The sequence below is a fragment of the Luxibacter massiliensis genome (genome assembly GCF_900604355.1).
Lineage (GTDB): Bacteria > Bacillota > Clostridia > Lachnospirales > Lachnospiraceae > Luxibacter > Luxibacter massiliensis.
This window is the reverse complement of sequence record NZ_UWOE01000001.1, coordinates 3,629,357-3,686,080: the sequence shown is the minus strand read 5'-3', so window position 1 is coordinate 3,686,080 and position 56,724 is coordinate 3,629,357. Positions and strand designations below refer to the sequence as shown.

Below are 56,724 nucleotides of genomic sequence, written 5' to 3'. Positions count from 1 at the left end.
CTGCGTACACTTCCTCGTAGTCGGTACTGACGATTGGATCTGTCAGACCGTCCGTATATCCGTGTAAAACATAAATCTTTATCGGTGTATTTCCTTGTGTATTCTTGCAGACATTTGTCATCAGGCGGCCTCCTTTTCACGTCCGGGCCAGGTAATATGGCACTCACATTCGGTCAGCTCAGGATCGTGCTCTAAAGCTCCATAAACTGCCTCCCGCTCTTCGCCGGAATCATATTCCTTGTCCAGTTTAATGACTTCTGCCTGAATAAAGGGAGCGTTTGTATACGAGGCGGTAACAATGCCGTCCTCCATGATCAGCACCACACGGGGCGCCGGTTCTGGATGCGGGCGCAGTTCGCCGTTTAAAATCTGTTTCTCGATTGCATCGATCACGTTCTCCATCGTAACATGATAGGAAACATTGCTGTCCTCCAGTTTCTCATACAGTTCATAGGCTGTACACAGGATATCTGTCTCATGTTCCAGTGTCTGATAGGGAAGGTTACAAAGTCCGATCCTGTCTTGTCGCCGGTCTTCGCATTGCCCGATAAAATCCTGGAAAAAGCAATGCTTTTTGTAGATTTCATGCGCTTCCCGTATTTGCGGAAAAGTTAGTGCAAAAGCGAGTTCTTCAGGTGTTTCATTTCTTTCTAATATCATAACTATTGTTCTCCTTTCTGAAGGAGGGCTGCGCCTGGCAGCACAGCATCCTCCTGTTTCCTGTAAATCAGTAATGTCCCCCGCAGATCCAGCGGCTGGTCTATCCATCCCCCGTCCTGGTAGATCTGTCTGGTCAGGGTATTATAGATGACCGGCGTTTTTTCGATATCCGCAAGGTCAGCCACCAGACAGGTTTCCCGGTCAATATAGGGCCAGAGTGCCGCTTCGATCTCTTCCCGCAGCTTCAGTGCCATCCGGTGGATCTTCGACACGTCATAGTCTCTGGTCAGGCTTTTTCCAATCTCCTTTGGAATCCGGGAGCGGTCAATGGCAGCCTGTACCACAGCTGTCTGTTCATCCAGAGAAAAATTCGGATTGATCAGAAGGTGGTGGCAGGCGACCAGAAGGACAAATTCCTGGACGATTTCCCGGATCTGCGCCTTCAGCTCCTCATAAGGAATACGGTATACGCTCTTTAAAGTTTCCAGAGGAACCCGTTCCCGGTTGAGCTTCAGGGTGGAGAGCAGCTTTTGCAGGCTGCTCCCCCGTTCATAAATATCAGTCAAGCGCACATCACCTCAATCTCTGCCGGACGGCGTGCATAGGTCAAATGGTAAATGGTGTTTTCGGTTTCAAATACGACGCCGTCCTGCGATACCTCCAGGATCTGCTGGACCAGGGAGGTAGACAGGGACCGGGAGCCTGTTAGGATCCATGCCCGCTCATGCAGACGCAGGGTCAGACTGGGGGTGGCGGTCAGATGGATCTGTTTCTTTTTTACTGGCATAGCCGTGATTTTTTCATTCGTCATAAAAGAGTCACACCTCCATTCCATCCAGACTCCGTACTTTTCTGCGGAGGCGGTAGAACCGGCTGTGTACCCCGTGGGATGTAATATTACAGATCTCGGCAATTTCGTGGTAGGTGTAGCCGTCCGCCTGCAGATGGACCACCTGGCGCTCCTTCGGCGTCAGATAAGCCAGAAGCGCCAGCAGGCGGTTCCGGTCATCCATTGCCTCTGCCAGACGTTCCTGCCGGACAGGAAGGAAAACGTCCAGTTCAACGGTATCTTCCTGATACTCCTCCAGATAAGCCCGGCTCATGGGCCGGTTCTGTTTTTTCCATTCCGTTGCCAGTGCATCCCGCATGGCGATGCGGGCGATGGTGGAGAAGCGGTACTGCTGAAGTTCCGGTTTCTCCAGATAATCCTGTACGGCTTTCAGATAGCCAAAGACAGCGGTATCGTAGTAATCCTCGATATTCAGGTGGCGTCCGTTCAGATACTGATAGATAAAATCATGGTGCTTCTCTGCGAAAATTCTCTGTTCTTCTGTTAATGGGTGCAATGCTTTCATAATCATTCGTCCTTTCTATTCATTCGGTTTGCATTTACGGGTAATCATGTTTGCTATCAGGCGTGTGCAGTTACACTCGGCGCCCGATAAGCACCGTCCTGGCTCCGGGATCAGCAATAGCGCTGCTTTTTTAGAAGCCAGAGCTAAAGTGACCGGAAACAGTGCGGCAACCTTCCGGGAGCAGTCGGGAACTGGCGGGCAGAGGCCTGATTGAGAAAACATTTCTCTGCCCTCCTGGATAAGAGAACGCAGTTCCTCTGTGATCTGTGCACCTTCTGGCAGATAGCAGCCTTTGGATGCCAGGATGCAGTCAGTGCTGCTGATGGCAAGCCCGCAGCGGATGTTCTTATAGAGAGGCTCCAGGAAATCCCGGAGTTCTTTGGAACCGGTATTCCGGGGCGTACACTTCCGGATGCGGATGGTTGTCCCATCCGTGGCAATCTCCAGGGTGCTGCCGCTGCGGATGCCTGTTTCTTTGCGGATATCCGCAGGGATGATGATGCGCCCCTGGGTATCCATGTTTCGTATCACGGCAATACTCATAAAAATCGTCCTTTCTCTTTTTGCCTGAACAGAAAAAGAAGCGGGGTTTCCGCTTCCTTTCCTGCATGGCTGTATCGTGTTTTCTATGCTGCGTATGGGTAAGGCTGCCGCTGCATCTGCTGGCGTTGGGCCTGCTGATTTGCGAGCATCTCTTTCCCGTTTGAGATCAGCGGCGGGGCAATGCAGCGCTCCCACTCGGTCACATACGCATCCACCCTTTTTAAGAGCTGGTAGAGGTCCATGTCCGTGAGCAGGATAAAGGCCGATTTTTCCATCTGGAAGCTGCCGGACTGCATATAGGAGCCGCCGTTTCGATTCTGTACTTTGATCCCCCTTCCGTTTATGATCTGGATCCGCCACGGGTTCTTCATTTCCCTGCCGTCGGATGCCCGAGCGTGCCTGGAAATGGAAAACTGCTGTGCGGTGGAGTACCCATACTGATCGGGTTCCCCAAAGATCTTGCTGATACTCCATTCAAATTCCTGAAAGCCTGCGGTAAGGCGGGTGAGGAAAAACTGCACCTGCTCCGGGCTTAAATGGAACCGGGTGATGATATTGCGTTCCCCGGTGCCGTTGGAATAATCCTGGATAGACACGCCGATGAGCGAGTGAACCTTATGGTTGTTCTCTGAAAACTCTCCCTTGGCGTGTATCTGTGCATAGCTGCCAGGCAAAGCGGCCCGCAGCCGGTCATGAAAAGAAATCAGTTTCTTGTCATTCTGGACCTTACAGATCTGGTCCGATGCCAGATTCTGATAAGACTGGCTCATAAGTTATCCCTTCTTTCTATGATTTATTTGAGGTACTGTTTAACGAGGAGCGTCAGGTTTTTCGGCAGGTCATCCAGACGGGTAATGTCCAGAAACCCTTCCTGATAGATGCGCTGGATGGCATCCTTGTCCTCTCCAATGGCTGCCGCAAACAGAACAATATTCTGTCTGGCGTATTCCTTCTTGATCCCCCGCAGGTCCGCCTCTGCCTCCGTGCCGCGATAGCCGGTATCGGCTGGCTGACCGTCGGAGATCAGGATCAGAAGTTTCCGGTTCTCCGGTCTTTTCGCCAGATGCTCTGCAACAAAGCGGAGCGCTGCGCCGTCCCGGTTGCCGCTGCGGTCTATCATATCCATCAGCCGGTAGCGGTCATTCTCGTCCACAGAGTCAAACTCCGCATAGGAATAGAGGGCTACGCCCCGGTAATCCGTGGAATGGCCATAGATGGTCACCGGGATCCCCAGGCTGACACAGAAGTCATAAAGGACAATGGCTGTCTTTCTGGCGTGAGTGATACGGTCACCCCAGCCCATAGATCCGCTTTCGTCAATCAGGAGCCCTACTGCCAGCCGCTGTTCATCGGCTGGGAGCCTGGTTCGGATGAAGAAAGAACCGTCCTGGTGATGGAAGGAGCGCATATCCAGCCGCCGTCCATACAGAAGGTTCTTCTGCTTTCCGCCTTCCGCCTCCTCTTTTAAGAGGGGCAGTAGGGAACTCTGCAGGCGCTTGGAAGCCCTGAGAAGAGGAGGTGCAACTTCCTCATACTGCCGGATCAGCCGGTCTGGGATGTCCTGTACCCGATGAATGGTCACATGGATACCGGCATGGGCATTTCCGTAATGGATATCATTTGCTGCTTTCTGTAATTCTTCTGTCAGCTGCTGTTCATAGGCTGCCTGCGCCTTTTCTGTTGCGGCTTCATTTAAGACACGGGCAATATCTGATGCCGCATCCTCATAGCCGGTGCCGGCATACTGGGATGCGTAGGTTACGCCCGGATCATTGCCGTCTAAAATAGCGCTGGTCTTGGCAAGGGCAATCCGCCCGCCTTCCTCCTCCATCACTTTTTCCGCTTCCTTCAGGCTTTCCTGACGGCCCTTGGAAGAAAAGAAATCTGCGTCTTGCGGATTGGTGCCTGCGCCTCCTTTGGCGGAAGGGATATTTTTTACCTCCCCACCACCTTTTCCCAGAGGAATGGGCGTGCTGCCCGCAATCTGCTGATCCAGAAGATCCTGAAGCTCCTCTGTTGCTTCTGTTTCATTCTTTTGTTCCAGCTTTTCCCGCATTTCTTCTACCAGCGGTTTGATAAAGTCCCAGAACAGGACAAGCAGACAGTTTGTCGCAGTCAGCCGTTCCTTAATTGATGGTGCTTCCAGTGCTGTGTCGATATACTCCATGCCATCGGTCAGCACATCCAGATATTCGCTGTCGCTGTGGAAGCGGTTGCTGATGGTGCCGGACCGGCAATAAGCCAGAAGCAGGTTGGTTGCAATCGTAAACGGCTGGTAATCCCGGCTGAGCTGTTCGTGAAGATCCGGGATCTGCTCCAGCATCCGCAGGTTATTGAGCTGGATGCCCTTTCGGAAGCTGCCGGGAAAGGCAGCACACATCCTCGCTTCAATATAGATGTCTTCCAGGATGTTCTGAAGAGAAGCCGCACAGGTCTGCAAGGTCAGAGATACGGCCTTGTCCTTTTCCTGCAGGGCGTCCAGGATCTCCGTCTGGTTTTTCTGATAAACCGGCAGCTCCACGGAAGGATCTTCCGGGTAAAAAGAGCCGTTCCCCAGGTTTGTCAAGTAGAGGTTCCGGGTGGTGAAATCCGTAAACAAAAGATGAGCCGTCTCATGTCCGGTCATCCCTACCAGGCTCAGCGCCCGCAGGAAGCGGGACGGAAAGCTCTGGGTAACACGGTTTGCTGCGTTCAGGTAGATCTTATAAGAGTCTGTGTAAGCCAGTGCCGCACCATCGGATTCGTCCCAGGAAATCAGTGCCTGCAGGCCGTAGCAGTAACGCCCGGTAGCAGCACGTGCCTGGGAGGTCAGATACTGATGGAAGGCAGAGGACGTAAAAAATTCCTGATCGGTAATGAAAGATTCCTCTTCCCGAATCATCTGCTTTAATTTTTTCTGGTTGCTGTTCAAAATTCTATTTCCTTTCTGTGAGATTTTTTGTCAGCAGGTCTTCCACGGAGCAGCCGTAATAATCTGCCAGTTTCAGGACAGCATAGGCAAGCGGAGTGGCCCTGCAGTTTTCGTAATTCATAATGGTTTTTGGCGGCAGGTGTAAGATCCGTGCCACCGTTTTTTGGGAAAGCCCGCCCTGAGATTTGCGTAAGTAGGACAGGTTTTTTGCAAGAAGTGCATACATTTCTGGTTCTGTAAGAGGCGTTTTACCCACTGGCTTGCCTCCTCTCTTTTCAGGACGGCAGGACAGTATCCAGACAGCTTTCCTCAACCTCCGCACGGCTGATCGCATCTGCCGTAGCAGAAGGCAGGATGGTGTAATGGGCCGCCTCCCGGATATCGCCGCAGACCATATAGGACTGCACCCAGGAAATCAGTTCCCGGACACCGCAGCATCCATCTGTGATCAGGTTTTCCCGACAATATTCCGAGATGGAGTGGACGATCCGTGCCATTGTCTGAACGGTCTTTTTCTCTTTGCAGCCGGTAACGCCAACCACCCGTTCCACCAGTGTCTCCTCATCCGGCTCCATCAGGTCGATGAGCACACTCATACGGGAGATTACGGACTGGTTTAAGGGCTTGCAGCCTGCATAGTCATTGTTGGTTGTCACGACGATCACCATATCCGGATGCCGCTGTACCGTTTCACCGTTGGGGAGAAACACACTGTTGCATCGGTCCATCAGGGAGTTTAATCCCACTAGCACACCGGGATTTGCAATGACCGTCGGCTCCTGTATCTCAATCAGGTATCCGTTCCGTATTGCTTCCACCAGCGGCGTATCCACGTAGCGGAAATGCTGCTGGCTGGTTTTGGAGGCATAGTATTCGTGCATTTCATCAAAAATAGTATCAATGAGCTGCTTGTAGACCTGATCTTCTGTAACATTTTCATCGTAGGTTCCGGTCAGTTTTTCATAGGCGCTTGCCGGGTCCAGCATGATATCCTGGAAAGACGGATACTGCCGCTCCAGGGCAGTGCGTTTCCCGTCCACATCCGGCAGGATCTGCCCGAGCAGATCGAATACCTCTGTATTTGCGGAACAGGTCAGGCACCGGTAAGGAAGATGAAGCCCGGAAGCAACTGCTTTGGCTCCTTCCGTTTTTCCCGTACCGGCAGGGCCACGAAGGAGAAAGTTCCGCATGGGCTGTACCGTGTCCGTAGTGATTTTTGCGTGTTCACAGATCCGTTTGACTTCCTTCGGGATGATATACCAGTCCGGCAGTACCGGGACGGTCAGTTCCTCCTCCGGAGTCAGTACACGGGCAGGTGACAGGATATACTGTCCCACAAAATCCGCTTTCGCTATGACTTCCGCTTTTTTCTTAAAGGTGTTGCCGGGTTTCAGTACCTGGAAAGTCCCGTGGATGATTTCCGTAGGCGCATAGGTTCCCGTTTGAAGAGCCAGCGGCTTCAGCAGCGGGATGACACCATTGGCAGCAATATCCGTGCGGATCCCTCCCGTTGCGAGCGTATCACTGTATCGGATCCGGCGGTAAGCGTTGTCACAAAGGACAGCCGCCGTTTCTGCCGCCTCATCCATGTCCGGATAACCGGCTGCACGGTATTCCTTTAACTGCTGGTATTTCTCATTGAACTCCTCATCGGAAAGAAACGTAGGCATCAGAGCGAATAACAAAGCAGTTCCTGTATTCTCGGAATCTTTGAATACATATTTCTCCGGTGTATTTTCCGTATCCGGCGGCACCGTGTACTTCCCGGCAATAAATTTCCCGTTTGCAGGGTTATAGACCACCACATGAAGTTCTCCGGTACGGCTGGGATATTCTGCCACCGTATAGGTATTGGTCTGGCTCCCGATTGCCCCCAGTTCCTCTGCCGACTTCCCACCTGCGGGCTCCTCCAGTTCCATATAGGTCAGGACGGCCTGCAGGGTAGCCGCATGGAGCGTGCTTCTCTTTTGCGGCTGGGTACAGTATTTGGATGCGATATTCTTAAACACGGCGTCATCCGTATAGTCCTTAAAAGGTTCTGGGAGCGTGCGCTGGAAGGTCCAGCTCTCCACTAATTTTCCACTTGCCATCGTTACTTTTCCTCCTTATGCCCAGGTGATCTCTACTGCGTTTTCCGTCTCTGCCGCTTCCAGTTCATCATCAGCAAACACCTGCAGGAGTGCAGGCCAGTAGGCTTTCGGCGGGAAATGCTCCAGCTTGCCTTTTACTTCCGGCTCCTTCCCATTGAGGATATAAACGTCCCCCTGTTCTCCGATGAACAGCTTCTGGTGTCCTTTTGCCTGTAAATTCCCGATCATTTCCACAAGGAATGGTTTCCCAATCAGGGAGTACCAGGACGCAGGATCAACCTTTGGCGTATCCGGGGATGCGGATTTGTCGCCTTTCCGTTTCAACGCAGAGACAGTCAGCATCTGAAGATGCAGGTTTCCGTACTCATCCATAGACACTTCCGCAAAGTTATGATTACCGGTGTTCCTGGTAGATAAGCGGATCGCATCGCCATCCAGCAGGTGGGAAAGACGCAGGGGTTCTGCAAACTCCCAGGTAGCTTCCGGAAAAGCAGACTGAAGTGTGTCTGTGATCTGGTAGCTGATCTGCCGGATCAGGATGGTTTCCAGATCCGAGTTCCCGTTTCCTGTATCCATTGCCCTCCCAGCCGGAATCCGCAATTTCCGGAGTCCGGAAGCAAGCGGAGGGATGATAAGGATTGCCAGGGAAACAAGGACTCCTGCAGCAGCGATGCCAGTCATCAGATAGGACTGGCTTCCCTTTGGGAGCAGAAATGCCGCCGCAAACAGGCACAATACGGTGATCTGTAACGTCTTTTTGATCGTTCTGGCTTTCTTTGCTTTCATGTAAATTCTTCCTTTCTTCTTAAAACTGCTGTGCCGCACCCAGGAGAGCCGATGATCGGCGCTCTCCTGGATCCTGTGCGGACACAAAAAAAAGAACTGCCTGTACGGAGTAGTCTCCGGGTGCAATTCTCTACATGGATCGTTCCTTATGAAATTTTTTGTGCGTCAGCATCAAGCGACAAAGGGAAGTGTCTCTGCCTGCTGTTCTGTAACCTGGGTAAATCCATCTCCCGGATAGCCGCCCTGTGTTCCCGGAGCTGCCCCGTTTCCAGGAGCATAGCCGCCGGAAGGCTGCTGGTTCGGATTGCCCTGTGCGTAATTCGGTGCGCTTCCAGGATTCGGAGCATAGCCGTTCTGGGGCTGTCTGTAACCGTTCTGCGGTACGTTCCCCTGTGGAGCATTTGTTCTTCCCTGTCCTCCCCGTGCATAGCCATTCTGGTTCTGTGGTGCGGCGCCTGTAGGTGCATAATTGCCGGCAGGAGCATCGGATGCCTGTGGATAGCCTCCCTGTGCGGGTGTCGGGTATCCGCCCTGCTGATTGGGAACAGGAGCTCCTCCGGGCTGTCCGTAGCCGTTCTGAGGAACGCCTCCGGGTACACCGGGATTAGCCCCATTTACATCGTCATAAGTCAAGGGCGCAAACTGCCAGTCTTTGACAACCACGCTGGGGCCGGAGTTCGGTTTTCCCTGGTTTTTCCCCTTCTGATGAACGAAGGGATGCAGCTCCAGATCTCCAATGATAATCAGTCCGGTGCCTTTTTTAACACCTGCTTTCATCAGGCGGTCTGCCAGAAATGAATTGAAATAGCAGGAATAGAATACAGTCTCTTTGTTTCCGTCTGCTCCCCTCTGGGGGCAGGAGATGTCCAGAGTCGTGTAGGTTGTGTTGCTGTTCTTTGCCTGCATGATCTGAGGATCCGTTGTTGGCCTCCCTGGTAAAAAGATGATTGCTGACATAGAAATTCTCCTTTCTGCCACTTTGGGCGTTAAAATAAATAATAGTGAAAATAAAAAAAGTGCCATTACAGTGCCGTAAAAAACGACATTATAATGACACGATTTTCCAACTTAAACAGCATGTGTCCTGGGTGAATGGCCCAGACTCCCATTTCGGGATGACACAAAAACTCAAATACAAGATTATAGTAGCACAAGATATAGTGGGTGTCAAATGCAATCAAACAATATATGCAATCAAACATCAAACAATATATGCACTCAAACAATATATTGCTGAATTGAAACGGATAGTATTTTTGCAGAAAATATCGGGAAGGGCTAAAGAAGTGATTGCTGGGACCTTGAAAAAAATAGTCAACGTATTAGAATGGAATTGACTGAAATAGTCAAAGGAGGTCTGAAAATTGTCTGCGGAGAAGTTTGAGGAATTACCGTCCGAAAAGAAAATGCGGATTATAAACGCAGGACTGGAATGTTTCGGGCAATACGGATATAAAAAGGCAAACACTGATTTGATTGTTGAAAAAGCAGGAATATCTAAAGGACTGTTATTTTACTACTTCAAAAATAAAGAAACGTTTTATCTTTACCTGTGCGATTTTTGCAGCAAAGTTTCTTTGGAAGCAGTAGATGTAGCGGAAATGAGTGCCATAACTGATTTTTTCGATATGTTGGACTTCGGGATAAGAACCAAATTGAAAATATGGTCTGACTATCCTTATATGTATGATTTTTCGCTGCGGATGGTTCTTTTTCAAGACGAAAAAGTTTCGGCTTCGGTTAATGATTATCTCGCTGAAAATTTTGATACCACATTCGATGAATACTTCAAGAACATTGACTTTTCGCGATTCAAAGAGGACATTGATCCGAAGTACATTTACAAAATGTTTTTGTGGTTATCCGAGGGGTATCTGTCCGAAAAGCATCGAACTAATCAACCGATTGTGTTTGAGGAAGCTATTGCGGAATTTGAAAAATGGAAAGCAATGATTAAACAGATTAGTTATAAAGAGGAATACTTATGAAGATGATTGAAGTACACAATTTGACAAAAGACTATGGAAACTATAGAGGAATTTTTGATTTAAGTTTTACTGTTGACCAAGGAGAGGTTGTTGGATTTCTGGGATCAAACGGTGCGGGCAAAACAACGACCATAAGACATTTGATGGGATTTATCCATCCCCAGCAGGGTATATCTAAAATTTTTGATATGGATACGTTCTCTGCGGCAAAGCAAATACAATCAAAAGTTGGTTATTTACCGGGAGAAATATCATTCTTGAATGACCGAATGACTGGCAATGAGTTCATCCGATTTATGATGGAAACAAAAGAGAATGTTTCCACAGAACAGGTTCGTCACCTCGTAGATTATTTTGAATTAGATACTCGTATCAAGATCAAAAAAATGTCAAAGGGGACAAAACAGAAATTAGGGTTAGTCGTTGCATTTATGCACAATCCGTCTGTGTTAATCTTAGATGAACCGACCAGCGGATTAGACCCTATTATGCAAAATAAGTTTGTCGAGCTTATAAAATCAGAAAAAGACAAAGGGAAAACGATATTTATGTCGTCCCACATTTTTGAAGAAGTCGAAAACACTTGTGATAGAGTGCTGATGGTTAAAGACGGACACTTGATTGCCGATAAAGGTATCCAGAGTATTCGGGGTACGAACAAAAAGCACTACACGATTACCTTTGCAACCCCTGAACTTGCAAAGGCATTTACACGGGTTCATGCTGACAGTACATTTGATGGAAATTATAAGGTATCTTTTCTACTGGATAGCTCTGTCAATGATCTTGTGCATGAATTAGTACATTACGATGTGCAAGATATAGCAGTAAGAAACCAAACAATCGAAGAAGTATTTATGCAGCATTATGGAGGAACTAAAGCATGATCCGCTCATTGATGAAACAAGAAGTAAAAGCGAACTATAAATTATATGTTATTTTTTTAAGTATCATTGCAATGTATGCTGTCACACTGGTGGCAATGTATGATCCATCACTAAAGGACAGTCTGGAATCATTAGAGGAAAGTATGCCGGTTGTTCTTGCTGCATTCGGTATGCAGGATATGGGGACGACCTTGCTGGATTTCATCATTACATACCTGTATAAATTTGTTTTGATTGTTACACCGTTCATTTACAGTATCGTAATGTGCTATCGCCTACTTGCAAAGTATGTGGAAAATGGATCACTTGCCTATCTGCTAAATTCAAAGCATGGCAGAACGAAAATTGTTATAACACAATGGGTCAATCTGTTTTTGGGGGTGGTTGTGATGATCGCATTCAATACAGGATTGATGATTGTATGCTGTTCCATGATGTTCAAAGGCGCATTGGATATACCCCGGTTTTTATTACTAAATTTAGGCTTGCTCGCCCTGCAATTATTCATTGCGGCGTTTTGCTTTATGTTTGCTTGTCTATTCAATGATGTTAAATATTCAATCGGCTGTGGGGCCGGGGGAATTTCGTTGTTCATCATTATGCAGATGTTTTTTTCTGTATATGATAATGCCAAAATTCTTCTTTACTGCAATCCATTGAGTTTGTTCAATCCAAGGCAGCTTGTCAATGGAAATATTGTTTCGGTTATTAGCCTTGTGGTTTTGTTGGGATTAACTGCTATTTTTCTGACAATTGGATTGTTGGGATTTAGACGAAAGGATTTGCCACTTTAAGAAAATATAGCTATTTCCTGTCGGGCGACGGCAAAAGAAAAACTGTCGTGTAGCAGTCCTTTTGGATTTTTTAGGTTTTCTGGTCTCTACTTTAAAAGGTATTTTGAGGTTTATATAGCAACAGGGGGAACAGATGCTTTGCGATTACTGGAACATCAAAAAGTCGATGCAATCTGTTCTGATTACAATATGCAGAATGGCACAGGACTGGATTTACTCGTAGAAATTCGTCAAAAAGGAATCCCTGTCCCTTTCCTGCTTATGTCTGGCGATGATGATTGCCTGTTTAAAAAACAGACAAAATTTTATGGTGGCGTTTTCTGTTGCAAAACCGATTATGATTTGATCGGAAAAATAAAAGCTTTGATTAACACTGAAACGAAATAATGTCTTTCGACTTTTAAACAGGTGATGCGTAATGGAACAGATCGAAATCATCCTTCGCTCCACGGATCCAGCTGGAAAGGTGACAGAACAGCTTCTGGCTAAATTCGATACAGAGAAACCAGCGACAGAGCATGATAAGGTGCTTCAGTATTCCGGTCTTTGCATTGATCCAGTCAAGCACCAGATTTCTTATCAGGGGAAGGTGCTTCCTCTTACGGAAACGTATGAATTTCAGACGTTTGTTTATCTTGCCAGTCAGCCGGGCAGAGTTTTTACGAAAGGGCAGATCTATCAGGCAGTCTGGAAGGAGGAACCTGTGGATGTGAGCAGTGCGGTGTTCTGTATCATCGGGAATATTCGCCAGAAGCTGCGGGAGGTAACAACAAAAGAATATATCCAGACTGTGTGGGGAGTCGGATACAAATTTGTAGATGTCCCAGGGGAGTAATCTCCAGGGATTTTTCCGTAGAAAATAGAAAACTATGAAAAGTTTAAAATCCGTATGAAAAATCGGGGAACTCCACCAAAACTCCATCTTTGTATGATACACTGTTGTCCAAATAGCGGAGGTGCTGTTATGGCAAAGACAATTTTGATTATAGAAGATGAAGCATCCATCCAGAACATTGTCCGGGCGTTCCTGGAGGGTGCAGGATATACAGTATATGCCGCCGGTGATGGTTTGGAAGGGATTGAGATATTCCGAAGATGCAATCCGGACCTGGTGCTGCTGGATCTGATGCTGCCGAAGATTGACGGGTTTGCAGTCTGCGAGATCCTGCGGAAAGAAAGCCTGACGCCGATCATCATGCTGACGGCACGGGACGATGACGCCAGCCAGATGAAGGGCTTTGATGTCCTGGCAGATGACTATATTATCAAGCCCTTTTCCATGCCTCTTGTCCTGCGCCGGATTGAAGCGGTGCTGCGACGGACGGAACAGGGAATTGAGGAGGACCCCTCTGTGATCCGGTATAAAGAGATTACATTGGACACGGAAAATTATGAGGTGCTGGTAGGAACGGATGAGGTATCTCTCACCAGCCGGGAGTTTGAGATCCTGAAGCTGCTTTTGGAAAATCCGGGAAAAGTGTTTTCCAGGGAGAGTCTTCTGGACAGCGTATGGGGATATGAGTATTATGGCGATCAGAAGATCGTGAATACGCATATCAAGAATATCCGTAAGAAACTGGGTGTGGATTATATCGAGACAATCAGAGGAGTGGGATATAGAATTGAAAAAGAAAATCAGTGAAAGTGTCCAGGCGAAGACCTTTCTGAGTATGCTGGCATTGCTGCTGGCCTGCTGTATCATCATATATGCTGTGGTAATGGTCTTCCTGCCGAAAAATTACCAGACGGAACTGGAAAGCCAGGCGACTTCCGACTTTTACAGGCTGATGGAGACACTGGAAAGAAGCGGATGGGAGGAAGGCTCAGAGGAAATACTGGCATTTTCCATGAAAAATAATGCTACGGTGCGGATCACCGACACGGATGGAAGCGATGTGTTCTCTGTAAATTATGCAGATCCGGAGAATTGGGAAGAGACAGACAGAACCATGAGCTGTTCTGCTACCTTTCAGGAAGGATGGCAGACGTACCAGGTTTCTGCGGATATTTCCCTGGTTGCGGTATCCCAGTCCTATGAAATCCTTTTAAAGCTCATCCCGCTGATTGCGGTGGTGATCCTGCTGATCTCTGTTCTTGCGGCGCTGGTCTGCTCCAGATATTTCTCCAGGCCGCTGATCCATATTTGCAGTGTGGCAAAGCGGATGACCAGCCTGGATATGACTTGGAAATGTGAGGTAAAGCAAAGGGATGAGATCGGCGTTCTTGCGGACAGCTTAAATGAGATGTCGGAGCGCCTGAACAATGCACTTGTCAGCCTTCAGGACGCAAACGAGCAGCTGCAGAAAGATATTGAACGGGAACGGGAACAGGAAAAACAGAGGATTGATTTCTTTACCGCTGTTTCCCATGAGCTGAAGACGCCCATAGCCATTATCAAGGGTGAACTGGAGGGAATGATCTACCAGGTTGGGGAATACAAAGACCGGGATGCCTATCTGCGTCACTGTATGAAAACCGTCAATGACATGGAGCGGATCGTTAAAGACATCCTATCCGCAGCCAGGATGGGCGGCAGCGATTTCAAGTTGGAACGCACGGACCTGGATATCAGCCGGATGCTGCAGAAAGCCTGTCGCAAAGTCATGGGACGGATAGAGGATAAGGAAATGGAGCTGCGCCAGGATATCCAGCCGGACTTTCATTATGAAGGCGACGGGCGGCTGATTGAAAAAGTCTTCTCCAATGTCATCAGCAATGCGGCGGCGTATTCCCCGGTAGGTGCTGTGATAACTGTGTCATTACAAAATGGCGTGTTTTCTGTGGAAAACTCAGGCGTCCACATAGCGGAGGAAGATTTAAAACAAATCTTTACTCCCTTTTATCGGGTAGATAAATCCCGCAATCGGAACAGTGGCGGCAGCGGTTTGGGACTGTATATCACAAAAACGATACTCGACCATCACGGTATCCCTCATAAAATGGAGAATACAGAAAATGGTGTGCGGTTTACTGCTATCTTCTCAGAGGCAGCAATACAAGAGCAGTCTTCTGATTGTATGCCATCTGGTGGTATGAAGATTTTAACCTCAGATTGATTGAAAAGTTTGACCGAAAATTGACTTTTTCATGTTATATAGGATGTATAATCTATCAAAAATGGAAGGATACAGAATGGAACAAAACTACAAACTTTTGATTGTAGATGATGAGCAATCTATATTAGATATGTTGAAGCTCCAACTTGAGTTTGAAAATTATACCGTTTATACTGCGGCTAATGCAAAAGACGCTTTAGAAAATCTTTCTCATTCCCCGGATATTATCTTACTTGATATTAACATGGCGGGAATGAATGGGCTTGACTTGTGTGCGTCTATCCGAGAATTTGTAACAGTCCCTATTATCTTTCTTACTGCGAGAGTTTCTGAACAAGACAAAGTAAATGGTCTTATGGTTGGCGGGGACGATTATATTACTAAGCCTTTTTCCATGAATGAGCTGTTAGCAAGACTATCTGCTCATTTGCGTAGAGAACAGAGAAGTCGTGTGCGGACAAAAACGAAATTCTCAGAAGAACTCGTAATTGATTATTCAGATAGAAGCCTTTTTATAAAGGGCAATCGGATAGAACTATCTAACAAAGAATTTGAGATTATTCAGTTATTATCAATGAACGCAGGACAAGTATTTGACCGTGAAAAGATATATGAAATAATTTGGGGCATTGATGGAGTTGGAGACAATGTGGTGATTAAAGAACATATACGGAGAATACGGTTAAAATTTGCTGAATACACAGAGAAATCCTACATTACAACTGTATGGGGAGTGGGATACAAATGGGAAAAATAAGAGAAGCATTTCAAAATATGACCTTAAAAAAAGCCTTGATAACATTGGCTGTCATGTGTCTTGGAGTTGTCTGTATATTAACAGTTATTACTATTTTAAAGTTTTCAGACATCAGACAAGAAATATTGGACAGCCGACCTATTTATGTTTCTGAATATACAGTCGAAGATTATGCCTCAGATAATAGTGTAACGCTGGTTAATCCGAAAGAATTTCGCTTTGAACCGTTATCAGGAGAAAATTTAGTTTACTATTGGATCATTACAGTTTTTATGGTTGCCTTACCTGTGATATATGTCATTGCCGGTTCTATTGTTATGGCTAAATTGTACTATAAGTTAAAAATACAGAAACCTCTGATGAGTTTAAATAATGGTGTTGAACATATCTCGGAGCAGGATTTGGACTTTAAAATAGAATATACTTCTAATGATGAACTGGGGAAATTATGTAATGCATTTGAATGTATGAAAAAGGAAATCTATACAAGCAACCGTAAAATGTGGAATATGCTGCAGGAAAGAAAGGCTCTTACTGCTTCCGTATCGCACGATTTGCGGACACCTATTACCGTAATCAATGGCTATCTTGATTATCTTGATAAGGTAAATCATAAACAAATAATCACAGAGGAAGCTCTGCGCTCTACGCTAAAACAAATGAAAGGGGCTGTGCAGCGTTTAGAAAGATATGTAGAGTGTGTGAAAGATATACAGAAAATCGAAGATGTAGAAATTAAAAAGGAATACTTTAACTTGAAAGAGTATATCACGAACACTGTAAATGACTTTTCTCTTTTGGCGAAAAAATATGGTCGAGTATTGGAGTATCAAAACCAGATAAAAACAGAAAGCATATGTAGCGATAAAGATATGTTATCAAAAATTCTTGAAAATATTTTTGATAATGCTTTGCGCTTTTCAGAGAAAGTAATTTACTTTTCTATAACAGAAAAGAATAATTGTATCTGCTTTACAGTTTATGATGACGGAAAAGGGTTTTCAAAGGATGAATTAAAATATGCCACTACATTTTTTTATAGTTCTCCGACAAATAAGGGCAACTTTGGTATTGGGCTGTCCATCTGCAAAATCCTTTGCGAAAGACTCGATTGTGTCTTATCATTGGAAAACATAGCCGATCATGGAGCCAGTATTACAGTTCAAGTAAAAAAATAATGAGTTTTTCTAAAAATTGACTTTTCTATGAAATAATCTCCTTACAGATAATGAAAGGAGATTTTTTTTATGGAAATTAAGATTGAACATTTAAACAAAAGTTATGGAAAACGAACAGTTCTTAATGATATTTGCCTTCATATTCCTGTTGGTATGTATGGGTTGTTAGGAGAAAACGGTGCAGGAAAAACGACTTTAATGCGTATTCTTTCAACAATGTTAGAACCAACAAGCGGGGATATAAAAATGAATGGCGTGGATATAAAAGATAAAAAGAATATACGAAAGATCATAGGTTATCTCCCGCAGGAGTTTTCTGTATATCCTAATATGAGCGTTTATTCTGCTTTGGATTATTTGGGGATTTTAGCAGAGCTTCCTAAAAAAATGCGCAAAGAACGCATCGATTACTTATTAAAACAAGTTAATTTGGAGCAGGAAAAAAATAAGCGTTTTAAAAATCTTTCCGGTGGTATGAAGCGACGCTTTGGAATAGCTCAAGCATTATTGAACAATCCTAAAGTTTTGATTATTGATGAACCGACGGTGGGTCTTGACCCAGAAGAAAGGTTACGCTTTTACAATCTTCTTTCTGAATTAGCGGTAAATAGAATTATTTTACTATCAACACATATTGCTGCGGATATTGAAGCAACTTGTTCAAATGTTGCTGTATTATGTGCAGGTAAAGTTGTTTTTGAGGGCGATACGGAAGCTTTATTAAAGATAGGCAATGGGAAAATATATACCGTTTCATTCCCGCAAGATGAACTTGAAGATTTTAAAAATCACTACAATATTATCAGTATTCATCAAAACGGTAAGGATATTTCATGTAGATTATTTTCTGATGAAAAACAAAACAAATCATGGAGTGTATGCGAAACAACGATTGAGGACAGTTACATGTATCTGCTTTCAGAACATAGAGCGGGGGAGGGAAAATAAATGCTGTTTATTAAGGAATTAAAAAAAATATGTTTTAGTATTGTATATATACTTTTCATTGGATTACTTCTGCTTAGCTGGCATGAAAATTTTTATGGAGTAACAAGTAAAGAAATACAAGCGTCCAATGGAGCCGAAGCGTCTATTACTTCACAGATAACGGGAGGATCTATTTTAGCCAAACCAGAACAAGGGGCAGATAATTATGGTTTGATAAAAAAAGAAGTACCAGATAAAATTATGTGCGGCGGAACAGATATGTTAATTATTGAGTATTTGAACAATTCTTATGCCACATATCCTTTTAATTATTATAAGGAAGTAATTTTAAGTACAGAAGAACAAAAAGAAATTTTATCCATTATTGAAGAAATCACAGGTTTATCCGAAGAACAGATAAAAAATCTTCCAGATGATTACTTTCCGTCCGTTAATGGAAATATTATCCATATGGGAGGAGATGCTGCACAAAATCAAGATGGTAGTTTTAGTTTTTCGACGGAGAATAGCGATACTTTACAAGAGGAAGAAGATTATACAAAGCATTTTGTAGCACAGGTTTCATATGAAAGATTTAAAGAACTTATGTCACAAGCAGAGGAAATAATCGGAGATGGTTCTTACTATTCTATGGATATGCTATTGGAATACTACGGACAAGCAGAAATGACCTATGATGAAGCTATCAATGAGTATAATAAAACGATTTATGATGATAAGGTTAGCATCGCTTTTGCAAGGCTGTTTTGTGATTACATGACAAGAGTTTTAGGGTTATATCCTATTTTTATCGTTGTTGTTTTCTGGTTAAAAGACAGAAGGAATAAAATGAATGAATTAATAAACAGCAAACAAATAGAAACGGTAAAACTCATTACTGTTCGAACTTTGGCTATTTTAACAGCGGTAATACTTCCAGTTATTATTTTGAGCTTTGAGTCGCTGATACCACTTATGGAATACTCTGCCGAAACAGGTATTGCAATAGACGCATTTGCATTTATTAAATACATTTTATGGTGGTTACTTCCTACTGTAATAGTTGTCACTGGTTTGGGAACATTTTTGACAATTTTAACAACTACGCCTATTGCGATATTGGTGCAGTTCATCTGGTGGTTTATTGACTCTGCTATCACGGGGCTTTCTGGGGATACCCGATTATACACTTTAATGATACGTCATAATTCGCTGAATGGAGCAGAACTTATCCAACGAGATTTTAACATCATTTGGCTTAATAGAGGGTTAATGATGTTTGTATCGATTGTTCTGATCTATTTGTCAATAGTAATTTATAACAAGAAACGAGGTGGAAAACTGGATTATGCTTATTTCATACAAAAGCATTTTGGAATTTTTAAAGAGAGACTTCGGACTCGTTTTCAGAAATAGTTTATTGCTGACTGCAATTTACTTTCTACTCATTCCTGCTATTAGAGGTATATCAAATTTAAATCACATACAATCGGTACAATGTTTTTCACAATCAGTTGCCTTGATGGGGATAATTATACTTGTTCCTATTACTCAATATGAATTAGATATGAGTATAAAAGAAATTGTTTGCACAAAAACATGGTCGTATTTAAAAAGTGTAATTATTCGTTTGTTCTGTGGATTTGCAATTATATCTGTCGCAATTATTGGGTTTGCATTGATTATGCAAAGTCGGAACTGTATGTTTCCATTTTGGACATATGTAATCTCCACGATACTTTATGCGGGATTTATGGGAACTGCAGGAATTTTGTTTTCACAAATAGGAAGCAATATAGGAGCCGGTTATCTAACAGCTTTAGGATATTGGTCACTCTGTCAGCTTCAAATTATATCAGAGAATAATGTGGTTTCTTTATTCCCCATTGTAGCTGGTAATTTTGAAATACAAAAACTGATTATTCTAATAGGGGTTCTTGTAATTATGATTTTGGGAACTGTTTTATCAATAATAAAAATTAATCATTAGTTAAGGCTTGCTGTTAGTAGATAATACGTGAGAAAGTTATTTTACAAAACCGAGAGGTTATCTATATGGAAGCCTCTCGGTTTTTGGCCCTTTTCTAACTCCACCAAAAGAACATCTCAACTCCACCTAAACTCCACCTTTCTTATGTATCCTTAGAATGTTCACTTACACATGGACAATAGAACAACATAAGAAATGAGGTGACAGAAAAATGAATTTGTGTAAACGGGCTTTCCTATATTCCACACGGAAGAAAGGAAAGACTCTTACGCTGCTTGCGTTCCTACTGGTCATGGCAACACTGATGCTGACCTGTTTTTCCATCCAGTCTGCCACAGAAACGGCTAATTCCAACATCAAAAAGGCTCTTCTGGGATACTTCACAATCAATGGAAAACAGCTGGAGGGCGGGATCACAGAGGAGGTACGGGAGCAGATCCTGGGGATTGACGGACTGAGCGGCAGGTACACGCTCCGCTCTTACTCCTACGCGGAATATTGTGATGCACAGGGGAACCCACTTGCGATCAACACGGAGGAGGCTGCCCAGATACCGGAAGGCTATGAACACGCTGGAAAGATTGTGGCAAATTCAAACTCCCAGGATGACAGCTACTTTACGGAAGGCGGGTTTGAACTGACACAGGGCGAACCGATTACCACGGAGGGCGGAAACCAGGTGTTGATCCATGAGAAATTTGCACAGAGAAACGGGCTGAGTGTAGGGGATACGATGCTGCTGAAGGATGTGGAGGGGAAGAATCGTACCATTCTAGTAACGGTGGCCGGGATCTTTACCAATACCAAAGAACAGGACTCTATCGGCATTGCACCGTCCTATGATCTCTACGACAATATTGTATTTACAGACCTGTCCACAGCCGCCAGCCTGCTCTATGGAACAGAAGACGGAGCAAGTGTACAGTATGGGGATTTTTATGTGGATAATCCGGATGAGCTTGAGCGCATCATGGATGAGGTAAAGGATATTCCGGGTGTAGCATGGGAGGACTGTACGCTCACACGCTATGACAACGACTACCAGAACGCAAAGGAGTCCTTGGAAGGCCTGCAGAATATCGTGTTTATTGCCATTGCGGTGGTATCTGTGATCTGCTTCCTGGTGCTGGCACTATTCCTGACGCTGCGGCTGAGGGGACGCATCCATGAAACCGGTATCTATCTGGCGATGGGAATCTCAAAAGGCTCGGTTTTGTTGCAGTATCTGCTGGAGGTGGTTCTTGTGGCGGCCATCGCCCTTGTAATCTCCTTTGGCACCAGCACCGTCATTTCCCATCAGATCGGGAGCAGCCTGCTCTCTCAGGTAACAAGCGAAACCTATGAAACGGTGGACTTGACAGGGGAAAACGAAGCTGCGGAAGAATCTACCAAGGATTTGAACCTTGCCGAGATTGAGGTGGCTGTTTCAGGGGAAGATTACGCTATGGTGTGGGCTTTTGGCATGTCGCTTTGTGTGGCCTCTACTGCACTGGCGGCCTATCCCATTATGAAGATGAAACCTAAGAGTATCTTGTCGCAGATGAGTTAAGGAGGTGCAGGCGATATGAATTTAGGACTACGGGCAATTTTATATACCGTGCGGAAATGGAAAAAGACCTTGCTGGTGTTCTTCCTGCTTCTGGCCATTACTACTCTGGTGCTGTCCGGGCTGGCGATTGCCGACGCCCAGAAGGAACAGGCCGAGAAGGTTCGAGGAACCACCGGAGCCAGCTTTACCGTGGAACGTAATTTATCTACGGGTGGTTGGTCAAATGGTAGCGGCGGTTCATATAGCACTCAGGAATTTATATCTGAGGATGTGATTAAGGAAATTGCGTCTGTGGATGGAATCGCTGGCTATGATGCTTCTCTTATTGTACATGAAGATTTCTTTAATGAAGATGGCGAGGCATTGAAAACAGAAAGATACGGTTTTTATTCTTATGGTTCTTATAATTCCGAGTACAACGCTATGTTCTTATCGGGAAGATTTGAACTGGTAGAGGGTTCTCATATAACCGAAGATATGAAAAACGGACTTATCATCAGCCGGGACCTTGCTGATTGGAATGGGTTAGAAATTGGAGATACCTTGACAGGGATTTATTATTCTGAAAGCAACACTCCGGCTGTGGATATGGAAATTGTGGGTATTTTTGATATTGTCGCTGACAAAGACGATGCGGTGAATCTGTATGATAATGCCTCCTATTTCGACTATTCAAACTACACCTTTTGCAGTATGGAAGCAGCGGAAGGGTTGCTTGAGGGTTGGGGCGACGAAAACGAAGGTATTTCCGAAGCCTATTTCTATGTCTCTGACGCTGCTCAGTTAGATAGCGTGATTGAAGAAGTGCAAAAGATTTCCTCTATCAACTGGAACAACTTTAACATCACTACCAATGATGAGGTATATCAGAATATTTCCAGCGCCCTCTCTGATACCGAAACCCTGATTACCACCCTCATTGTTGTTATTACCGCTGTGAGCATGGTGCTTATTACCCTGATTCTCTCCATGTCCATTCGCAGTCGGAAACGGGAAACAGGCATTTTGCTGGCGGTGGGTATCGCCAAGCCTGCGGTCATTCTCCAATATGTGCTGGAAACCCTACTGATCGCGGCGGTGGCCTTTCCGCTGGCCTACCTATCCAGCAAGCAGGTTGCCGGTGCCCTGGGTACGCTGTTCGGCAAGGCGGCGGAGAATGTCATCGTCACACCGGAGCATTTCATGCTGGTGGCTATCGTGGGCGGTATCCTGCTGGTGGCGGCGGTGCTGGTGTCCAGTATTTCAGCCTTGCGGTTAAAGCCCAGGCAGATTTTGTCGCAGATGGAGTAAAGGAGGGAGAAATGATATGAATTTAGGACTACGGGCAATTTTATATACGGTCCGTAAATGGAAAAAGACGCTGCTGGTATTCTGTCTTATTTTATCGATCAGCACCCTGGTACTGTCAGGGCTTGCTATTGCAGATGCACAGGAGGAGCAGACGGAGGAAGTCAGGGGAACCACTGGAGCCAGCTTCACCGTTCAGAGGGACATATCCACAGGCGGCTGGTCAAGCGGAAGCGGCGGTTCATACAGCACCCAGGAATTTATGACAGAGGATATGATCCGGGAGATTGCCTCGGTGGACGGCATCCAGGGGTATGACGCTTCCCTGATTACTCTTCCTAACATATTCGACGATCAGGGAAAAGAATTGACTCATGAAAATTATAGCTTTTATAACTATGGATCCTATAACTCCCAGTACCATGAGTTGTTTTTGTCTGGTCGGTTTGAGCTGGTGGAAGGAACCCATATCACTGACGATATGACTAACAGTATTATTATCAGCCGGGAACTTGCAGAGTGGAACCATTTGAAACTTGGAGATACACTAACTGGGATTTATTATCCAGAGAATAATACCCCAGCAGTGGATATGGAAATCGTAGGCATCTTTGATGTGGTGGCAGATAAAGAGGATCAACTCAATATGTATGATGACTCCTCTTATTACGATTATTCCAGCTTTGTATTTTGCAGTATGGACGCAGCGGAAGGATTGATAAAGGGCTGGGGAGAGGACGGTGATGGGATTTCCGAAGCCTATTTCTATGTTACGGATGCCGCCCAGTTAGATAATGTAATTAAAGAAGTGCAGGACATCTCATCAATTAACTGGAACAACTATAAGATTACTTCTAATGATGAGGTATACCAGAATATCTCCAGCGCACTTTCTGATACAGGCACCTTAATCACCACGCTGATCGTCGTGATTACAGTTGTAAGTATGGTATTGATCACGCTTATCCTTTTCATGTCTGTCAGAAGCCGTAAAAGAGAGACTGGAATTTTATTGGCAGTGGGAATTGCAAAGCCGGCAGTCGTTCTGCAGTACCTGCTGGAAACATTGCTGATTGCTGTACCAGCCTTCCCTCTGGCTTATGTATGCAGTCGGCAGGTTGCGGGTGCCCTGGGAACACTGTTTGGGAAAACAGCAGAAAACGTGATTGTCACGCCAGAGCATTTTATGTTGGTGACTATTGCAGGGTGTATCCTGCTGATCATGGCAGTGCTGCTGTCTGGGATTCCGGCGATGCGTTTGAAACCGAGACAGATCTTATCCCAGATGGAATAAAGGAGACGAAATATGAAGCACAAAACGAATTTAGGAATACGGGCATTTTTATATACAGCTCGGAAATGGAAGAAGTCACTACTTTTGTTCTGCTTACTGCTGTCCATTACGACACTTGTATTATCTGGGCTGGCGATTGCAGACGCGCAGGAAGAACAAACGGAAGAACTGCGGGGGGTGACAGGGGCCAGCTTCACCGTGGAACGAAATCTATCCACGGGTGGTTGGGCCAGCGGCAATGGTGGTTCTTATAGCACACAGGAATTTATCACGGACGAAATGCTTCAGGAAATTTCTTCTGTAGATGGGGTTGCAGGATATGATGCGGCGCTTGTCGCTATGCCGGGTTATTATAATGAAGCTGGCGAAGCACTTGTTAATGGAAATGTTATCAATAGTTATTATACCTATGGTTCAATAAATACTGAATACAATCAACTTTTTTCATCCGGAAGATTTGAGCTAGTAGAAGGTTCGCATATTACAGAAAATGTAAAAAACGGTCTTATCATTAGTAAAGAAAACGCTGAACGGAATGGTTTAAAAATAGGCGATAAAATTAGAGGAATCAATGATCCGAATAATAACGATCCAGAAGTTGACATGGAGATCGTAGGATTTTTTGATGTCGTTGCCGATAAAGAGGATGAGGCTGATATGTATGATGCTGCTACGCTATGGGATTATGCTGATTATGCTTTTTGCAGCTTTAATGCGATGAAAGAAATGGCCGTTAATTATGAAGATGGGAATAAACTTACAGAGGCGCATTTCTTCGTGGAAGACGCAGCACAGTTGGATAACGTGATAGCCGAGGTACAGAACATATCCTCGATTAACTGGGATCACTTTATCATTTCTGCCAATGACGAGGTGTACCAGAATATTTCCAGCGCACTCTCTGATACCAATACTTTGGTAACAACGCTTATTGTAGTCATTACGGTAGTGAGTATGGTACTGATCACGCTGATTCTCTCCATGTCCATCCACAGCCGAAAGAGAGAAACCGGCATCCTGCTGGCAGTAGGTATTGCTAAATCTGCGGTGATTCTCCAATATGTGCTGGAAACGCTTCTGATCGCAGTGGTTGCCTTTCCGCTGGCCTACCTCTCCAGCAAGCAGGTGGCTGGCACCCTGGGTACGCTGTTTGGCAAGGCATCAGAAAGTGTAATCGTTCTGCCAGAGCATATTTTGTTGGTGACTATTGCAGGGTGTATCCTGCTGATCATGGCAGTGCTGCTGTCTGGGATTCCGGCGATGCGGCTGAAGCCGAGACAGATCTTATCCCAGATGGAATAAAGGAGACGAGATATGAACCACAAAACAAATTTAGGAATACGAGCGGTTTTACATACCGCCAGAAAGTGGAAAAAGACGCTATTACTATTTTTCCTGCTTGTTTTTATCGTAACTTTGGTGTTGTCAGGGATGGCGATTGCAGATGCACAAGAAGAACAGTCGGAAGAACTGCGGGGCGTGACAGGTGCCAGTTTTACCGTCAATGCCAACAATGGCTATACCTTACAGCCTGTCACAGATGAGATGATTGAGGAGATTGCTGCGATTTACGGTGTGGAAGCCTATAACACTTCTCATTGGACAATCGTAAATCTCTATAATCAAGATACTTTGATGAAAGGGACAGATGAACGGGAATATGTAGCAGACCTCTTTTATGGAACAGGCTGCTTTGATTCGGAGTATTCTCCACTGTTTCTTAGTGGAGCCTTGCGTTTAACAGAAGGCCGCCATGTAACGGAGGGTAATAGTGGAATTATTTTGTACGAAGGCTTGGCTGAGAAATATGGACTGTCTATTGGTGATACCCTGGAAGTAAAAAATGGAAATCCGGATGATCCTCTGGTTGAGTGCCAGATTGCGGGCTTGTTTGAGGTCATTGCGGATGATAATGACGAACAGGCAACGATGGCAAGGCCCTCGACCTTTTATGATTATGAGGAATATGTCTTTGTAGATATGGATACCATGTCCGCTATCTCTGCACCCTATACGGCAAGCGAAGGGAATGGGATTACTTCCGTAGATTTCTTCGTTTCTGACGCGGCGAAGTTGGAGAGCATTGTTCAGGAAGTCCAGAACAACACCTCCATCGACTGGAACTCCTACTACATCACGGTAAACAACGAAGTATATGAGCGTATTTCCAGCTCTCTCTCGGATACCACCACTTTAGTTACAACACTGATTGTAATGATTACCGTGGTAAGCATGGTACTGATCATCCTGATCCTTTCCATGTCTATCCGAAGCCGGAAACGGGAAATCGGTATTCTGCTGGCAGTGGGAATTGAAAAGTACGCAGTCCTATTGCAGCAAATGCTGGAGATCTGCCTGGTGGCTATCGTGGCATTTCCTCTGGCATATCTGGCAAGCCGGGAAATGGCGGGGACTCTAGGCACACTGTTTGGAAAGGCGGCTGAGAACGTCATTGTTACGCCCCATCATTTTGTTCTGGTCACAGCTGCCGGAGCGGGCTTGCTTATCATAGCGGTACTGGTGTCGTGTATCCCGGTCATGCGGATGAAACCGAAGGCTATTTTGTCACAGATGGAGTAAAGAAATAGAAATGAAACGAGGTAAACAGTATGAGCATCATGGAAGTAAAAAACGTAGGTTATACCTATGACAACCGAAGAAAAGTATTGCGTGGTATAAATGTCCAGATGGAGCAGGGAAAGCTCTATGCAATCCTTGGCCCGTCCGGCTGTGGGAAGACTACGCTTTTGTCCCTAATCGGCGGCCTGGATAGCCCGACCAGCGGGCAGATCTTATTCGAGGACCAGGATATTGCGAAGACAGGGCTTTCCGACCACCGGAAGAATCATGTGTCTTTCATTTTCCAGGCATACAACCTGATCGACTATCTGAATCCAAAGGAAAATGTAGCCCTCACCTCCAAGCTGCCGCCGCTTCCCATCCTGGAGCGGCTGGGGCTGACAAAAGAAGAGGCAAAGCGCAACGTATTGAAACTCTCCGGCGGACAGCAGCAGCGTGTGGCTATCGCACGGGCTCTGGCCAGTGAGGCGCCGGTCATTCTTGCCGATGAGCCTACCGGAAATCTGGATGAGGATACTGCACGGGATATTACGGAGATCCTCAAAGAAAGCGCCCACAAGATGAATAAGTGTGTGGTCGTAGTTACACACTCGAATGAGCTGGCGAAGCAGGCAGATGTGATATGCAGGCTGAAACGGGGAGAACTCCAGGTTCTGGACCGGATATCGGACACACCGAAGGCACGGAATGGAAGGAGGGGAAGGTAATGAGACGGATTTCATCCCCTGGATCCATCCATAAGGGAAAAATGCTTTCTGCAGTGTTTTACATCCTCGCACTGATCCTGCTAGTTACAGCGGTAACGGCATTGGCCGCCTGCCACAAGAATATTTCCCTGCAGTTGGAGCAGGGCGTTCCCGTAGCCGGAAATGAACTGGCAATCGTGAATCTTTATTTATCCAGTTGTGTGCAGTATTTTGCGCTTTCAGCAATCCTGATCTTTTGCGGATATGTGCTTCCGAGAGTTGCTGCGCAAAAGCTGGATTTACAGCCGGAAGCATCGTCTCCCATGCTTAACGGGCCAATAGAGGCTGTGTCTGAAGAAGTAGACGGCTCCAGGCAGGAAACGGAAGATACTGATTTTGAGGAATGGGGATTTAAAGAAAGGGAGCCGGAATGATCCATGCAGGCAGGAGGAGGGGATAAACAATGAAGACTGAGAAAGATGACAGGAAAGTAGAGAAAAGTTATCTGATCGAAAACTGGCTTACATTAAATAAGACGCCTTTTTCCCAGTGGAAAACAGAGACGCAGCATAAGAATCTCCTGTTGATGTGCCTGGAGATCTTTGAGGAAATGGAAACGGAGCTTCGCAAAGAAAAGATTCCCGTAAAAATGGATTTTCGGGAAATCGCAGAGGATAAAGAGATTTTGTGTACCTGCCAGGTACAGGCAGCTGTCTGTGCGCTTTTCTATGTATTGGTATGCGAAATACATCCGGTACAGGTCCTTTTCTCAGGAAAAGACCAAACACTGTCCTTCACAGCAACAGGCGGTACAGGAGAAACGGAAAGAAAGGCAGACAGTGAAAGGCTGGGAACAAGCAGATGGCTGGCGCTTCAGTATCTGCAATTCGTGGGATATGACGTGAAGATTTCCAGAAGCGGGAAAAAGGAGCTGATATCCGTAACATTTCAGACGGCGGGGAAGGCGGTACGAAACAGGTATGATTGAGCTGGTACTTCGCACGACAGAAAGTTCCGGTCTGGTGAAGGAACAGATCCTGGCAAGACTGGATGGAGGTCAGGCATTGCCGGAGGCAGATTCGGTTCTTGAGTATTCCGGACTCTGTATTGACTCACTCCGCCACCAGGCATCTTATCAGGGGCAAGGAATTTCTCTGACAGAGAATTACGAATTTCACACCCTGGCGTACCTTGCCAGTCAGCCAGGGAGAGTCTTCACGAAAGAGCAAATCTACCAGGCAGTCTGGAAGGAGGAACCTGTGGATGTAAGCAGTGCGGTGTTCTGCATCATCGGAAATATTCGCCAGAAGTTGCGGAAGGTTACAAAGAAAGAATATATCCAGACGGTGTGGGGAGTTGGATACAAATTTGTGGATGTCCCAGGGGAGTGAGCCCCTGAAAAGCGCGACTGTATAACCAAGTGCCCCGGTCTGTCTCATGGAATGAGAAGATCGGGGCACTGATTTTAAAGCTGTTCTTTCCAATTCCGGCGGTTATACAAAATCCGTCGAACTTCCATAATGTTTCCAATCACCACATAGAAAACGGTGAAGTTCCGCACCTGGATGCGATAATATGGATATTGACGTTCTCGTGCCGAGTGAAAAGGCTCGAAGGATTCTGCACAGGGAAGCCTTTCTAAAATGGCTGTTTCCACATCGTCCACCAGTCGTTCTGCTGCAGCGGGATTTCTCAGCCGATAGGTAATGTAGTCTACGATTTCATTGAGGTCATCTTCAAATAGAGGGAGAAACCGCAGGTCATAATGCTTTTCGTTCACGGATGCGCCTCCTCACCCGACCAAAAACCTCGTCGGCAGAATAGCGTGTGTCAGAGAGGTCAGCGGCGCGGTCCGCTTCATCCAACGCCAGCTCCACATCATTCGTCAGTTCTTCGTATTGCTCCAGACTGAGCAGAACCATAGAACCGTAACCGTTTTTGGTAAGAAAAACCGGTTCACCTTTGGACAGGACATCCTCTTCAACTTCAGAAAAGCGATTGCGCAGATCTGAAACAGGACGAATATTGAGCATAGTATCGCCTCCTTTATGGCGTTATTTTATCATAATTTTATCACAAAAGCAAGAAACTTATTCGTTGACTGCGATTCCTTTATCTTAAAGTGTAGCAGGAAGAATACTTATTTGGTATATTTGAGGTATCAATAGATTAACATTTGTAGTAATAATGGAAATGTTAATTTGTGTTGCTTGTGGCAACGGTGCTTTTGATATTTAATAGTTGTATCAAAACAAAGGAGGCACAGGTTATGCTGAATGAAAATATTAAAAATCTCCGAAAGGCAAAAGGATTATCGCAAGAAGAACTTGCCGTAAAACTGAATGTAGTAAGGCAGACGGTATCGAAATGGGAAAAAGGTCTATCGGTTCCTGACTCAAATATGCTCATTTCGTTAGCAGACGAACTGGATACTTCAGTAAGTATACTGTTAGGAGAAACCGTACAGGAGCCATGTGTGAATGAGTTGGATCTCAAAAGTATTTCTGAGAAACTGGAAAAAATTAACCTCCAATTTGCTAAAAGAAGTAAGATGAGGATTCAGACAATCCGCTATCTGCTTTTTGCGTTGTGTGCGGTTATCATAGTCGTATTTGTTGCTTTTGCAGCTATGCAGAGCGAATATTTGAACTGGGATTACAATGATCCGGAGCTTGCAGTTGCAGGGACCATCCTGCATGGCGTTGAATTTTTGTTCGTAAGACTGGCGCCATTCGCCCTTATTGCCTCTATCATCGGGATTATCTTCACCTATAAAAACAGATAGCTTATCACGCTAAAAAGTGTCCTGTACACCTGATTGATCCCAGTTGTACAGGACATTTTTTATTCTTCTGCAGCTACTTCTATCAGTTCTTCGTAACCAATCAGCGCCGGATCGCGAAACGCTTTTCCTGAATTTTCTTCCAGCGTGCGTTCTTTCTTAAAATAGAGCCGATAACTGTGGCCAGCCAGAAGCCGGGTATTTTTTTCCAGGCTGAAGCGGTATTCTTTTCCGTCCGTAGTACGGAACAGCACCTGCTGGTTTCGGGTGAGGGGCGATTTCTCCCGCTTAACACAGGTGGCTTCCAGGATCAGGTAGTCTTCCGTCTTGATGGTACGATATAAAAGAAGGAAGCGGATGATGCAGCACACTCCAAGAAGCAGGCTCATGACCAGCAGGATGGTATCCTTCTGGGACAGGGCATAAACGCCTCCAAACAGGACACAGAAAAGGCCGACTGCACAGATGGCAGCCAGCCGGGTAAATAATGGTTTCGGCATAGGGTTCTCCTTTCGGATCAAATCTTCTGGAACAGGATCTTCTGGTTCAGGTACAGGTTGCTGACCGCCTGCAGGATGGGATACTGGGCGTGGGTGATCTGCACGGTATCCGTAAGGATGCTGCAGGTGTCTTCCGGCGAGGTGTAGAGCTTCTCCAGGATATCCTCTTCCTTCCGGATCAGGATGCCTCGCTCCATACTGAGCAGCAGCTCTGCCGTGGACAGGGGCGCTTTCCCGGCAAGAGCCAGGACTTCCCGCTCCGTGGGCGTACATTTTGTCTTGCGCAGGAGCCGTGGGATGTCTTTCAGCTGTACCTGCCCTTTGGTGTAGAGCAGGAACACACTGGCAAGCCGGGGAAGAAAACGGTCCTCGACGGGCGTGATGGTCAGCGTTCCCAGAAGCCGGTACAGGGCATCCACGGCGCTTACTCCCATCCCTTTTACCAGAAGCCCCCGCAGGAGCAGACGGTTCAGGTAATGGGACAGCGGCAGGGAGATGGACTGGCCGGAGTCTGCACAGTTTTTTTCAAACAGACGCTCCAGTTCCGGATAGGTCAGGATCTGGAAGGCCAGGCAGCTCCACACCAGAAGCTCTTCTTTGGACATCCCGTATTCCTTCTGATTATTGATCACATGGGGGACCGGTTTCCCGTTCACATTTACAAACTGAAGACTGCCGACAGCGGTATAGAGCGTAAGCATAATTGTTCCTCCTTTATCGTTCAGGATAACAGAGCGCACAGCGCTGCATCCTGCTGTAAAAATCTGCGGGCTTTGCTCTGCCAGGCCCGGATGTGGTTGGAAGGCACCTGGTAGTGAGCGGACAGCTCCTTAGCCGAGTAACCCTCAAGCTGGAAGCAGAGGGCCTCAATGCCTTTTTGGATGGTGCTGCACTGGGAGGCTTTGAGCGTCTCCAGATAAGCACCTGCCGCCGTATCTTTCAGTGCCAGGGGCGCTGCATCCGGCATTGCTTCCTGCTCCTGGCCAATCTGCAGGGCCGGCATAGCATCCAGCAGGTCTTCCTGCAGCGGGCAGAAAAGATCTTTTCCCCGGATTTCGTGACGCCAGGAGTCATAAATGGCATTGCGGATAGCAGCTGCAGCGTATGGAGTGAAGGGGAACCCTTCCCCGCAGGAGACGGCTGCCCGGCACAGGGCCAGGTATCCGATCTGGCAAAGTTCCTGCCGCTGCTCGCTGGTTAAAGGGCTTCCGTTTGTCAGTGAGCGGATGATCTTTGGGACCAGATCCATATGATCTTCCGCCAGCTGCTTCTGGGCGGGTGTCATGGGCTTTAACATCGCATTTCCCTCCTTTCAGCCTGCCGCCTTGAGGCGGGGCCGCTGGTGTGCCAGAAGTTTTTTGGACTCCCGGATCACCTGGTCACACATATAGTTCCCGAACATCCCGATGTGTGCCTGCTCATCGGAGAGACAGAACTTGTCTGCCAGCCAGTGATAGGCGTCGGGACGGCTTAAGATTCCCCTCAGCCAGATCTGGTCAAAGATCTGATGTGCCAGCATCCGTTTCTTCCGAAGCTCCTGGTCTGCCAGCGTGCCTTTGGGGATCCGGGTTCCGGGATGGACTCCTACATAGGCGTCGCACCTGGGGTAGTTGCTGCATACATAAACCTTGCCGCCATAGGACTTCTCCCCATAGACGAAGGAAGCGTCCCGAAGGACAGCAGTGCCGCCGCAGTATGGGCAGCGGATGGATTTCTTCTGTTTCATAGTCTGTTCACCTCAATTTCATACGTATGGCATAAGTACGGCATACGTTTATCATTCTCTACGTATTGCTTACTTATAGTGTAAGGATAAAGGTGACAGATGCCCATAGGATGAGCGCGGAAACTGGTCCCAGATCCGGACCAAATGGCACGTTTCACCATTTTTACGGCCAGTCAGAGTAAAAAATGGCCTTGATCAGCGGAAACAGGCCGCTGTCCGTGAAGCGCTCATAGTTGACCGGTGTGAAGATGAATCCGGCGCAGAAGATACGCACCAGAAACAGGATCACCAGAACCTTGCAGACCAGGTACAGCCGCATGGTGCGGGGCGTCCAGGGCTTTGTGGGGCTGAACTTCCGGTACAGGATATACAGCATGGGGAGAAAGATCAGGGTGGTAAATGCCCTGTCGATCCAGCAGATAATCAGAATCAGATAACTCATGTGATGCTCCTCCTTTCGTTTTCTTACTTATCCCATACGTAGAAGCCCCGCAAAACGCAACTTTACCAGTCATAGCAGGCTGCCTCCTGGAGACGCAGCAGTGCCTCCGGAAGACAGGGGGCTTCAAGCAGCCCTTCTTTTTCCAGATAGGGCCGGTACAGGGAGGTAAACTGCTCCATGGTCAATGCGCCGGCGCACTCGGTGGGCTCCGGAAGCCGGGCGAAAAGAAGCCTGGCATCCCTCATGGGGAGGACACAGGGTTTCCCCTCCGGATCCGGATGATACAAAAAGTCCGGCTGCCTGCAGTATCCCGGAGTTTTGCAGGAAACGCAGCGCACATATACGCACTGGTGCCAGTTCCCTTCGCAACAGTCCAGGAAATGGCGGATATGCTTGGCGTCCGCCGTACAGTGGGTTCGTTCCATATCTGTCACCTTCCATAGAAACAGGCGGTTCAGTAATAGGAACCGCCTGTTAGAGTCAATGTGTGGGTTACTGGTTATCCTTCTGTTTCCGTCTGCGCAGATACAGGAAGGTCAGTGTCCCGGCAAGGACAAGAGCGCCTGCCCCGATGCCAAGGTAAAGAAGGATCGGTGCATCATCCCCAGTCTTGACCGGATTAGAAACGGAAGGTGTTTCCGTCGGTTCTTCCGGTACTTCCGGAGGATTTTCGGAAAGATGCACGGTCTGTCCCTCATCATCAATATCCTTGTGAGAGCAGATCTCCCGCTGTGTCCCGTCTGCATCTACATAGTAGAGGGTTTCAAAGACAACCAGGGATTTTCCTGCAAGGGAGCTGCCGTCTAAGGTAAATACAACCTCTACGGAGCCGCTGCGCTCTTCCGGTGTAAATGCGGTTTCAGCCGTGACCGGATTGCCGTCAAGAAGCAGTTCTTCCCCGGTTTCCTGATCCATCAGCACGCCCTTTAAGAGATAGGATGCCCCGGGAATCAGGTTTTCATAGGAAACCGTATCCTTGATGGTTACCTCGCTGTCGGCCAGGATCTCCTGATCCCCGTCCTCCCCGTCCGTGGCAGAGGTGCCGATCTGCGGGAAGTAGATACTTTGCGGATCGGAAGAAATATCCCTGTGGGACGCAACCACCTGATCTTTATAAAGGATCTCCTCGAAGACCACCAGGGTTTTTCCGGCCAGTGCCTCTGCATTAAAGGTAAAGGTCAGCTCGGTGGTTCCGGAAGTCTCCTCCGGGGTAAATTCTGCTTCAGCCGTCACGGGCTTCTCATCGATCAGCAGCTCTTCGCCGGTTTCCTGATCCATCAGCGTGCCGCGGATCGTGAAGGTTTCCCCGGCAAAAAGGTTCGTATATTCGGCTGTATCCGTAATGGATGCTTCCGCCTTTGCAAGTCCGGTCTGGTTTCCAAGCTCCGGATTTGCTGCAGTGGTGCTGACAGAAGGCAGAACCAGTGTCTGCTCCGGTGAACTAAGATCCTGGTGGGAAGCGATTTCTTCCTCCCCATAATACAGGGATTCAAAGACAACCAGTGTCTTACCTGCCGCTTCCGTGGCGTTGAAAGTGAACTCCACATCCATGGTCCCTTCCGTGCTTTCCGGTGTAAAGGTCAGCTCAGAAGTCACGGTTTCCCCGTCAATCTCCAATGCTTCCCCGGTTTCTTTATCCATTAAGATGCCTTTAAGTGTCAGTTCCTCTCCCGGCTGGACATTGGAATAGGACACCGTATCAATGAGTGTTACCTCTTCATCTGCGTGAGCCATCTGAAGGCCGGTTTCGGAATCTTTCACCTGAGTACCGATCTCCGGGAAGAAGATGGACTGGTCCTGATCCTCGATATCGGCGTGAACAGCCATTTTCAGGTCATCCTGCCACAGTTCCTCGAAGCAGACCACGGTGGTTCCGCCAAGGCCCGTAGTGTCAAAGGTAAATTCCACTTCCACGCTGCCGGTAGATTTTTTAGCCGTAAAGGTCGTCTCTGCCGTTACCGGTTTCCCGTCGATCTCAAAGGGTTCCCCGGTTTCTTTGTTCATGAGCGTGCCGACCACCCGGTACTCCACGCCTTTTTTCAGCCCTTCATACTCAACCGTGTCCACAATCGTTACCTTATCATCCGGTTTTGCCATATGGGAGCCGCTTTCTTTATCCAGTGCAGTGGTGGCAATCTCCACCTTGTCATTGGTCAGCGTTCCCAGGTCGATGGTAACAGAGTCCCGGTATACTTCCACATCAAAGGTAAGAAGATTTCGGCCTTCATTGGCTTCACAGCGCTGCTCTTCGATGGTGTAAGTATCATAGATCAGGGCGCCCTTGGAATCATCCGGCTCGGAGGTGCCAAACCAGATGCCGTCTTCCGCAGTCTCACCCCGGTTGGTATTGGAGGTATGTTTGTTCCACTCTGCGGATGTGCTGGCATAACCGTTTTTATCTGTTACGATGGTATGGCTCTCGCCGGTTGTTTTGGACGTAATGGTAAACGGTACGCCTGCGAGACGGGACAGATCCCCGTCACTGACTTTAACAAGCTCCAGATCCCCACGGATGACTTGGTTTTCAATGGATGAGCCGGTTTCGGTCAGTTCCACGATCTTGCCGTTTTCTGTGATGTCAAATTCCAGGGAGATGCGGCCTTCATTCAGATACCCTTTGGGTGCTTTTGTCTCATCCACCCGGTAATGGCCGTAAGGCAGGGCATCTTTCGCAGTGGAAGCCAGCCCCTTCTCATCCGTCACAAGCGTCAGGACGATTTCCCCGTTTTCGTAGGTTTCCCCGTCCACGATCACCGGATTGGCATTTAAGCTGGTGATGGTAAATTCTGCGCCTTCCAAGGTAGCACCGCCCTGAGCGGCAGCTTCCCCGGTTTCGATGTCCCGTTTCTGCACTTTGACGCCGCCCCGGATGATCTGGTTTGAGATGGAACTGTCTTCTCCAGTCAGGTCCACCATTTCCCCGTTCTTAGAGATGGTAAACTCAGCGGAGAGGGTGCCTTCCCCTAAATAACCGGTGGGAGGCGTCACTTCATCTACACGGTAACTGCCGTAAGGCAGAGCGTCCGCAGCAGTGGATGCCAGTCCGGAGGCATCGGTCTTGATGGTCAGGACGACTTCACCCTTCTGATAGGTCTTCCCATCGACGACTACCGGGTTCTTATTTAATGAGGTGATGGCAAACTCTGCGCCTTCCAGTGTAGCGCCGCCCTGGGGCGTGGTGCCGCCGGTTTCCAGATCCCGTTTCTGTACTTTGACACCGCCCCGGATGACAGCATCCGGTACATCCGGCGCCTGGTAAGCAGAAACAGTTTCTTCAGTTCCGCTGCTGGAAATGGGTAGAACGAATACGGTATCATTGAGCTGGTAGCCCGCTGGCGCTTTGGTTTCCTGAATGGTCACAGTACCAAGAGGCACGCACAGCGTTTTCCCGTCGCTTGCGTAGTAGAACGCATCCCCGCTGACCTTGTATTCCTCCGTAAAGGAAATCTTCCCGTCTTCTCCTGTGCGGAATACCCAGGTGCGGGCAGGCTCACTGCCGTCTGCAGCCGGATCCGTATCGGAGATGGTGGTGTAGAACTTCACGGTAAACTCCGCATCCTTCAGGCTGGCAGCGCCCTGGGGAATGGCATCCTTTAAGTCTGCATCCAGCTTCTGAAGCACCAGGGAGAGCGGGTTGTTCTGGGGGATTTCCTTGACCTCTGTTTTTGCTGTCTCACCCGAAGAAACGGTCACATCATAGGCATTGGTATCCAGTGCGTATCCCGGAGACGGAGAAAGCTCTTTGATCGTGTAGCTGCCGACCTCAAGATCTCCGGATTTGGCATAGCCCTTTTCATCGGTGGTCAGTGTCTCTACCAGGTTATTTCCCTGATAAATGCCGTACTGGGCGCCTTTTAAGCTGTAATTGCCGTTCCCGTCAGAAACGGAGCTGTTTGCCGTGGATTTCTGGATCTCGATCCAGCCGTAGGGCTTTTCGTACCAGCATCCCGCTACGGTCTGATTGCTGTCAGATGGGATGATAAAGGCACGGAAGGAGTCCGGCGGCGCAGGCAGGCCCTGGATCGCATTGGCGATCTCCACCGCCTTATCAATGTAGCTTTGGGGCGCACCATAAAAGGCTCCGCTTCCGGCGTCATAATTGCTGTACACATAGGAAGCCACCAGATGACCGATTACGTAGCGGTCATTTTCAGACCAGCCGCTTAAATAGGTGCCGGCGATGTTCTGCTCTTCATAGCCGTAACCGCCGGGCAGGTAGTAGAGCGCCTTGCGAAGCGCAGAGTCTTTTCCCAGCAGGTCGTACTGATAGCTGCCCGCCGCCGGCGTTTTCTTCATGGGCTGGACACAGTAGGCCGTGCCGTTGTTATCCACAGACATCTTTGTGGTGTAGTAATCGCCATAAGAGATTAATTCACCGGTCTGGAAATTAAGGGTTCCATCCGCCGCATGGGCTGTCATGGGGCTTGTGATGGCTGTCCCCGCAAGGACGATGGCTGCCATCAGGAAAGCGAAACAGCGGCGGAGGATGTGGGTTTTGATTCGTTTCATAAGTCTCCTCCTTTTCAAAAGGTACAGGGGAATGAAAAAAGGAAGTGCCTGCCCTGCATCAGACACTCCCCATGGGTTGCTTTGGCATCGTTACCCGGCTGCTTTTTGTCTGTGCCGTTCCAGGATCTCCAGAAGTTCCTGCCGGTCCGTAGTGATCAGCTCCTTTTCCAGGGCGGATGCCTTAAATTCCACAGTAATGTTATTGTTATTCGTGGATATCAGACCATTGCCCCGCTGGAAGTGTGTAATGTTCATCACCTCCGTTTCCGAGAGATGCAGGATCTGTTTCACCCGCTGCGCCTCTTCGTCTTCCAGGTTCAGGACAAGTTTAGTCTTGCAGTTGTTTATGATTCCCTTTCCGTACTTGCCGTCGTCCAGGGCAAAAAAGTCGTTTAAGTCCTGCGTTGCAAAGACGGCAGAACCGCCGTATCCCCGGATGATCTTGGCGATCTCCAGGACAAATTCCGCAGCCAGACGGTTGCTGGACGCACCGATGAGCTGCCAGACTTCATCCACGAAGATCGCTTTTTCCTCCGTCCGGTTCTCTTTGGCGATATCCCAGACATAATCCAGGGCAACGAACATTCCAACCGTCAGCAGATCCCCGGTCAGCTCGGAAATATCCAGAACCGTATACTTATTGGTCAGATCCACATTGGTCTGCTGGTTAAACGAGGATGCAGAGCCGTGAACCAGACGGTTTAAGATATGGGCCATGCGTTTCGTGTCATCGCTTTCCATCAGGATATCGTAGACATCTTCCAGGATCGGCATGGGTTTATACCGGTCCGGATGAGCCGGATCGATCAGGGACTCGTTTTTGTGGGTGATCCCCTTTTTGGCATAGGTCTTGATCAGCGCCTCATCGAGAAGCTGCCGCTCCTCATGGGTCATGTCCGGGATGAGCAGGCTGAAGAAGATATGCAGCTTCTGGATCTTCCCGGCCAGCGCCGAGTTGTCCATGGAAGGGCCGTCCAGTAGCTCATTGACGGAGTTATCCGTTTTCCGGATCTCCATGATGTTGATGCAGTTCCGGCTGGCGGGGGAAATCTGGATGAACTCCCCGCCGATATTCTTGCAGGCCCGGTAGAACTCATGCCCTTTCAGCGGAGCGATAATAAATACTTTGATATTTTTGCGCCGCATCCGGGTGGAAAAAAGCTGCATGGTGAAGGTTTTCCCTGCACCGGAGCAGCCCAGGATCGCCACGTTGGCATTTTTGTACTGCCTGGAATCAAAGATATCCGCAATGACAAGGCTGTTGTTGTGCTTGTTGACACCAAATAAAATCCCGTTGTCATCACAGATGGAGTAGCTGACAAAAGGATAGCAGCTTGCCGCCCCGCTGGTTAAAACGTTCCGCCTGGAAAGCTGATACAGCTTCTTATCCAGAGATGCCAGGGGCAGCGTGGATAAAAAGCCCTGCTCCTGCAGAAAGTAGCAGGTTCTCAGGTCCATGTCCTGGGAGATCAGGAGCTTTTTCATCTCCTGTACCCGCCACTGCAGTTCCTCTAAAGTAGAGGCTGTGACGGTAATGAGAAGGCTCATGTAATAGAAGTCCTCATTATTCGCCAGCCCCTGTTTTAAGAAATAACCGGAGCGGATGGCGGAATCCAGGTCGTCATAGTCGGTATTGGTATCCGAGGCGTCCTTGATCTTGGAACGGTTGATCCGGATCTGTTGTCCCAGCCGCTGCTGGATCTTATCCTTTGGCTGCCGGTGGAGGTAAAAATCCACGTCAATGCCTTCCCCGGCGTTTACCAAAAGAGACAGCCACCCCGGCACCACCCGGCTTTTGTAGCCAGCCGATGGTACGTACAGATAGGAGTGGTATACCCCGTTGATCAGCACATAGCTGGAGTGCCTGAAATCCAGGGCTTCCGGTGAGAGAAATTCACTGATGCGGATATCCTCATCGGAACGGTTCTCCTTTGCGTACCGTGCCAGTACGGAAGCAATGCGCTCCTGCAAGGGATGGGTAGCACAAAGGGAGCGGTTTAAGAGCGTATACAAAACATCCGTGGTAAATTCGTCCGGATTTTCATGCTCTGTGACTTCATTGCCGCACTGGTACAGAAAGGTTTTGGCTGTCTGCGCCGTCGTCTCAAGAGACTCTAAGATCTCCCGTTCCGTCACCTTCCGGTTGGCATTAAAAGGTTCATATTCCATAACAAGGAAGAACCGCCGGGAAACGGCTTCCTTGGAGCTTAAATTCCGGACGAACTTCAGGTAATCTTCCTGCAGCTCCCGGCACCGGGGATCCGTTTCATTTTCCAGCTCCTTTCTGGATTTCTCCAGATGCTGGTTGATGTCCGCCCGTTTGGAAATCATCTTGATCTGCAGCTTCACCGGACTGATCTTCAGGTAGCTGATAAAGCTGTAGATAATTCCCATCTGCTCCCTGGCACTTCGGAGCAGGAAGTTGATGGGCTCGACTTCCAGGATCTTTACATACCGTCCATCCGTTGTGTAAATGACACCGTGGGCAATCTTTTCAATCGGAAGGTAGTCCTCTATGGTCTGTAGCTGCCGTTTCTTTTTCCTGCCGGAAGACTGGGATGCTGTCTGACGGGATTTTGAAGCACTTTTTTGTACAGCCTTATCATCCTGCGTCTCCTTTGCCTTTCGGGCCGCTTTCGTCTGCCGTGCAGCAAGGCGGGCGTCCTGCGCAGCCTGTTTCTTTTCCGCACGGAGCTTTTCCTTCTCCGCCCGCTCTTCCCGGCGTTTTGCTGTTTTTGCACATTTCTGCTCATAGGCTAACTGCCGGATATCTTCTCTGGCCTGCCTGCGGATGCCCCGCCGGGTAGAGGTGTCGAAGGATTTATGCTCACGAACCTTTGGCTCCCGTTTCTTTTTCCGTTTCGTTTTCCCTGAAGGAGTGGGGGAAGGGGAGCCGGACAGATCCTGCTGGGGCGCCTCTTTCGTGGGAGGTGCATCGTCCTGCTGACCGGCCCCCTCAAAAGGGGGAGAATCCTCCAAAGAGCCCTTTTTCGTTTTCTTCCGCCGTTCACGTTTGGCAGGCTTTTTTGCTTCTTTCGTGCCAGGCTGCTTCTGCCGTTTCTTCTTTGGCTCCGGCATTGCGTCAGAACGGTAAACCACCCGCCGGTTTTTTAAAAACCGCAGGGCATTCATAAGGAAAGCGGTGATGCTCTCCCCGCCGATCCCGATGAGGGATACCATGGCCGCCGGCAGTGCAGTCATGCAAAGGATGATAATGCGGGTGGTCAGGGAAAACGGCAGATGGACCACCGGTACACCAATCAGCAGGGCGAAAATAATGGCTTCAATCGCATTGCGGATATCAAAGGTTCCATTTAAGATTTTCCCTTTTTCAATAAAGTTTGGCGGAATAAAAGAGGTCCGCTGCTCATCCGGATTGCTCATGGCAGCACCTCCTCTCCAGCTTCGGTGTTCTGTGAAAGATCCGCTCCTTCTGGGGAAGTTCCGCTTTCCGGAGACGATGTTTCTTCTGCTCCTGTATCCGAGGCAGACTCTGCTGGTGCAGTCACATCCGCATAGCCGCCTTCCTGGCGCTGCTCCACTTCACTGCTGGAGACAGAAGGGAGGGTATCCACTACCGGTTTTTCATAGGTCTGTCCGGATGTCCCTAGCACCGTCCGCTCTTCTCCAAAAGAAAAAGCACCCGTCATGGTGTCATAGAACACCGGAAGGGTGCTGTCATCGGACAGGAGAAAATGCAGTTCAACTGTGGTAGTATCTGGATAACCGGTTTCATCCGGCAGATATTCTGCCGATGTAATGTCTGTCTGCCCGGTACGGGTAAGATATACCGGAAACTGCTCCTTTAAGGATACAGTCTGGGCGGAAGAGAAGAACTGGCTCAGCTCTTCAAAGGATAAAAAGTCCATCTCCGTCAGCTTCTCCGGCTGGTTGCTTTCTTCCTGGGAAGCGGTCTCTTCTTGAGACTTTGTATCCGGTGTTTCATTTCGTTCCCGGAGCCTGGAAGGAAGAAAGATGGCGACCAGCAGGAGAAAGAGCATCAGGAGGATGGACAAAATCAGTTTTATTCTGCTCATAAACGCTCCTTTATTTCTTCTCGAAAATCCAATACTGCGAGGATGTCGCATGGATTTCCGTCATCATGTCAAATGCACGGTTCACATAGTTCTTGGACTCGCTGTCATTGGGATCATTGACCAGCACCTTCCCGTCTGCGGTCAGCCCGCGCAGGACAATAAAGTGTCCGGCTGAGGTAAATAACCCCGGCCCCTGGGAGGAGATCACCGGGCGCCCTTCGGAAAGGGCCTGCAGGACCGCATTGGCGTCCATGGTCTGGGTGACGCTCCCGCATCCGAAATGAGAAGCCGCCGCCTGGAAATAGGACCAGTAGGTGCCAGCCCCCGGCTTATAGTAGGAATTGCCGCACCAGGCGACTGCATCCACCGGAGTTATGGTGCTTCCGGTCAGGTAGCTTGCTACCATGGCAAAGGCAGTAGGGCCGCAGCCGCAGTCCGCAATCGAACCGGTGCCATAAGGGATGTTTCCGTATTCCGTCTGGATGTAGAGGGGGATCTGCATCCCGCCTGCCGGGTAAGTGCCGCCGGTATTCAGTACCTGGTAATAGCGCAGGACATGATCCACGTACTCCTTGTCCCCGTAGATGGAATAGTTCCAGCCGGGCCGGGCGCACATCATGTCGGAGTAGGCAATGGCGTTTTCCTTTGTGTAGCCGCCGTCCCGTTCCATGGCCCAGTCGATGTAAGCGGAACCGTAATTATAGCCCTGGAGGGCCAGCTTGATCCGGTCCAGGTCCGTCGGCCCGGTGCATCCGGCTTTCTGCAGGACGTCTCGGAGCGCCTGGATGCCGCACTCAATGGAGTATTCCGGATCGGTGATCGTGCCGGGGCCTCTGGGGAACCGGGTATTGTATCCGCTTTCCGATGCCTGCATGGGATCGCTTCCCCGTCCGCCGGATTCCTGCATCATGACGGCCAGGATCAGCTCCACATAATCGCTCATCCCATACCGGGCGGCAATCTCGGATACCAGTGGTCGGTAGGCAAGCACCTCATCACTTAAGTTGATCGCCATAGCCGTGCCGGAGGCAGCGCCAAAGAAGAGGGTCAGGTTACTGGCGTAGTTTTCCGCCAGTTCCTTTTGTTCCTCGGTCAAGTAAAATACATGGTCAGCAAAATAGGCGTCACCGGCAAAGGAAACGGTATAGGTATAGCGGGTAAATGTTACGGTTTCCGTCTGAGGCGTTTCCCCTTCTGCGGTTTCCGTCTCCACTTCCACAGAAACGGTTTCTTCCGCTACATCATAAGAAAAAAGCCCGTCCTTGTTTTCCCGGATCAGGCTTTGGAGTTTGTCAATATTGATATTTTCATAATCATCCTGGCTCGCACAGAACTGGGAGATTAAAAGATGGGCATTGACCGCTATGGTCGTCTCATAGGGATCTACGATCTGTACGGTGGAGCCCTCCGGAAGCGCTGCAATGGCAGTGTTGATCTCTTCTAAAAGATCCGCATGGCTTTCTTCCAGGACTTCCACAATCGCCTGCCTGGCGTTCTGGATATTCTCATTGATCAGGGCATTGCTGTTTAAAGCCCCAGTGTTTTCTGTCAGAGATCCAAAGATCAGCCCCGGCAGCATCAGGATGAATAGCACGGGAAGCAATAAAAACCCCAGGATAACGGCTCCGGCTTTCAAAAGAGTATGCCGGTTTGCGATGGCAGCACTGATGGCTGCCGTAAAGGGACCGGCTGCCGCACCCGCCACGGTCTTGGACAGATGGGCGGCGGTCTTCATGGCCTGTAAGTGGGAGGCTGCACTGGTGCCTACATCGACAGCTTCCCCAAGGCCGGAGCTTTGCTCCGCCATTTACATCCGATCCTTTCGCTGCGGGGCAGGCGGCAGCTTCTGGACAATGGATTCGTTGTAGGCGACTTTTCCATTGCCAGCGTCATACGGCGTTTTCTCCACCGTATCCTGTGCGTACTGTTTATACCAGGCAGCACCGTCCACGGATTGGACTGTCTCAAAGCTGCCATGGGTAGGGGCTGCATACTGGTCAGCACTGTAAAGGGCAAATTCCCGGCTGCCGGCATCGGATTTTTCCACGCCGGTCATCCGTCCGCCGCCAATCTCCATGTTCGAGTAGGTGGCAGCGTCCGGAGCAGAGGTGTCGATGCCCATGTAGGAGGCATAGGCTTTTGCCGCATCCTCCCCTTTGATAGAGCCGACCTGCCCGTAATTGCCCTGGGCGATATTGCTGATCACATTATTGGCAAAGTCTCCGCCTTTCTTGAGCGAGGACTGATAGAGCATATTCCCGACGCTGGGCCCTTCCGAATAGTGGGTAGCAGCATTGACGGCTTCCCGCTGTACCTGGCGTCCCACTGCACCGGCAAGGCCGCCGGAGAGAAAGCTGCCGCCAACGGCTGCGCTTCCAGGAGAGGATGCCCTGCGGTATCCGCCGCCACCGCCATGTCCGTGGAAGGCTCCGGCAAGACCCCGGCCTGCAATGAGCAGCTCCGCCATCATGTTCCCGCCAGTGTTTCCTACATTGATCCCCAGGGATGCCATAAAGCTGTCGATCTTCTGGGAAACCTTGAGGAAAGCGATGGCACAGAGGAACCAGATGAACACATTTCCGGTCACAGCTTCCTTTCCCTGTTCTGCTACGGCTTCCTCTACCTGGGCTTCTGTCAGCTCTGCCGCAAAGACCGGCATGGAGCAGAACAACACCAGACAGGAAACCAGTACCAGGGCAGTGAGGATTGGTTTTTTGTATTTCATGGACTCCTCCTTTCATCAGAGTGATAACGGGTTTGCGAGGAAAGTGCCGACCATGCTGGTAAACAGCCGCAGGCACCAGGCGTTCATCAGCAGCAGGAAGAACTGCCCGCCCAGCATCCGGCACCAGGATTTGAAGATGTTCCCGGTGGACTGGGAGGCGCCTGTGGCAAAGGCAACCGGCGCCGTGTAGACCAGCACTCCCAAAAGGATGTAGCGTTCCGCTGCCTCAAAGAGCAGCTTGATGTAATTCCACGCCAAAATCAAAACTAAAATCAGGGCGATAATCGCCACGGCTCCATTGGCGCATACACCCAGGATGACAGTGATGACTGAATTGAAGCTGGCAAAATCCAGGGAGGGAAGCTCCTCCGTCAAGATCCAGTCATAAGGCGTCCCTGCGATGCCAAGGAGCAGGTTCACGATGTCTTCTGCATAAAAGGCCAGGAAGATAAAAATAAAAGAACGGATGGAAAGTTTCAGGGGATCCTCCGCTTCGATTCCGGCACCCATGAAGTAGTTCTTGAAAAGCTGCCACACCCAGTTTAAGAGGATGAGGCCAAGAGCCAAAGCAAGAAACACATCGTACATCGTCTCAGCCGCAGGAAAATAGCGCAGGAACGTGTCCATGGAGCAGCCGAGGGCGCCCAGGACTGAAGTGGTGATCAGATCCAGGATGTTCATGACCTGTTCTGCGATCCATTCCACGATTCCGTCCAGTATTCCCATGTGGTTTCCTCCTTTCCGGGCTTATCCGCTGTATGTGCCTCCGGCAAAGAACGGGGTAATGTATGCCATAATAAAACCAAGGCCGTTCAGAATCGCCCAGGTAATGATGATCCGCTTCAGCCAGGCACGGCTCTCATCCACGGTCTTGCCGGATTTCGAGAAATTCATCAAAAGCAGCGCCACGGATGCGGTCACTACGGCGGCAATGGTGGATATGAGGACGATCTGGTTGTAGACATCCTTCATGATCTCATTGGCCTTGTCCCACATATTGGAAGCAAGCACCGGCTGGACATTCGCTGCGATAAGCGTAAAGAGCAGGAAGGCTGCGTAGAGGTATTTCCCGTAGCAGACCGTCCGCTTTTTCTCCGGTGAAGAGTTTGCAGGTAACTGTTTCATGTATGACCTCCTTCATTGATCTTGAAAAAACGGACGGGATTGCTTTTCCCGCCCGTGCTTATAATTTCCTGCCTCAAAAAGCAGAAGCAGCCCGGTCAATGCGGAATGCTTCTGCAAAGCCATATGAAGTTGTTGAAGGGAAACCTCCTTTCCCTGCACGAAAAAACGCAGCCAATCCGGGCGGGAGGCTGCCGCCTTTGGATGCGCTGCGTTTTCGCTGCATATAATTTTGACAGTACCTATTGTAACATGGGGAAATTTACGGCACAATCGCAAAACCGTGCCAGTTTTGTGCGAAACCGGGAAGAATGTGTGCCACGGTCAGAACGAAGAGAAAGTGGGAAGATTTGGAGAGAAGAATTATTCCGAACCTGGGAGATGGACATCCCGAAAGAAGGTGTTATAGTCCACCTGAAAGATCTGGGCCAGGCCTGCAAGGACCGAGATGCGGATGCTGTAGGTACCGCCTTCGATCTGAGAGTAGATGCTCCGGGTGATGTCCAGATCCATAAGCTGCAGTTTGGAAACCACCTGGTCCTGTGTCAGCTTCCGCTCCATGCGCAGGGAGCGGATGGTTTCGCCAATCTGAATATCCTGTTTCAGTTTTTGTTCCATGAAAGAAGCCTCCTTTTTCGTGTTTCCGGGAGTATGCCGAAACCGATCTCGTGAATTTGCAATGTATTCATTGCAGTTTCCTTGATTCTACTGGATATTCCGAGTATAATTGCAATGTATTCATTGCAAAACCGCAGGGGGCTTAGGCCCTGCGGTCAGTTCTGTTTCTCTACCAGGGAGGCTTTGGAGAGCAGCTCCTGGATCGTTTCGATGGTTTTGTTATTCAGGGAGCTGGCATATTGGATGAGGTTTAAGGCAGCCGGTGACATCCTGGAATCATGCGCCTGGCATAAAAGCCAGCGATCCATGGACAAGCTGAAGGTTTTGGAAAGGACCATGGCAACTTCCAGAGATGGAAGTTGTTGTCCACGTTCAATCTTGGTATAGTATGAATAGGAAATGCCTGCTTTTTCTGCAGCATATTCCTGGGTGTATCCGAGCTGGAGCCGCCGTTCCTTCAGGATCCTGCCGATCCGACTGATTTCAGATTGTTCCATGTTCTTTACACCCCCTTTCCATGTTTGCCTTTATGGTAAGACATAAATAGTGCCTGAACCACACACTATTTATGCTCATAACAGACACAAATAATGCTTGTTACAGACATAAATAAAGCGGGAGGAAGGACGATGCAGAAGGGAAAGTATTACCGGATGAGGAAAGAACTGGTATGGGGAGCGGGCATCCTGGCTGCCCTGCTTCTTTTTTTCACAGCTTTTGGGAAAATGAAAGATACGGCAGATATGCCGCAACAGGAGGAGTTCACTTCAATGGAGTATAAAGAATTGCCAGCAGTCCAGTCGGAGCTGTCGGATCCGGAGGGCTGTTATCTGTGCGGCACAGCAAAGGAAAGCCTGATGGAATATTTCCGGCAGTTTGATGATCTGGGGATTATCAGTGTAAACCAGTGGTATGTGCTGGATTTCGGCATCCTGCCTCATGAGGAGGACGGAGCAGATACCAGTGGCACCAGGACTGCCATGACAGGCACCGGGGAAGGCGGAGACTTCTTTTCCAGCACACAGACGCCCTCCCGTGGGATTTCCACGGTGGAAGTCAGTTATGGGGAAGACAGTATCCTGAATGTGGAGAAGGCAAAAACCATTCTTTGCCAGGACTGTCTGGATAAGGTGCTTTCGGTTATGGAAACTTATGGCCCGGAAGGGGAAGATCCAAAGCCCAGAGGTTTGTGCCTGGTGGATTTTCAGACGCTGGAGCTGTATTCCCTGCAGGAACAGTATGCCAGCTACTACATCCGGGATTATTATGTGCGGCTGGATCAGACGGATGACGGGATGGAGGTGGAAGCGGTCTATGCACCGGAAAGAAAGTAGCGGGAACCTGCAGATACATTTTGAAAATTCCATGTCTTTATGGCTTCGCATATTTTTTTCTGATATTTTTTGAAGTGAAGCAAAGAAATGAAAGTGTGGATATGATGATTCTGAAACAATCTGCCTCTGCAAAACTTCAAAGGGCAGACGGGGAATATGCTGCATCAGAACAGTCAAAGAAATGTTTCAAAGCCAATCACGAAAAGCTATTTCATTCTGATTAATAATGCGGGGCGGCGGCACTTTGTGCTGTCCCCCCGTGCTTGCCTATCTGTAAAGGCTAATAAGAATGTCAATGTCAATGCCAATGCGCGTTCATCTTGATCGTTGCCTGGCTCGGCTGCCTTTGCTACTTTTTTTATAAATCCATTTTCTCAATCTTGCGAATACCAATATGGGTAAATAATATTCCCGCACAAATAGAATAAAGGAGAAAAATCATTGTAGAGAGTGCGATTTGTGAGCTGTTTGAAGAAGTTACAACTATGTAATGTAATGGCGAGAGATATTTTATCCCGTCTATATAAGACATTAAATTCATTATGATATAGAGAATCATGTACACGCCTACACATACAAGTGTCTTCAACCTTGTTGCCATTAGCATTACGAGAAAAATCGTTATCAGCCAAAACATACAATTACAAATGATTTGAGCGACTTCCATACTCACATTACTATCATAGAATATGCCGCTTGCAACATTTGGATTGTGAACAAGCACAGCATAATAAAATACGATACTCGTTAGAACTAATAAAATATCTATGAATACCGAAAAAATTAACAGTGCTAATTCTTTGCCTCCATATATCAATTTTCGGATACCGATTTGATTTATGTATAAGCGAATACTCTTATTCTCAATTTCTGATGCCAAACTTCTTCCAATGATTGCAGATAAAATCACATTGAAAATGAACATAGACTGACTCATCTGAAACATTGCGCTGGCAAAGCCTATGGCTGTTATTGCAAACAGCCACTTTCCGCGGCCAGCAGGGCCGCATTTCCCGGCCAGTCAAGGCCATATTAAGCGGTCGGCTTTAGAGATCGGCAGGGCAAGAGGGGCTCCGCCCTGCTGATCAGTATTGATCGTTGTCACCGAAGGCTATGCCTTCTCAATCAGTACGGTAAATCCTGTCGTCAGCCTTCGCCGGATTCCGTCAAGCTTACCGTAACACTCCTTCTCGTCACTCAGCTGGTTTCCCCACTCATCTGGTGAATACTGACAGGTGAAGAGGGTGGAGGTCCCAAGGTCATCCCGAAGTTTTATGAGATGGTATAGGATCTTGATCCCTTCCTCGGAATACCGGCTGATAGCGAAATCATCAATGAACAACAGCTGGATCCGTGCATAGTACCTGATCCTCTTACGGTACTTATTCAGATCTTCCTGCCGGTTGAGAACGATCAGTTCGTCCAGCAGATCACTATAGTCTACAAACTTACAGCGATAGTTGCGCCTGCATGCTTCTACACAACAGGCAGACAGAAAATAGGACTTGCCAGCGCCGGTGACTCCATAGACCCCCACATTCTGCCGGTTCTCAGCAAAGTGGAATGTCAGAACCTGTTCAACCGTGGCATCATTATAGATGCGCCCGTTTCCGGTTTTCAGGTTCTCAGTCACAGCCCCTTTGTTGATCAGGCTGCTAAGCCGCAGATTTGTTTCAAACCGCTTATTGAGGGTTTCTATGTACTGAGGCTCCAGGACTTCACGAATGAACTGCAAAGCGGTATAGCTGCCGAATTCAGGGCTTTCAGACAGTTCCACAAAGCGCTGGGCAGCCACCGGCAGAGATAGTGTGTCCAACATCTCATAGATATCGTTGGTTTCACTCTTCATGGCCGGCCTCCGTTTCCTGACGCTTCAGCAGGTTCTTAAGGGAATACTTGCTGTCGTCATCTTTGTAAGTGCCGGACACGGCTGCTGCATCCTCTTCTTTGATTTTGCTCTGTGGTACCGTACTCTGTGCTGGCTCCTTATAGTAAGTTGAGATTGTGTTACAGATATAGGAATAGTTGCATCTCCCAGCTAAAACGGCGTCTTTACAGCAACGTTCCAGGGCTTCCGGCGAGTACTTCTCCGCATACCGCAGAATGCCAAAGCAGCTTCGGAATGACTGCACCGGATAAGCGTATTTCTGAATGACTGCATCGATCAAAGCACGGGTGCTGGGGCCGATAGCAGATGCTTTCTGCTGGAAATAAGGCACCGTCCAATAGCCATAGTCTTTGTATTCGGCAGGCATATCCGAGGGGATGATCACCCAGTCTTTCGGTGTGTAGCTCCGCTTATGCGTCCGGATGAAGTCACCGTGTTTGTTATAGACATAGATTTCTTTTTCCCCTGCCCGGATCTCAAGTTCCTGTCGCAGATATTTCCGGGGCATGCTATAATGGACCTTGTCGAAGGTGAAGGAGAAATCTTGTGCTACTTTAACAGTCTTTCGTTCAAGATATTCAAAACGGCTGGGCGGAAGAGGCAGGAGGGTCTCCTTCTCTTCTGTTGTAAAGAGATCGTACCGGGAATAGGTGAGTCCTTCAAAGGGTTTCCGGTTCTCGGCATCCACCTTTTCCATCAGGACACGGTTTAAATCATCCAGCGAATAAAAGACCATATCTTCCATATCCATGAGGATGTGCATGGTAATGATCTTTACGTGGCCTTCCACAACTGGTTTCCAGCGGGGGGATTTCACTTTGGCAGGGGTTAAAACCGTATTGTTATGTTCTGCCCATGCCTGGAAATCTTTATTCAAGACAGGGCTGATCCAGTCCTTGTTCCGGGCAACTGCTACTTTGCAATTATCCGGGGTGATCGTTGGTGTCACGCCGCCAAAATAGGTCAGAGCATTATTATTGACCCGGATCCAGTTCCGGATATCGCATTCGGTCATTCCTTCAGCGTAAAAGTAATCACTGTAGGTGAGGGCAGCGATAAAGATCGTGACCTTTGTGGTCTCATCCGGGTTCCGGCGGTTATGCAGATAGAGCTGCTTCCCCGCATAGTCCAGTTCGAGATTGACACCGGGATAACGCTGGATGTGGAAGGTCAGCTGTTTGGAATCAGCCCATTCGCTGTAACGCCTGCAGTATTGGCGATAACTCATAGGTTTCTTCCCGTCTACGATACCTATGGCATTGTATTTCTGCCACAGATGTTTCAGGGTCTCCCCTTTGCGGGCTAAAGCCTTGTAGACAGCTTCCTTGTTAAAATCCCGATAGAGAAGCTGGTTCGCTGATACACCAGGCTTTTTATAGAGAATACTCTCAATGTATTCATTCGTGACATCTACCGGTAAAGGGTATGAGAGTTCCGGATTCTCTCTGAAACGCTTCAGGAACTCGTTTACGGTTGTTTTGCTGCAGTCACCGCAGCTTTCGGCGATCTCGCGACCGCTGAGATGGTTCACAAAGTGAAGTCTCAATACTCTTTTGTAGTCCATAATTGAACCTCCAGTTATGATATTTCCCCTTGAACAGGAGATGCTTATATTATAACTGGAAATTTTGGCCGCTTAATGTGTCCTTGGCTGACCGCCATTTAAGTCACAGGCTGGCCGCCAAATATGGCACAGGTGGCCGTTTAGGCTGGCAATCTGCAGTTATATTTCCTGTAGCCGCAGACAATGTAGATCTTCTCAAGTCCGGAGATATCCCCTAACATGAGAGCTCCTGAAGCAGGTGGAATGTCCTGGTGAGCAGAACAGGATCTGCATCATTGCTGATGCGGACCGTGATGTTCTTCATAGCAACTTCAATCGTATGCGAATTGTCAAGGTACGGGTTCTGCATCTGTGATGCTGTATGCTGCTCCGGAATGTGATCTGGAACAATGTCAATGGGGACCACGTCCTGTTTTGGGCGGGGGACCTCAAGATGACCATAATTCGCTGCCGGGATCTGATCCGCTGCCGCTTTCCGGCAGCGGATCAGATCCAGTTGTAAAAGGTGCTTACTGCAATGTCGTTTTCACGGCACCAGTCAGCATCTGTCATGCCGCTCTGGCGGCATTCATTGATAAGCCTGATTTGTTCCGCCATCGGAACACGGGCTTTGCGAGTACCTGCCATAACCTAGCCTCCATAATTGTAGTGAAATAGTCTAAATATCTATCGGCTACAATTATAGGCAAAACCTGAGGCTCTGGAAATCCGCAGGAATATTTGGCGCTTACAAAGAATTAGCGTAAGCGCAAAATATTAATGCGGTCGGATACAAAATTACTCCAGCCCTTTGCGAGTTGGAGTAATTCACTATAATTCACATGCGATTTTTGATAGATTGGAGTTTTTCACTCCAAGGTGCCAGCTCTGCCAGCTGTTCATCGGTCATATCTTTACTTGGCCGGTGCTCCAGTAAAAATTTAAGATATCCATAAATATTCAGATCGTATGCTTTTGCCATCTCAACCATTGTGTAGACTACCGCACTGGCATTCGCTCCGTCAACGGAATTGCTGAAGAGCCAGTTCTTCCGGCCTACTGCGAATGGACGAATTGCATTCTCACTGAGATTATTGGTAAAGCTGCACCGTCCGTCTTCCAGATAAGTCTCCGCTGTATCACGTCGGTTAAGAACGTAATTCACGGCTTTATCCATCCGGGTATTCCGGACGGGCTTCTGCTGATCGAGCCACGACCAGAAAGCCTCCAGAACGGGTTTTTCCTTCTCGAGACGCAGCTGCTTCCGCTTTTCATAATCACCGGGATACTTTTTGTTAATGGAGTCCTCAATGGCGAACAACCGGTTGCAGTACTGGACGCCCTGCACTGCCGGCTGGCTGTAGTCATACTGTTTTCCTTTGGGAACGGCGTCGATAAAGTATCGACGGATATGCGCCCAACAAGAGCAGCGTCTGATCCTCGGAAGATTGTTGTATCCCTGATATCCATCCGTTTCCAGGTATCCGCTGTAGCCTTCCAGAAACTCCCTTGCATGGCTGCCACTCCTGGTAGGGGAATAGCCATACAGGATGATCGCCGGAAGTCCATCCTCGCCGCTTCGGAACAGCCACATGAACGACTGGGTCTGGGCCTGGCGCCCTTCCTCTTTTAACACCTGGACCCGTGTCTCATCTGCCATTGCAAAACTGCGCTTCAGCAGCTCCCGATGAAAGTAATCATACATCGGCTGGAAATAGTTCTGCGAACAGTAGATGATCCAGTTGGCAAGGGTGGTCCGGCTGATCTGAGCCCCATACTGCTTCCAGTCTTTTTCCTGCCGGTAAAGGGGAAGCCCGTTGGCATACTTCTGGTACATGGTCCATGCAACAGTGGATGCTGAGGCAGGACCTTTCCCAACCAGAGCCGCCGGAACCTGAGACTTTATGATCACAGGCTTTTCCGTATCGCCGAGTCCTTCCTTGCAGGATGGACATCCGTAACTCTGGCTGTAGTATTCGATCACTTTACAGGTGGCAGGAATGAATTCCAGTTCCCGGCGGACATACTCCTCACCGATCAGGACCATCTGTGTGCCGCATACCGGACAGATCTGTTCTTCTTCGGGAAGAGGGATCACTACTTTTTCAACCTTCAGGCCTTTGAAGAGATCCTCGTGGGTTGCCTTCTTTTTACGGGTATGTTCCTTGATCACAGTTTCTACTTCCAGCAGGGATGGATCCTCTTCCACTTCCGCTTCATCGAAAAGGTTCTGTTGTCCCGGAATATCATCGGATCTTTTTTCGCTGGATGAGCCGAAAAGCTTTTTGGTCAGATAATCTACCTGTTCCTGAAGCGCTTTCTCGTGACTGGATTTTTCGTCAATGATAAGACGGAGAGATCGGATCAGTTCAGTCTGTTCGGATACCATTGTTTTCAGTTGTGATACCGTATCTTTCAGCTCTCTGAGCTGGATATCTTTTGCACTGGAAGCCATCGTTTCCCTCCTCGGTTCTGATACCTTTATTATATCAGAAACGGGGCTTTTACTAAAGGAAAATAGCTCCTGAAAAATGCCGAATCTACAGGGGATTTCCGTATTTTTCTGTGCAGGATTTCTGCTAAGATCCAGATGATTTTTTACTCTGCTTTGAGGGCTTTGGGCTGGTCAATATCGATCCCGGACATCAGCCAGTCAAACTCCCGCCAGGAAAGGTTCCGGACTTCCGACTGCTTCCTGGGCCATTGATAGCCGCCGCGGACAGACAGCCGCTTATAGATCAGAACGAAGCCGTCCGGTTCACGGAACAAGGCTTTGATCCTGTCCCGTCTTCTTCCGCAGAAAAGGAAGAGAGCACTGGACGAGGGATCCATCTTAAGCTGGTCCTCGATAACGGCACAGAGTCCGTCAATGGACTTCCGCATATCGGTGTAGCCGCAGACAATGTAGATCTTTTCAAGTCCGGAGATATCCCCTAACATGAGATCTCCTGAATCAGGCGGAATATCCTGGTGAGCAGGACCGGATCTGCATCATTGCTGATGTGGACTGTGATATCCTTCATGGCAACTTCGATCGTATGTGAATTGTCAAGGTGCGAGTTTAGCATCTGTGATGCTGTATGCTGTTCCGGGATGTGATCCGGAACAATGTCAATGGGGACCACGTCCTGTTTCGGGCGGGGAACCGGAGAATGACCATAATTCGCTGCTGGGATCTGATCCGCTGCCGCTTTCCGGCAACGGCTGACCCAGTTGTAAAAGGTGCTTACTGCAATGTCGTTTTCACGGCACCAGTCAGCATCTGTCATGCCGCTCTGGCGGCATTCATTGATAAGCCTGATCTGTTCCGCCATCGGAACACGGGCTTTGCGAGTACCTGCCATAACCTATCCTCCATAATTGTAGTGAAATAGTCTAAATATCTTTCGACTCTACAATTATAGGCAAAACTTGAGGATCAGGAAATCCGCAGGAATATTTGGCGCTTACGAATTAGCAAGAGAATTCACAATAAGACAGAAAAGAAAAAGTCGGCTTTGCCGACTTTTTAATCCCCATAAACTAAGATTGCATACATTTACTGGTAACACTTTAAAATTACGAAGTACATATATTATTCAAATTTATTTCCTATAAATATAAGTATAATTGCAACTAACAACATACTCCATTGAATTATACCATTAGCAGGTATCATTTTTAACATAAATAATACTACAGATGTTAATGCAATAATTTTCCCTAATATACTCAAAAATTTTCCTAATTTATCTTTTTTCATAATTTTGCCTCCATTATTCGTTGTAGATTATTCTTTTCTATCATAAATGATATTGCTTACTTTTAAAGAAATAATAATAATAACTATTGAAAATACTGAAGTAATAATAGTTATCAGATTAAAATACATATTACTATTTATGAAAATTTTAGAAATATTTATTAAGTAATTATCTAATTTATTAAATATAAAATAAAATAGGCTAAATCCAATTAAAGGTATGAAAGATATAATTCTTCCTTTAATTGCTCCATACTTATAATACGCAGGTATTTGTAATGAAATATTAATAATATAAATTACACTACTTATAAATACACCTATCATTAATTCTTGAAACTTAATATCTACACCAATAACAGTAAGTGTAATTATTTGCAGAATAATTGATACCATTAAAGAAATTATCCCTAAAGCAATAATTGATGCAAAACGTCCTGTGACACGTTGTTTTTTACTAACAGGTATAAATCCATAAAATTGTTCAATAGTATTTTTTTCTTCTGTTTCAAATGGCAAAGATGTTAGCCTTAATGAAACTATTGTAATAGCTGTTACTAATCCTCCTATTAATGATTTTGAAGATGCTGTTAACATAAGTGCTATAAGTAAAAGATAAATAGCAGTTTTAAGATATTCTTTTATCAGAATATAGTCAAATTTAACTAGTTTATATATATTATTCATTTCTTAAAATGTCTCCTTTATTAGAATAAACTATAATATCATCTATTGAAGCAGGCTCAAAAAGTAAGTTAGGATACTCTTTAACAAATTCAGTTTTGATTAATCCCTCAAATCCGCTTGAATATACTCTGGTACTAATTAATTTATTTTCTAAATCTGATACAAGTTCATCTCTACCACCTTTTGCAATTCTAAAAGCATCAATAAATTCTTCTTTTCCTCCAGAATAAATTAATCTACCTTTATGTAAATAGGTAATATAATCAGCTATCTTCTCTAAATCAGTAGTTATATGAGTAGAAAATAAGACACTACGTTTTTCGTCTTCTATATACTCTTTTAAAATATCTAATAACTCATCTCTTGAAACAGGGTCTAATCCACTTGTTGGTTCATCTAAAATTAATAATTTTGCATCATAAGATAATGCACAAGCTAACATTAATTTCATTTGCATACCTTTAGATAGTTGAGAGATTTTCTTATTAGTGGAAATATTAAATTTACTTATTAATGATTTAAATTTAATATTATCCCAATTATCATAAAATAGTCTCATTGACTTTTCTACATCTTTAATTTTCCAACTATCAACAAAGTAGTTAGAGTCAAATACCGCTCCAATATTTTTTTTAATTTCTATTTCATCTTTAATATTATTTTTACCAAATATGGCAATATCACCAGAATCTTTACTTATCATATTAAGAATAGCTTTAATTGTAGTAGTTTTTCCTGCTCCATTTTCACCTATTAATCCCATAATAAAACCATACGGTAAGCTAAAATTAATGTCTTTTAATTGAAATTCATTATAAATTTTGCCTAGATTATTTACTTCTAAAATATTATTCATCTACATTTCTCTCCTCTAATATATTTAGTAAACTATGTAAATCTTTTAATAATAAATCGGCTTGCTTAGCTAGTTTAATTGCACTTAATAAATGCTCTTCAATACCTCTAATTAATTGTTCTTTAATTAATTCAGAACTACTACCTAAAACATAACTACCTTTTCCTTGAACATTTTTAATAAATCCATCTTGTTCTAGCTCTGTGTAAGCTCTAGTAATAGTTAATACACTAATTTTTAATTCCTTTGATAGTTTTCTTAAGGAAGGTAACATATCATTATCTTCTAGGTCACCGTTTATAATTGCAGTTTTAATTTGTTCCTTTATCTGTTCATAGATAGGAATTCCAGAAATATTAGATATAATTATTTTAATAATTTTCAGCTCCTTTCATATAAAACTATAACAACTGTTATTGTATTATATATAACAGCATAACAGTTTCCTTTTATATCATCAATATATTTTCAATTTTTTCTCTATTTCAAATAAATTTATGTAACTATAAATGAGCAAGTTCGTGATTTTGCATAAAAGAAAGACACCTCGATTCCATGTGTTGTATAATGAAAGTGCCAAAACAAACATTTGCAACATTTACGAAAGAAGGTGTCTCTCGCAAATACTATACATCATTCCTCATTCATATACAACCAGTTTAAAAAATTAAACTTATGCAAATTTTATTCGAACCGAGTAATAAACCATCTTATGAGTATCCTAATCAGTATTTTCATTTTAGGATATCATGGAAAAACTACGGACTTTGCTAAAAACAGTTCCTGCCACAGAACTACGATTGCCCATTTTCTCAATTCCGGAAAATGGGATGATTCATTACTTTCAGATACGTTAAAATGCTCTGTCATTGAGATTATTTATTCAGAAGCAGCA

The 56,724-nt window shown here is 47.0% G+C and carries 63 protein-coding genes (2 of these 63 only partly in view); 24 read left to right on the top strand and 39 right to left on the bottom strand.

Annotated elements, in window-relative coordinates; genetic code table 11:
* From EFA47_RS17225 to EFA47_RS17170, 12 genes are all read right to left on the bottom strand, one after another.
* On the bottom strand, positions 1–121 hold the start of the coding sequence (locus tag EFA47_RS17225; RefSeq protein ID WP_227060799.1) for a hypothetical protein. It extends 179 nt beyond the left edge of the window; the window shows 121 of its 300 coding nt (coding positions 1–121); its start codon is at positions 119–121; its stop codon lies beyond the left edge, outside the window.
* A complete protein-coding gene (locus EFA47_RS17220) occupies positions 121–660 on the bottom strand; it encodes a hypothetical protein (protein WP_087162320.1) in 540 nt (179 codons plus the stop codon). The genes EFA47_RS17225 and EFA47_RS17220 overlap by 1 nt, the downstream gene beginning before the upstream one ends.
* 2 nt (positions 661–662) lie before the next feature.
* Positions 663–1,226 (bottom strand): hypothetical protein, encoded by a 564-nt coding sequence (locus EFA47_RS17215; protein ID WP_087162319.1) that lies wholly within the window; start codon positions 1,224–1,226, stop codon positions 663–665.
* Positions 1,223–1,471, bottom strand: a complete 249-nt coding sequence (locus tag EFA47_RS17210; RefSeq protein WP_087162318.1) for a hypothetical protein — start codon at positions 1,469–1,471, stop codon at positions 1,223–1,225. Before EFA47_RS17210 ends, EFA47_RS17215 begins: the two co-directional genes overlap by 4 nt.
* 7 nt (positions 1,472–1,478) lie before the next feature.
* Complete coding sequence (locus EFA47_RS17205) at positions 1,479–2,015, bottom strand: sigma-70 family RNA polymerase sigma factor (RefSeq protein ID WP_158229572.1); 537 nt, start codon at positions 2,013–2,015, stop codon at positions 1,479–1,481.
* Positions 2,016–2,030: 15 nt separating this feature from the next.
* Positions 2,031–2,558 (bottom strand): AbrB/MazE/SpoVT family DNA-binding domain-containing protein, encoded by a 528-nt coding sequence (locus EFA47_RS17200; RefSeq protein WP_087162316.1) that lies wholly within the window; start codon positions 2,556–2,558, stop codon positions 2,031–2,033.
* A gap of 83 nt (positions 2,559–2,641) precedes the next feature.
* Positions 2,642–3,328, bottom strand: coding sequence for a hypothetical protein (locus tag EFA47_RS17195; RefSeq protein ID WP_087162315.1), 687 nt, complete (start codon positions 3,326–3,328; stop codon positions 2,642–2,644).
* A 23-nt stretch (positions 3,329–3,351) separates the two neighbouring features.
* The gene (locus tag EFA47_RS17190; RefSeq protein ID WP_204248860.1) at positions 3,352–5,469 is read right to left on the bottom strand and encodes a nitric oxide reductase activation protein NorD; all 2,118 of its coding nucleotides are present in this window, start codon (positions 5,467–5,469) and stop codon (positions 3,352–3,354) included.
* Positions 5,470–5,473: 4 nt separating this feature from the next.
* Positions 5,474–5,725: a helix-turn-helix transcriptional regulator gene (locus EFA47_RS17185; protein ID WP_240577858.1), complete on the bottom strand. Its 252-nt coding sequence runs from the start codon at positions 5,723–5,725 to the stop codon at positions 5,474–5,476.
* 19 nt (positions 5,726–5,744) lie between these two features.
* Positions 5,745–7,559 (bottom strand): AAA family ATPase, encoded by a 1,815-nt coding sequence (locus EFA47_RS17180; protein ID WP_087162314.1) that lies wholly within the window; start codon positions 7,557–7,559, stop codon positions 5,745–5,747.
* A 15-nt stretch (positions 7,560–7,574) separates the two neighbouring features.
* Positions 7,575–8,345 carry a hypothetical protein gene (locus tag EFA47_RS17175; protein ID WP_235853296.1) on the bottom strand — a complete coding sequence of 257 codons (771 nt, stop codon included), beginning with the start codon at positions 8,343–8,345 and terminating at the stop codon, positions 7,575–7,577.
* A 171-nt stretch (positions 8,346–8,516) separates the two neighbouring features.
* Positions 8,517–9,302: a single stranded DNA-binding domain-containing protein gene (locus EFA47_RS17170; protein ID WP_087162326.1), complete on the bottom strand. Its 786-nt coding sequence runs from the start codon at positions 9,300–9,302 to the stop codon at positions 8,517–8,519.
* 407 nt (positions 9,303–9,709) lie between these two features.
* On the opposite strand from EFA47_RS17170, the gene EFA47_RS17160 reads away from it, so the two are divergent.
* The 21 genes from EFA47_RS17160 to EFA47_RS17060 all read left to right on the top strand — a co-directional run bounded on the left by EFA47_RS17160 (position 9,710) and on the right by EFA47_RS17060 (position 28,709).
* The gene (locus EFA47_RS17160) at positions 9,710–10,333 is read left to right on the top strand and encodes a TetR/AcrR family transcriptional regulator (RefSeq protein ID WP_204248859.1); all 624 of its coding nucleotides are present in this window, start codon (positions 9,710–9,712) and stop codon (positions 10,331–10,333) included.
* Entirely contained in the window at positions 10,330–11,220 is an 891-nt protein-coding gene (locus tag EFA47_RS17155) for an ABC transporter ATP-binding protein (RefSeq protein WP_087162313.1), read from the top strand. Before EFA47_RS17160 ends, EFA47_RS17155 begins: the two co-directional genes overlap by 4 nt.
* Positions 11,217–12,014, top strand: coding sequence for an ABC transporter permease subunit (locus EFA47_RS17150; RefSeq protein ID WP_087162312.1), 798 nt, complete (start codon positions 11,217–11,219; stop codon positions 12,012–12,014). The genes EFA47_RS17155 and EFA47_RS17150 overlap by 4 nt, the downstream gene beginning before the upstream one ends.
* 6 nt (positions 12,015–12,020) lie before the next feature.
* Positions 12,021–12,401, top strand: coding sequence for a response regulator (locus EFA47_RS17145; protein ID WP_306438884.1), 381 nt, complete (start codon positions 12,021–12,023; stop codon positions 12,399–12,401).
* A 31-nt stretch (positions 12,402–12,432) separates the two neighbouring features.
* Complete coding sequence (locus EFA47_RS17140) at positions 12,433–12,849, top strand: winged helix-turn-helix domain-containing protein (RefSeq protein ID WP_087162310.1); 417 nt, start codon at positions 12,433–12,435, stop codon at positions 12,847–12,849.
* A 129-nt stretch (positions 12,850–12,978) separates the two neighbouring features.
* Positions 12,979–13,656 (top strand): response regulator transcription factor, encoded by a 678-nt coding sequence (locus EFA47_RS17135; protein ID WP_087162309.1) that lies wholly within the window; start codon positions 12,979–12,981, stop codon positions 13,654–13,656.
* Complete coding sequence (locus EFA47_RS17130; protein ID WP_204248858.1) at positions 13,637–15,070, top strand: sensor histidine kinase; 1,434 nt, start codon at positions 13,637–13,639, stop codon at positions 15,068–15,070. The genes EFA47_RS17135 and EFA47_RS17130 overlap by 20 nt, the downstream gene beginning before the upstream one ends.
* 76 nt (positions 15,071–15,146) lie before the next feature.
* A complete protein-coding gene (locus tag EFA47_RS17125) occupies positions 15,147–15,827 on the top strand; it encodes a response regulator transcription factor (protein WP_087162308.1) in 681 nt (226 codons plus the stop codon).
* Entirely contained in the window at positions 15,815–17,005 is a 1,191-nt protein-coding gene (locus EFA47_RS17120; protein ID WP_087162307.1) for a HAMP domain-containing sensor histidine kinase, read from the top strand. The genes EFA47_RS17125 and EFA47_RS17120 overlap by 13 nt, the downstream gene beginning before the upstream one ends.
* A gap of 69 nt (positions 17,006–17,074) precedes the next feature.
* Complete coding sequence (locus EFA47_RS17115) at positions 17,075–17,953, top strand: ABC transporter ATP-binding protein (protein WP_087162306.1); 879 nt, start codon at positions 17,075–17,077, stop codon at positions 17,951–17,953.
* Positions 17,954–19,348: an ABC transporter permease gene (locus EFA47_RS17110; protein WP_087162305.1), complete on the top strand. Its 1,395-nt coding sequence runs from the start codon at positions 17,954–17,956 to the stop codon at positions 19,346–19,348.
* Complete coding sequence (locus EFA47_RS17105) at positions 19,281–19,922, top strand: hypothetical protein (protein WP_122644318.1); 642 nt, start codon at positions 19,281–19,283, stop codon at positions 19,920–19,922. The genes EFA47_RS17110 and EFA47_RS17105 overlap by 68 nt, the downstream gene beginning before the upstream one ends.
* A gap of 211 nt (positions 19,923–20,133) precedes the next feature.
* Positions 20,134–21,471 (top strand): ABC transporter permease, encoded by a 1,338-nt coding sequence (locus tag EFA47_RS17100; RefSeq protein ID WP_087162303.1) that lies wholly within the window; start codon positions 20,134–20,136, stop codon positions 21,469–21,471.
* A gap of 15 nt (positions 21,472–21,486) precedes the next feature.
* Complete coding sequence (locus tag EFA47_RS17095) at positions 21,487–22,761, top strand: ABC transporter permease (RefSeq protein ID WP_122644317.1); 1,275 nt, start codon at positions 21,487–21,489, stop codon at positions 22,759–22,761.
* A 16-nt stretch (positions 22,762–22,777) separates the two neighbouring features.
* Positions 22,778–24,052 (top strand): ABC transporter permease, encoded by a 1,275-nt coding sequence (locus tag EFA47_RS17090; protein WP_087162301.1) that lies wholly within the window; start codon positions 22,778–22,780, stop codon positions 24,050–24,052.
* Positions 24,053–24,064: 12 nt separating this feature from the next.
* Positions 24,065–25,354 carry an ABC transporter permease gene (locus tag EFA47_RS17085; protein WP_122644316.1) on the top strand — a complete coding sequence of 430 codons (1,290 nt, stop codon included), beginning with the start codon at positions 24,065–24,067 and terminating at the stop codon, positions 25,352–25,354.
* 12 nt (positions 25,355–25,366) lie between these two features.
* Positions 25,367–26,632 carry an ABC transporter permease gene (locus EFA47_RS17080; protein WP_087162299.1) on the top strand — a complete coding sequence of 422 codons (1,266 nt, stop codon included), beginning with the start codon at positions 25,367–25,369 and terminating at the stop codon, positions 26,630–26,632.
* Between the two features lie 29 nt (positions 26,633–26,661).
* On the top strand, positions 26,662–27,339 hold the full coding sequence (locus EFA47_RS17075) for an ABC transporter ATP-binding protein (protein WP_087162298.1): 678 nt from the start codon (positions 26,662–26,664) through the stop codon (positions 27,337–27,339).
* Positions 27,339–27,752 carry a hypothetical protein gene (locus EFA47_RS17070; protein ID WP_015573194.1) on the top strand — a complete coding sequence of 138 codons (414 nt, stop codon included), beginning with the start codon at positions 27,339–27,341 and terminating at the stop codon, positions 27,750–27,752. Before EFA47_RS17075 ends, EFA47_RS17070 begins: the two co-directional genes overlap by 1 nt.
* A gap of 29 nt (positions 27,753–27,781) precedes the next feature.
* Positions 27,782–28,306 (top strand): hypothetical protein, encoded by a 525-nt coding sequence (locus tag EFA47_RS17065; protein WP_087162297.1) that lies wholly within the window; start codon positions 27,782–27,784, stop codon positions 28,304–28,306.
* Positions 28,299–28,709, top strand: coding sequence for a winged helix-turn-helix domain-containing protein (locus EFA47_RS17060; protein WP_087162296.1), 411 nt, complete (start codon positions 28,299–28,301; stop codon positions 28,707–28,709). The genes EFA47_RS17065 and EFA47_RS17060 overlap by 8 nt, the downstream gene beginning before the upstream one ends.
* Before the next feature lie 74 nt (positions 28,710–28,783).
* Here the strand turns inward: EFA47_RS17060 and EFA47_RS17055 are convergent, their stop codons facing one another.
* Positions 28,784–29,098 (bottom strand): type II toxin-antitoxin system RelE/ParE family toxin, encoded by a 315-nt coding sequence (locus EFA47_RS17055; protein ID WP_087162295.1) that lies wholly within the window; start codon positions 29,096–29,098, stop codon positions 28,784–28,786.
* The gene (locus EFA47_RS17050) at positions 29,079–29,351 is read right to left on the bottom strand and encodes a type II toxin-antitoxin system Phd/YefM family antitoxin (RefSeq protein WP_015573205.1); all 273 of its coding nucleotides are present in this window, start codon (positions 29,349–29,351) and stop codon (positions 29,079–29,081) included. The genes EFA47_RS17055 and EFA47_RS17050 overlap by 20 nt, the downstream gene beginning before the upstream one ends.
* 236 nt (positions 29,352–29,587) lie before the next feature.
* Here EFA47_RS17050 and EFA47_RS17045 point away from each other — a divergent pair, with 236 nt between their 5' ends.
* Positions 29,588–30,103, top strand: a complete 516-nt coding sequence (locus EFA47_RS17045) for a helix-turn-helix domain-containing protein (RefSeq protein ID WP_122644315.1) — start codon at positions 29,588–29,590, stop codon at positions 30,101–30,103.
* Positions 30,104–30,162: 59 nt separating this feature from the next.
* Here the strand turns inward: EFA47_RS17045 and EFA47_RS17040 are convergent, their stop codons facing one another.
* The 15 genes from EFA47_RS17040 to EFA47_RS16965 form a co-directional block, all read right to left on the bottom strand.
* Complete coding sequence (locus tag EFA47_RS17040; RefSeq protein ID WP_087162281.1) at positions 30,163–30,600, bottom strand: hypothetical protein; 438 nt, start codon at positions 30,598–30,600, stop codon at positions 30,163–30,165.
* Positions 30,601–30,617: 17 nt separating this feature from the next.
* Positions 30,618–31,301, bottom strand: coding sequence for a hypothetical protein (locus EFA47_RS17035; protein ID WP_087162280.1), 684 nt, complete (start codon positions 31,299–31,301; stop codon positions 30,618–30,620).
* A gap of 20 nt (positions 31,302–31,321) precedes the next feature.
* Positions 31,322–31,897 (bottom strand): sigma-70 family RNA polymerase sigma factor, encoded by a 576-nt coding sequence (locus EFA47_RS17030; protein WP_122644314.1) that lies wholly within the window; start codon positions 31,895–31,897, stop codon positions 31,322–31,324.
* Positions 31,898–31,912: 15 nt separating this feature from the next.
* Positions 31,913–32,326, bottom strand: coding sequence for a DUF3268 family zinc-finger domain-containing protein (locus EFA47_RS17025; protein WP_122644313.1), 414 nt, complete (start codon positions 32,324–32,326; stop codon positions 31,913–31,915).
* 163 nt (positions 32,327–32,489) lie between these two features.
* The gene (locus EFA47_RS17020; RefSeq protein WP_122644312.1) at positions 32,490–32,768 is read right to left on the bottom strand and encodes a hypothetical protein; all 279 of its coding nucleotides are present in this window, start codon (positions 32,766–32,768) and stop codon (positions 32,490–32,492) included.
* A gap of 62 nt (positions 32,769–32,830) precedes the next feature.
* On the bottom strand, positions 32,831–33,193 hold the full coding sequence (locus EFA47_RS17015; protein ID WP_087202365.1) for a hypothetical protein: 363 nt from the start codon (positions 33,191–33,193) through the stop codon (positions 32,831–32,833).
* Between the two features lie 67 nt (positions 33,194–33,260).
* Entirely contained in the window at positions 33,261–37,277 is a 4,017-nt protein-coding gene (locus tag EFA47_RS17010; RefSeq protein WP_122644311.1) for a VaFE repeat-containing surface-anchored protein, read from the bottom strand.
* Positions 37,278–37,367: 90 nt separating this feature from the next.
* Positions 37,368–40,661, bottom strand: a complete 3,294-nt coding sequence (locus tag EFA47_RS17005) for a TraG/VirB4 family ATPase (RefSeq protein WP_122644310.1) — start codon at positions 40,659–40,661, stop codon at positions 37,368–37,370.
* Positions 40,658–41,314, bottom strand: coding sequence for a DUF5038 domain-containing protein (locus EFA47_RS17000; protein WP_164690045.1), 657 nt, complete (start codon positions 41,312–41,314; stop codon positions 40,658–40,660). Before EFA47_RS17000 ends, EFA47_RS17005 begins: the two co-directional genes overlap by 4 nt.
* A 10-nt stretch (positions 41,315–41,324) precedes the next feature.
* Complete coding sequence (locus EFA47_RS16995) at positions 41,325–43,019, bottom strand: lysozyme family protein (RefSeq protein ID WP_330512222.1); 1,695 nt, start codon at positions 43,017–43,019, stop codon at positions 41,325–41,327.
* Between the two features lie 102 nt (positions 43,020–43,121).
* Entirely contained in the window at positions 43,122–44,039 is a 918-nt protein-coding gene (locus EFA47_RS16990; protein WP_106789440.1) for a hypothetical protein, read from the bottom strand.
* 15 nt (positions 44,040–44,054) lie between these two features.
* Entirely contained in the window at positions 44,055–44,765 is a 711-nt protein-coding gene (locus EFA47_RS16985; RefSeq protein WP_087317538.1) for a conjugal transfer protein TrbL family protein, read from the bottom strand.
* Positions 44,766–44,786: 21 nt separating this feature from the next.
* Positions 44,787–45,164, bottom strand: coding sequence for a hypothetical protein (locus EFA47_RS16980; RefSeq protein WP_015574505.1), 378 nt, complete (start codon positions 45,162–45,164; stop codon positions 44,787–44,789).
* Between the two features lie 360 nt (positions 45,165–45,524).
* A complete protein-coding gene (locus EFA47_RS16970) occupies positions 45,525–45,779 on the bottom strand; it encodes a helix-turn-helix domain-containing protein (RefSeq protein ID WP_054352600.1) in 255 nt (84 codons plus the stop codon).
* Positions 45,780–45,934: 155 nt separating this feature from the next.
* Positions 45,935–46,276 carry a helix-turn-helix domain-containing protein gene (locus tag EFA47_RS16965; protein ID WP_054352601.1) on the bottom strand — a complete coding sequence of 114 codons (342 nt, stop codon included), beginning with the start codon at positions 46,274–46,276 and terminating at the stop codon, positions 45,935–45,937.
* Positions 46,277–46,408: 132 nt separating this feature from the next.
* On the opposite strand from EFA47_RS16965, the gene EFA47_RS16960 reads away from it, so the two are divergent.
* The gene (locus EFA47_RS16960) at positions 46,409–47,113 is read left to right on the top strand and encodes a hypothetical protein (protein ID WP_087162268.1); all 705 of its coding nucleotides are present in this window, start codon (positions 46,409–46,411) and stop codon (positions 47,111–47,113) included.
* A gap of 1,111 nt (positions 47,114–48,224) precedes the next feature.
* Here EFA47_RS16960 and EFA47_RS16945 read toward each other — a convergent pair.
* The 10 genes from EFA47_RS16945 to EFA47_RS16905 form a co-directional block, all read right to left on the bottom strand.
* The gene (locus tag EFA47_RS16945) at positions 48,225–48,962 is read right to left on the bottom strand and encodes an ATP-binding protein (protein WP_122644306.1); all 738 of its coding nucleotides are present in this window, start codon (positions 48,960–48,962) and stop codon (positions 48,225–48,227) included.
* Positions 48,952–50,565 carry an IS21 family transposase gene (gene istA / locus EFA47_RS16940; RefSeq protein ID WP_122644305.1) on the bottom strand — a complete coding sequence of 538 codons (1,614 nt, stop codon included), beginning with the start codon at positions 50,563–50,565 and terminating at the stop codon, positions 48,952–48,954. Before istA ends, EFA47_RS16945 begins: the two co-directional genes overlap by 11 nt.
* A gap of 486 nt (positions 50,566–51,051) precedes the next feature.
* Positions 51,052–51,192 carry an IS66 family insertion sequence element accessory protein TnpA gene (tnpA, locus tag EFA47_RS20220; RefSeq protein ID WP_235853292.1) on the bottom strand — a complete coding sequence of 47 codons (141 nt, stop codon included), beginning with the start codon at positions 51,190–51,192 and terminating at the stop codon, positions 51,052–51,054.
* A gap of 190 nt (positions 51,193–51,382) precedes the next feature.
* Positions 51,383–52,999: an IS66 family transposase gene (gene tnpC / locus EFA47_RS16930; protein ID WP_122641480.1), complete on the bottom strand. Its 1,617-nt coding sequence runs from the start codon at positions 52,997–52,999 to the stop codon at positions 51,383–51,385.
* A 143-nt stretch (positions 53,000–53,142) separates the two neighbouring features.
* The gene (tnpB, locus tag EFA47_RS16925; RefSeq protein WP_072524981.1) at positions 53,143–53,484 is read right to left on the bottom strand and encodes an IS66 family insertion sequence element accessory protein TnpB; all 342 of its coding nucleotides are present in this window, start codon (positions 53,482–53,484) and stop codon (positions 53,143–53,145) included.
* On the bottom strand, positions 53,478–53,888 hold the full coding sequence (tnpA, locus tag EFA47_RS16920; RefSeq protein ID WP_122641481.1) for an IS66 family insertion sequence element accessory protein TnpA: 411 nt from the start codon (positions 53,886–53,888) through the stop codon (positions 53,478–53,480). Before tnpA (EFA47_RS16920) ends, tnpB begins: the two co-directional genes overlap by 7 nt.
* 230 nt (positions 53,889–54,118) lie before the next feature.
* Complete coding sequence (locus EFA47_RS19970; RefSeq protein WP_162613197.1) at positions 54,119–54,286, bottom strand: hypothetical protein; 168 nt, start codon at positions 54,284–54,286, stop codon at positions 54,119–54,121.
* A 27-nt stretch (positions 54,287–54,313) separates the two neighbouring features.
* Positions 54,314–54,973, bottom strand: coding sequence for an ABC-2 transporter permease (locus tag EFA47_RS16915; protein ID WP_054352623.1), 660 nt, complete (start codon positions 54,971–54,973; stop codon positions 54,314–54,316).
* A complete protein-coding gene (locus EFA47_RS16910) occupies positions 54,966–55,829 on the bottom strand; it encodes an ABC transporter ATP-binding protein (protein WP_087163217.1) in 864 nt (287 codons plus the stop codon). The genes EFA47_RS16915 and EFA47_RS16910 overlap by 8 nt, the downstream gene beginning before the upstream one ends.
* Positions 55,822–56,157, bottom strand: a complete 336-nt coding sequence (locus EFA47_RS16905; RefSeq protein ID WP_330512237.1) for a winged helix-turn-helix domain-containing protein — start codon at positions 56,155–56,157, stop codon at positions 55,822–55,824. The genes EFA47_RS16910 and EFA47_RS16905 overlap by 8 nt, the downstream gene beginning before the upstream one ends.
* A gap of 384 nt (positions 56,158–56,541) precedes the next feature.
* Between EFA47_RS16905 and EFA47_RS16900 the strand changes: the two genes are divergently transcribed.
* Positions 56,542–56,724, top strand: partial view of a transposase gene (locus EFA47_RS16900; RefSeq protein WP_087163218.1) — the start only. The gene runs 483 nt beyond the window's last position; 183 of the gene's 666 nt are visible here — the first part of the coding sequence; the start codon lies at positions 56,542–56,544; the stop codon falls past the right edge of the window.

Coding starts and splice junctions, on each gene's coding strand:
- EFA47_RS16915 (WP_054352623.1), bottom strand. CDS start 54,973: ATGAATAATATATATAAACTAGTTAAATTTGACTATATTCTGATAAAA.
- EFA47_RS17120 (WP_087162307.1), top strand. CDS start 15,815: ATGGGAAAAATAAGAGAAGCATTTCAAAATATGACCTTAAAAAAAGCC.
- EFA47_RS16965 (WP_054352601.1), bottom strand. CDS start 46,276: ATGGAACAATCTGAAATCAGTCGGATCGGCAGGATCCTGAAGGAACGG.
- EFA47_RS17105 (WP_122644318.1), top strand. CDS start 19,281: ATGCTTATTTCATACAAAAGCATTTTGGAATTTTTAAAGAGAGACTTC.
- EFA47_RS17030 (WP_122644314.1), bottom strand. CDS start 31,897: ATGTTAAAGCCCATGACACCCGCCCAGAAGCAGCTGGCGGAAGATCAT.
- EFA47_RS17005 (WP_122644310.1), bottom strand. CDS start 40,661: ATGAGCAATCCGGATGAGCAGCGGACCTCTTTTATTCCGCCAAACTTT.
- EFA47_RS17170 (WP_087162326.1), bottom strand. CDS start 9,302: ATGTCAGCAATCATCTTTTTACCAGGGAGGCCAACAACGGATCCTCAG.
- EFA47_RS16960 (WP_087162268.1), top strand. CDS start 46,409: ATGCAGAAGGGAAAGTATTACCGGATGAGGAAAGAACTGGTATGGGGA.
- EFA47_RS17080 (WP_087162299.1), top strand. CDS start 25,367: ATGAACCACAAAACAAATTTAGGAATACGAGCGGTTTTACATACCGCC.
- EFA47_RS17100 (WP_087162303.1), top strand. CDS start 20,134: ATGAATTTGTGTAAACGGGCTTTCCTATATTCCACACGGAAGAAAGGA.
- EFA47_RS17150 (WP_087162312.1), top strand. CDS start 11,217: ATGATCCGCTCATTGATGAAACAAGAAGTAAAAGCGAACTATAAATTA.
- EFA47_RS17090 (WP_087162301.1), top strand. CDS start 22,778: ATGAATTTAGGACTACGGGCAATTTTATATACGGTCCGTAAATGGAAA.
- EFA47_RS17140 (WP_087162310.1), top strand. CDS start 12,433: ATGGAACAGATCGAAATCATCCTTCGCTCCACGGATCCAGCTGGAAAG.
- tnpA (WP_235853292.1), bottom strand. CDS start 51,192: ATGGCAGGTACTCGCAAAGCCCGTGTTCCGATGGCGGAACAAATCAGG.
- EFA47_RS16970 (WP_054352600.1), bottom strand. CDS start 45,779: ATGGAACAAAAACTGAAACAGGATATTCAGATTGGCGAAACCATCCGC.
- EFA47_RS17075 (WP_087162298.1), top strand. CDS start 26,662: ATGAGCATCATGGAAGTAAAAAACGTAGGTTATACCTATGACAACCGA.
- EFA47_RS17040 (WP_087162281.1), bottom strand. CDS start 30,600: ATGCCGAAACCATTATTTACCCGGCTGGCTGCCATCTGTGCAGTCGGC.
- EFA47_RS17135 (WP_087162309.1), top strand. CDS start 12,979: ATGGCAAAGACAATTTTGATTATAGAAGATGAAGCATCCATCCAGAAC.
- EFA47_RS17125 (WP_087162308.1), top strand. CDS start 15,147: ATGGAACAAAACTACAAACTTTTGATTGTAGATGATGAGCAATCTATA.
- tnpA (WP_122641481.1), bottom strand. CDS start 53,888: ATGGCAGGTACTCGCAAAGCCCGTGTTCCGATGGCGGAACAGATCAGG.
- istA (WP_122644305.1), bottom strand. CDS start 50,565: ATGGACTACAAAAGAGTATTGAGACTTCACTTTGTGAACCATCTCAGC.
- EFA47_RS16985 (WP_087317538.1), bottom strand. CDS start 44,765: ATGGGAATACTGGACGGAATCGTGGAATGGATCGCAGAACAGGTCATG.
- EFA47_RS17015 (WP_087202365.1), bottom strand. CDS start 33,193: ATGGAACGAACCCACTGTACGGCGGACGCCAAGCATATCCGCCATTTC.
- EFA47_RS17155 (WP_087162313.1), top strand. CDS start 10,330: ATGAAGATGATTGAAGTACACAATTTGACAAAAGACTATGGAAACTAT.
- EFA47_RS17025 (WP_122644313.1), bottom strand. CDS start 32,326: ATGAAACAGAAGAAATCCATCCGCTGCCCATACTGCGGCGGCACTGCT.
- EFA47_RS17110 (WP_087162305.1), top strand. CDS start 17,954: ATGCTGTTTATTAAGGAATTAAAAAAAATATGTTTTAGTATTGTATAT.
- EFA47_RS17205 (WP_158229572.1), bottom strand. CDS start 2,015: ATGAAAGCATTGCACCCATTAACAGAAGAACAGAGAATTTTCGCAGAG.
- EFA47_RS17045 (WP_122644315.1), top strand. CDS start 29,588: ATGCTGAATGAAAATATTAAAAATCTCCGAAAGGCAAAAGGATTATCG.
- EFA47_RS17210 (WP_087162318.1), bottom strand. CDS start 1,471: ATGACGAATGAAAAAATCACGGCTATGCCAGTAAAAAAGAAACAGATC.
- EFA47_RS17180 (WP_087162314.1), bottom strand. CDS start 7,559: ATGGCAAGTGGAAAATTAGTGGAGAGCTGGACCTTCCAGCGCACGCTC.
- EFA47_RS17095 (WP_122644317.1), top strand. CDS start 21,487: ATGAATTTAGGACTACGGGCAATTTTATATACCGTGCGGAAATGGAAA.
- tnpB (WP_072524981.1), bottom strand. CDS start 53,484: ATGTTAGGGGATATCTCCGGACTTGAAAAGATCTACATTGTCTGCGGC.
- EFA47_RS17115 (WP_087162306.1), top strand. CDS start 17,075: ATGGAAATTAAGATTGAACATTTAAACAAAAGTTATGGAAAACGAACA.
- EFA47_RS17175 (WP_235853296.1), bottom strand. CDS start 8,345: ATGAAAGCAAAGAAAGCCAGAACGATCAAAAAGACGTTACAGATCACC.
- EFA47_RS17035 (WP_087162280.1), bottom strand. CDS start 31,301: ATGCTTACGCTCTATACCGCTGTCGGCAGTCTTCAGTTTGTAAATGTG.
- EFA47_RS17200 (WP_087162316.1), bottom strand. CDS start 2,558: ATGAGTATTGCCGTGATACGAAACATGGATACCCAGGGGCGCATCATC.
- EFA47_RS17220 (WP_087162320.1), bottom strand. CDS start 660: ATGATATTAGAAAGAAATGAAACACCTGAAGAACTCGCTTTTGCACTA.
- EFA47_RS17060 (WP_087162296.1), top strand. CDS start 28,299: ATGATTGAGCTGGTACTTCGCACGACAGAAAGTTCCGGTCTGGTGAAG.
- EFA47_RS17000 (WP_164690045.1), bottom strand. CDS start 41,314: ATGAGCAGAATAAAACTGATTTTGTCCATCCTCCTGATGCTCTTTCTC.
- EFA47_RS17020 (WP_122644312.1), bottom strand. CDS start 32,768: ATGAGTTATCTGATTCTGATTATCTGCTGGATCGACAGGGCATTTACC.
- EFA47_RS17070 (WP_015573194.1), top strand. CDS start 27,339: ATGAGACGGATTTCATCCCCTGGATCCATCCATAAGGGAAAAATGCTT.
- EFA47_RS16945 (WP_122644306.1), bottom strand. CDS start 48,962: ATGAAGAGTGAAACCAACGATATCTATGAGATGTTGGACACACTATCT.
- EFA47_RS17065 (WP_087162297.1), top strand. CDS start 27,782: ATGAAGACTGAGAAAGATGACAGGAAAGTAGAGAAAAGTTATCTGATC.
- EFA47_RS17085 (WP_122644316.1), top strand. CDS start 24,065: ATGAAGCACAAAACGAATTTAGGAATACGGGCATTTTTATATACAGCT.
- EFA47_RS17010 (WP_122644311.1), bottom strand. CDS start 37,277: ATGAAACGAATCAAAACCCACATCCTCCGCCGCTGTTTCGCTTTCCTG.
- EFA47_RS19970 (WP_162613197.1), bottom strand. CDS start 54,286: ATGAAAAAAGATAAATTAGGAAAATTTTTGAGTATATTAGGGAAAATT.
- EFA47_RS16910 (WP_087163217.1), bottom strand. CDS start 55,829: ATGAATAATATTTTAGAAGTAAATAATCTAGGCAAAATTTATAATGAA.
- EFA47_RS16980 (WP_015574505.1), bottom strand. CDS start 45,164: ATGAAACAGTTACCTGCAAACTCTTCACCGGAGAAAAAGCGGACGGTC.
- tnpC (WP_122641480.1), bottom strand. CDS start 52,999: ATGGCTTCCAGTGCAAAAGATATCCAGCTCAGAGAGCTGAAAGATACG.
- EFA47_RS17050 (WP_015573205.1), bottom strand. CDS start 29,351: ATGCTCAATATTCGTCCTGTTTCAGATCTGCGCAATCGCTTTTCTGAA.
- EFA47_RS17195 (WP_087162315.1), bottom strand. CDS start 3,328: ATGAGCCAGTCTTATCAGAATCTGGCATCGGACCAGATCTGTAAGGTC.
- EFA47_RS16990 (WP_106789440.1), bottom strand. CDS start 44,039: ATGAAATACAAAAAACCAATCCTCACTGCCCTGGTACTGGTTTCCTGT.